The sequence below is a fragment of the Ramlibacter sp. 2FC genome (genome assembly GCF_005503345.1).
Lineage (GTDB): Bacteria > Pseudomonadota > Gammaproteobacteria > Burkholderiales > Burkholderiaceae_C > SCMQ01.
Map to the genome: position 1 here is coordinate 1 of NZ_SCMM01000027.1, position 55,018 is coordinate 55,018.

General features: G+C 69.5%; 49 protein-coding genes, 1 tRNA gene, 2 pseudogenes and 2 riboswitches (1 of these 54 cut by a window edge). Of the genes and pseudogenes, 21 read left to right on the forward strand and 31 right to left on the reverse strand.

Annotated features, from left to right (window positions below; genetic code table 11):
- From FFS10_RS23520 to FFS10_RS12960, 5 genes and pseudogenes are all read left to right on the forward strand, one after another.
- Nucleotides 1-121 (forward strand): annotated as a pseudogene (locus tag FFS10_RS23520) (ABC transporter ATP-binding protein); the annotation flags it as partial.
- Nucleotides 122-135: 14 nt separating this feature from the next.
- Nucleotides 136-1,023, forward strand: a complete 888-nt coding sequence (locus FFS10_RS12945; RefSeq protein ID WP_137894890.1) for a VOC family protein — start codon at nt 136-138, stop codon at nt 1,021-1,023.
- Between the two features lie 6 nt (nt 1,024-1,029).
- A complete protein-coding gene (locus tag FFS10_RS12950) occupies nt 1,030-1,938 on the forward strand; it encodes a sugar phosphate isomerase/epimerase family protein (protein ID WP_137894891.1) in 909 nt (302 codons plus the stop codon).
- Nucleotides 1,939-1,957: 19 nt separating this feature from the next.
- The gene (pcaB, locus tag FFS10_RS12955) at nt 1,958-3,154 is read left to right on the forward strand and encodes a 3-carboxy-cis,cis-muconate cycloisomerase (protein ID WP_137894941.1); all 1,197 of its coding nucleotides are present in this window, start codon (nt 1,958-1,960) and stop codon (nt 3,152-3,154) included.
- Nucleotides 3,155-3,239: 85 nt separating this feature from the next.
- Nucleotides 3,240-4,112 (forward strand): alpha/beta fold hydrolase, encoded by an 873-nt coding sequence (locus FFS10_RS12960; RefSeq protein WP_137894892.1) that lies wholly within the window; start codon nt 3,240-3,242, stop codon nt 4,110-4,112.
- Between the two features lie 124 nt (nt 4,113-4,236).
- Here FFS10_RS12960 and FFS10_RS23190 read toward each other — a convergent pair whose 3' ends face one another.
- The gene (locus FFS10_RS23190) at nt 4,237-4,563 is read right to left on the reverse strand and encodes a helix-turn-helix domain-containing protein (RefSeq protein ID WP_212744129.1); all 327 of its coding nucleotides are present in this window, start codon (nt 4,561-4,563) and stop codon (nt 4,237-4,239) included.
- 17 nt (nt 4,564-4,580) lie between these two features.
- Complete coding sequence (locus tag FFS10_RS23195; RefSeq protein ID WP_212744130.1) at nt 4,581-4,796, reverse strand: cupin domain-containing protein; 216 nt, start codon at nt 4,794-4,796, stop codon at nt 4,581-4,583.
- 214 nt (nt 4,797-5,010) lie between these two features.
- Between FFS10_RS23195 and FFS10_RS12970 the strand changes: the two are divergent.
- From FFS10_RS12970 to aroE (FFS10_RS12975), 3 genes and pseudogenes are all read left to right on the forward strand, one after another.
- A pseudogene (locus FFS10_RS12970) lies at nt 5,011-5,796 on the forward strand (FAD-dependent oxidoreductase); the annotation flags it as partial.
- A 136-nt stretch (nt 5,797-5,932) separates the two neighbouring features.
- Complete coding sequence (locus FFS10_RS23525) at nt 5,933-6,115, forward strand: GMC oxidoreductase (RefSeq protein WP_249931281.1); 183 nt, start codon at nt 5,933-5,935, stop codon at nt 6,113-6,115.
- A gap of 49 nt (nt 6,116-6,164) precedes the next feature.
- Nucleotides 6,165-7,013, forward strand: coding sequence for a shikimate dehydrogenase (gene aroE / locus FFS10_RS12975; protein ID WP_137894893.1), 849 nt, complete (start codon nt 6,165-6,167; stop codon nt 7,011-7,013).
- Nucleotides 7,014-7,138: 125 nt separating this feature from the next.
- On the opposite strand, the gene FFS10_RS12980 is transcribed toward aroE (FFS10_RS12975), so the two are convergent.
- The 13 genes from FFS10_RS12980 to FFS10_RS13040 all read right to left on the reverse strand — a co-directional run bounded on the left by FFS10_RS12980 (nt 7,139) and on the right by FFS10_RS13040 (nt 19,231).
- Complete coding sequence (locus FFS10_RS12980) at nt 7,139-7,972, reverse strand: shikimate dehydrogenase family protein (protein WP_137894894.1); 834 nt, start codon at nt 7,970-7,972, stop codon at nt 7,139-7,141.
- Nucleotides 7,973-8,004: 32 nt separating this feature from the next.
- Nucleotides 8,005-9,906 carry a bifunctional sugar phosphate isomerase/epimerase/4-hydroxyphenylpyruvate dioxygenase family protein gene (locus FFS10_RS12985; protein ID WP_137894895.1) on the reverse strand — a complete coding sequence of 634 codons (1,902 nt, stop codon included), beginning with the start codon at nt 9,904-9,906 and terminating at the stop codon, nt 8,005-8,007.
- A gap of 27 nt (nt 9,907-9,933) precedes the next feature.
- Nucleotides 9,934-10,380, reverse strand: coding sequence for a type II 3-dehydroquinate dehydratase (gene aroQ, locus FFS10_RS12990; RefSeq protein WP_137894896.1), 447 nt, complete (start codon nt 10,378-10,380; stop codon nt 9,934-9,936).
- 20 nt (nt 10,381-10,400) lie between these two features.
- Nucleotides 10,401-11,453, reverse strand: coding sequence for a Gfo/Idh/MocA family protein (locus tag FFS10_RS12995; RefSeq protein WP_137894897.1), 1,053 nt, complete (start codon nt 11,451-11,453; stop codon nt 10,401-10,403).
- A gap of 77 nt (nt 11,454-11,530) precedes the next feature.
- Complete coding sequence (locus tag FFS10_RS13000) at nt 11,531-12,529, reverse strand: TRAP transporter substrate-binding protein (protein WP_137894898.1); 999 nt, start codon at nt 12,527-12,529, stop codon at nt 11,531-11,533.
- A 91-nt stretch (nt 12,530-12,620) separates the two neighbouring features.
- On the reverse strand, nt 12,621-13,898 hold the full coding sequence (locus FFS10_RS13005) for a TRAP transporter large permease subunit (protein ID WP_137894899.1): 1,278 nt from the start codon (nt 13,896-13,898) through the stop codon (nt 12,621-12,623).
- Nucleotides 13,899-13,915: 17 nt separating this feature from the next.
- A complete protein-coding gene (locus FFS10_RS13010) occupies nt 13,916-14,455 on the reverse strand; it encodes a TRAP transporter small permease (protein WP_137894900.1) in 540 nt (179 codons plus the stop codon).
- Nucleotides 14,456-14,564: 109 nt separating this feature from the next.
- Nucleotides 14,565-15,251 (reverse strand): TetR/AcrR family transcriptional regulator, encoded by a 687-nt coding sequence (locus FFS10_RS13015; RefSeq protein ID WP_137894901.1) that lies wholly within the window; start codon nt 15,249-15,251, stop codon nt 14,565-14,567.
- Nucleotides 15,252-15,306: 55 nt separating this feature from the next.
- The gene (gene aroE, locus FFS10_RS13020) at nt 15,307-16,128 is read right to left on the reverse strand and encodes a shikimate dehydrogenase (RefSeq protein WP_137894902.1); all 822 of its coding nucleotides are present in this window, start codon (nt 16,126-16,128) and stop codon (nt 15,307-15,309) included.
- A 16-nt stretch (nt 16,129-16,144) separates the two neighbouring features.
- A complete protein-coding gene (locus FFS10_RS13025) occupies nt 16,145-17,362 on the reverse strand; it encodes a CaiB/BaiF CoA transferase family protein (protein WP_137894903.1) in 1,218 nt (405 codons plus the stop codon).
- Nucleotides 17,363-17,375: 13 nt separating this feature from the next.
- Complete coding sequence (locus FFS10_RS13030; protein WP_137894904.1) at nt 17,376-17,855, reverse strand: MaoC family dehydratase; 480 nt, start codon at nt 17,853-17,855, stop codon at nt 17,376-17,378.
- 24 nt (nt 17,856-17,879) lie between these two features.
- Nucleotides 17,880-18,266 (reverse strand): VOC family protein, encoded by a 387-nt coding sequence (locus FFS10_RS13035; RefSeq protein ID WP_137894905.1) that lies wholly within the window; start codon nt 18,264-18,266, stop codon nt 17,880-17,882.
- Nucleotides 18,267-18,292: 26 nt separating this feature from the next.
- Nucleotides 18,293-19,231, reverse strand: a complete 939-nt coding sequence (locus FFS10_RS13040) for a ketopantoate reductase family protein (protein WP_137894942.1) — start codon at nt 19,229-19,231, stop codon at nt 18,293-18,295.
- Nucleotides 19,232-19,372: 141 nt separating this feature from the next.
- Here FFS10_RS13040 and FFS10_RS13045 point away from each other — a divergent pair, with 141 nt between their 5' ends.
- The gene (locus tag FFS10_RS13045; protein ID WP_137894906.1) at nt 19,373-20,326 is read left to right on the forward strand and encodes a LysR family transcriptional regulator; all 954 of its coding nucleotides are present in this window, start codon (nt 19,373-19,375) and stop codon (nt 20,324-20,326) included.
- Between the two features lie 137 nt (nt 20,327-20,463).
- Nucleotides 20,464-20,907: a ferritin-like domain-containing protein gene (locus tag FFS10_RS13050; RefSeq protein ID WP_137894907.1), complete on the forward strand. Its 444-nt coding sequence runs from the start codon at nt 20,464-20,466 to the stop codon at nt 20,905-20,907.
- Between the two features lie 22 nt (nt 20,908-20,929).
- Here the strand turns inward: FFS10_RS13050 and FFS10_RS13055 are convergent, their stop codons facing one another.
- The gene (locus FFS10_RS13055; RefSeq protein WP_137894908.1) at nt 20,930-21,838 is read right to left on the reverse strand and encodes a LysR family transcriptional regulator; all 909 of its coding nucleotides are present in this window, start codon (nt 21,836-21,838) and stop codon (nt 20,930-20,932) included.
- A 140-nt stretch (nt 21,839-21,978) separates the two neighbouring features.
- On the opposite strand from FFS10_RS13055, the gene FFS10_RS13060 reads away from it, so the two are divergent.
- The 4 genes from FFS10_RS13060 (at nt 21,979) to FFS10_RS13075 (ending at nt 25,852) form a co-directional block, all read left to right on the forward strand.
- The gene (locus FFS10_RS13060) at nt 21,979-22,965 is read left to right on the forward strand and encodes an HlyD family secretion protein (RefSeq protein WP_137894909.1); all 987 of its coding nucleotides are present in this window, start codon (nt 21,979-21,981) and stop codon (nt 22,963-22,965) included.
- Complete coding sequence (locus FFS10_RS13065; RefSeq protein ID WP_137894910.1) at nt 22,962-23,906, forward strand: ABC transporter ATP-binding protein; 945 nt, start codon at nt 22,962-22,964, stop codon at nt 23,904-23,906. The genes FFS10_RS13060 and FFS10_RS13065 overlap by 4 nt, the downstream gene beginning before the upstream one ends.
- Nucleotides 23,903-25,036, forward strand: coding sequence for an ABC transporter permease (locus FFS10_RS13070; protein WP_137894911.1), 1,134 nt, complete (start codon nt 23,903-23,905; stop codon nt 25,034-25,036). The genes FFS10_RS13065 and FFS10_RS13070 overlap by 4 nt, the downstream gene beginning before the upstream one ends.
- A 159-nt stretch (nt 25,037-25,195) precedes the next feature.
- Nucleotides 25,196-25,852 (forward strand): DsbA family oxidoreductase, encoded by a 657-nt coding sequence (locus tag FFS10_RS13075; protein WP_137894912.1) that lies wholly within the window; start codon nt 25,196-25,198, stop codon nt 25,850-25,852.
- Nucleotides 25,853-25,868: 16 nt separating this feature from the next.
- Here FFS10_RS13075 and FFS10_RS13080 read toward each other — a convergent pair whose 3' ends face one another.
- Nucleotides 25,869-26,273 (reverse strand): DoxX family protein, encoded by a 405-nt coding sequence (locus FFS10_RS13080; RefSeq protein ID WP_137894913.1) that lies wholly within the window; start codon nt 26,271-26,273, stop codon nt 25,869-25,871.
- Between the two features lie 367 nt (nt 26,274-26,640).
- On the opposite strand from FFS10_RS13080, the gene FFS10_RS13085 reads away from it, so the two are divergent.
- The 3 genes from FFS10_RS13085 (at nt 26,641) to FFS10_RS13095 (ending at nt 28,494) form a co-directional block, all read left to right on the forward strand.
- A complete protein-coding gene (locus tag FFS10_RS13085) occupies nt 26,641-27,444 on the forward strand; it encodes a DODA-type extradiol aromatic ring-opening family dioxygenase (RefSeq protein WP_137894914.1) in 804 nt (267 codons plus the stop codon).
- A 20-nt stretch (nt 27,445-27,464) separates the two neighbouring features.
- The gene (locus FFS10_RS13090; RefSeq protein WP_137894915.1) at nt 27,465-28,133 is read left to right on the forward strand and encodes an alpha/beta hydrolase; all 669 of its coding nucleotides are present in this window, start codon (nt 27,465-27,467) and stop codon (nt 28,131-28,133) included.
- Between the two features lie 142 nt (nt 28,134-28,275).
- On the forward strand, nt 28,276-28,494 hold the full coding sequence (locus FFS10_RS13095) for a DUF1059 domain-containing protein (protein ID WP_137894916.1): 219 nt from the start codon (nt 28,276-28,278) through the stop codon (nt 28,492-28,494).
- 14 nt (nt 28,495-28,508) lie between these two features.
- Here the strand turns inward: FFS10_RS13095 and gcvP are convergent, their stop codons facing one another.
- From gcvP to FFS10_RS13130, 7 genes are all read right to left on the reverse strand, one after another.
- Nucleotides 28,509-31,391, reverse strand: coding sequence for an aminomethyl-transferring glycine dehydrogenase (gene gcvP / locus FFS10_RS13100; protein WP_137894917.1), 2,883 nt, complete (start codon nt 31,389-31,391; stop codon nt 28,509-28,511).
- 62 nt (nt 31,392-31,453) lie between these two features.
- Nucleotides 31,454-31,825, reverse strand: a complete 372-nt coding sequence (gcvH, locus tag FFS10_RS13105; RefSeq protein ID WP_137894918.1) for a glycine cleavage system protein GcvH — start codon at nt 31,823-31,825, stop codon at nt 31,454-31,456.
- A gap of 47 nt (nt 31,826-31,872) precedes the next feature.
- Nucleotides 31,873-33,087 (reverse strand): glycine cleavage system aminomethyltransferase GcvT, encoded by a 1,215-nt coding sequence (gene gcvT / locus FFS10_RS13110; protein WP_137894919.1) that lies wholly within the window; start codon nt 33,085-33,087, stop codon nt 31,873-31,875.
- A 45-nt stretch (nt 33,088-33,132) separates the two neighbouring features.
- Nucleotides 33,133-33,271: riboswitch (glycine riboswitch) on the reverse strand.
- Nucleotides 33,272-33,278: 7 nt separating this feature from the next.
- A riboswitch (glycine riboswitch) is annotated at nt 33,279-33,384 on the reverse strand.
- A gap of 59 nt (nt 33,385-33,443) precedes the next feature.
- Complete coding sequence (locus FFS10_RS13115) at nt 33,444-34,721, reverse strand: TRAP transporter large permease (protein WP_137894920.1); 1,278 nt, start codon at nt 34,719-34,721, stop codon at nt 33,444-33,446.
- Complete coding sequence (locus tag FFS10_RS13120; RefSeq protein ID WP_137894921.1) at nt 34,718-35,212, reverse strand: TRAP transporter small permease; 495 nt, start codon at nt 35,210-35,212, stop codon at nt 34,718-34,720. The genes FFS10_RS13115 and FFS10_RS13120 overlap by 4 nt, the downstream gene beginning before the upstream one ends.
- 90 nt (nt 35,213-35,302) lie before the next feature.
- Nucleotides 35,303-36,274 carry a TRAP transporter substrate-binding protein gene (locus tag FFS10_RS13125; protein ID WP_137894922.1) on the reverse strand — a complete coding sequence of 324 codons (972 nt, stop codon included), beginning with the start codon at nt 36,272-36,274 and terminating at the stop codon, nt 35,303-35,305.
- A gap of 260 nt (nt 36,275-36,534) precedes the next feature.
- Nucleotides 36,535-38,226, reverse strand: a complete 1,692-nt coding sequence (locus tag FFS10_RS13130; RefSeq protein ID WP_137894923.1) for an electron transfer flavoprotein-ubiquinone oxidoreductase — start codon at nt 38,224-38,226, stop codon at nt 36,535-36,537.
- 143 nt (nt 38,227-38,369) lie between these two features.
- Here FFS10_RS13130 and FFS10_RS13135 point away from each other — a divergent pair, with 143 nt between their 5' ends.
- Nucleotides 38,370-39,152 carry an SDR family oxidoreductase gene (locus FFS10_RS13135; protein WP_137894924.1) on the forward strand — a complete coding sequence of 261 codons (783 nt, stop codon included), beginning with the start codon at nt 38,370-38,372 and terminating at the stop codon, nt 39,150-39,152.
- Between the two features lie 178 nt (nt 39,153-39,330).
- On the opposite strand, the gene FFS10_RS13140 is transcribed toward FFS10_RS13135, so the two are convergent.
- Nucleotides 39,331-39,406, reverse strand: a tRNA-Lys gene (locus FFS10_RS13140).
- A gap of 240 nt (nt 39,407-39,646) precedes the next feature.
- Here FFS10_RS13140 and FFS10_RS13145 point away from each other — a divergent pair.
- Nucleotides 39,647-40,696 carry a diguanylate cyclase gene (locus tag FFS10_RS13145; protein WP_171016142.1) on the forward strand — a complete coding sequence of 350 codons (1,050 nt, stop codon included), beginning with the start codon at nt 39,647-39,649 and terminating at the stop codon, nt 40,694-40,696.
- A 9-nt stretch (nt 40,697-40,705) separates the two neighbouring features.
- Here FFS10_RS13145 and FFS10_RS13150 read toward each other — a convergent pair whose 3' ends face one another.
- Genes FFS10_RS13150 through recC form a run of 4 tightly spaced genes read right to left on the reverse strand, consistent with a single transcriptional unit; the run spans nt 40,706 to nt 50,677 of the window.
- A complete protein-coding gene (locus tag FFS10_RS13150; RefSeq protein ID WP_137894926.1) occupies nt 40,706-41,692 on the reverse strand; it encodes a 3'-5' exonuclease in 987 nt (328 codons plus the stop codon).
- Nucleotides 41,689-43,641, reverse strand: coding sequence for an exodeoxyribonuclease V subunit alpha (gene recD / locus FFS10_RS13155; protein ID WP_137894927.1), 1,953 nt, complete (start codon nt 43,639-43,641; stop codon nt 41,689-41,691). Before recD ends, FFS10_RS13150 begins: the two co-directional genes overlap by 4 nt.
- On the reverse strand, nt 43,638-47,246 hold the full coding sequence (gene recB, locus FFS10_RS13160) for an exodeoxyribonuclease V subunit beta (protein ID WP_171016141.1): 3,609 nt from the start codon (nt 47,244-47,246) through the stop codon (nt 43,638-43,640). The genes recD and recB overlap by 4 nt, the downstream gene beginning before the upstream one ends.
- Nucleotides 47,243-50,677 (reverse strand): exodeoxyribonuclease V subunit gamma, encoded by a 3,435-nt coding sequence (gene recC, locus FFS10_RS13165; protein WP_137894929.1) that lies wholly within the window; start codon nt 50,675-50,677, stop codon nt 47,243-47,245. The genes recB and recC overlap by 4 nt, the downstream gene beginning before the upstream one ends.
- 245 nt (nt 50,678-50,922) lie before the next feature.
- Here recC and FFS10_RS13170 point away from each other — a divergent pair, with 245 nt between their 5' ends.
- Entirely contained in the window at nt 50,923-51,981 is a 1,059-nt protein-coding gene (locus FFS10_RS13170; RefSeq protein ID WP_137894930.1) for an ABC transporter substrate-binding protein, read from the forward strand.
- 28 nt (nt 51,982-52,009) lie between these two features.
- On the opposite strand, the gene FFS10_RS13175 is transcribed toward FFS10_RS13170, so the two are convergent.
- Entirely contained in the window at nt 52,010-53,533 is a 1,524-nt protein-coding gene (locus FFS10_RS13175; protein WP_137894931.1) for a transglycosylase SLT domain-containing protein, read from the reverse strand.
- Nucleotides 53,530-54,303 carry a hydroxyacylglutathione hydrolase gene (gloB, locus tag FFS10_RS13180; protein WP_137894932.1) on the reverse strand — a complete coding sequence of 258 codons (774 nt, stop codon included), beginning with the start codon at nt 54,301-54,303 and terminating at the stop codon, nt 53,530-53,532. The genes FFS10_RS13175 and gloB overlap by 4 nt, the downstream gene beginning before the upstream one ends.
- Between gloB and FFS10_RS13185 the strand changes: the two genes are divergently transcribed.
- On the forward strand, nt 54,302-55,018 hold the 5' portion of the coding sequence (locus FFS10_RS13185) for a class I SAM-dependent methyltransferase (protein ID WP_171016140.1). Its footprint extends 108 nt past the window's final position; only the first 717 of its 825 coding nucleotides appear in the window; its start codon is at nt 54,302-54,304; its stop codon lies off the right edge, out of view. The genes gloB and FFS10_RS13185 overlap by 2 nt on opposite strands.

Consider the following 55,018-nt stretch of genomic DNA (forward strand, 5'->3'; position numbering starts at 1 on the left):
GGCGATCGCGCTGGAGTCCGGTCGCCTGGTGCTGCAAAAGCCCGCGGCCGAGCTGCTGGCCGACCCGCACATCGAGCGGCTGTTCCTGGGCGGGGCACAGGCGGCGCAGGCAACTGTTTGAGAGGGGAACACAGCATGGGCCAAGGCCAGGAAAACGACCGTGAATCGATTGCCGAGGGGGAGAACCCGCTCGGCATGGAAGGCATCGAGTTCATCGAGTACGCCACCTCGCGGCCCCAGGCCCTGGGCCAGGTCCTGGAAACCATGGGCTTTCGCCCGATCGCGCGGCACCGCTCGCGCGAGGTCCTGCTGTACCGCCAGGGCGACATCAACGTCATCGTCAACGCCCATGTCGAGGGCGGAGCGGTGGCGTTGGACGAGAAGCCCCAGATCGCTGCGATCGCGCTGCGCGTGCGCGACGCGGCGGCGGCCTACAAGCGGGCGCTGGACCGCGGCGCCTGGGCCGTGCCGGTGCATGTCGAGGTGATGGAGCTCAATATTCCGGCCGTGCACGGACCGGGGGCTAGCCGCATCTACTTCGTCGATCGCTACAGGGAGTTTTCGATCTACGACGTGGACTTCACGCCCATCCCGACCGTGGATCCCCATCCGCCGGCGCTGACCGGCCTGCATTTCTTCGGCATCGTGCAGTACATAGGCAACGACCGCACCGAGGACTGGACCGATTTCTACGGCGAGCTGTTCGGTTTCACGGCCCTGCCCGACGAGCAGCGCTTCGGCATCCTGCCCAAGGGCCGCATCCTGCGCAGCCCCGGCCCGGCTTCGTCGGCCTTCTACCTGCAGCTGATCGAACCCGAGCCCAGCGTGCTCGAGGTGGAGGACAACGAGCGCTTCCAGCGCGTGGGCCTGGGCACGCCCGACGTGCTGCGCAGCGTGGCCGAGTTGCGCACGCGCGGCGTGAGCTTCGTCGAGTCGGGCCGCGTGCATTCCGAGGACAAGGGCGCGCTCACGCTCAACAGCATGGGCAGCGTGTCGTTCGAGCTGGTCCACGACGTGCGCTGAGGCCCCATGAACCAACATCTGCAGGGCAACGTCGACGACTTCGGGATGGACACCATCTCGCTGGCCGGGCCTTTGGAGGCCAAGCTCAAGGCCGTGCGCGAGGCAGGCTTCACCCAGATCATGCTGTCGGCGCGCGACGTCGTGGGCCATCCCGAGGGACTGGAGGCCGCCGTGCGCGCGGTGCGCGCCAGCGGCCTGCGCGTGACGGGCTTCCAGGTGCTGCGCGACTTCGAGGGCCTGTCCGGGCACCTGCACGACTACAAGGTGGACATCGCCAAGTCCATGCTCGAGATGTGCGCCGCGCTCGGCTCCAGGATCCTGCTGGTCTGCTCGTCGACCTCGCAGCACGCCTCGCAGGACCTCGATGTGATTGCCAAGGACCTGCGCAAGCTGGCCATGCTGGCGATCCCGCTGGGCATCAAGGTGGCCTACGAGGGCCTGTCCTGGGGCCGCACGGTCAACGAGTTCAGCACGGCCTGGGACGTGGTGTTCCGCGCCGACGTGCCCAATCTCGGCCTGGGCCTGGACTCCTTCCACATGTTCGCCACCCAGTCCTCGCTCGACGACCTGGAGCTGCTCGATCCCGAAAAGATCTTCCTGGTGCAGCTGGCCGACTTCATGTGGCAGGAGATCCGCTCGGTCGAGGAGCGCATCAGCACGGCCCGCCATTTCCGCGTCTTCCCCGGCGAGGGCGTGCACAGCCAGGCCCTGGCCGAGCTGGTGCGCAAGCTGCACTGGCTGGGCTACCGCGGCGACTACAGCTACGAGGTGTTCAACGACGACTACCAGCAGATGCCGCTGCCTGTGGTCGCGCAGCGGGCGCGCCGCGCCTCGCTGTGGCTGGGCGAGGAGGTGCTGCGCCGCTCGGTGCCGCTGCCCAACCAGATCCGGCTGAGGAAACGCCAGGGCCAGTGAGCTGGGGCGAGTCGCCATGATGAGCATCTTCGAGGGCTTCCTGTCGACCTCCGAGGCGCAGGAGGCGTTTGGCGACCGCCGCTTCGTCGAGGCCATGCTGCGCTTCGAGGCGGCGCTGGCCCGGGCGCAGGCGAGCGTGGGGCTGATCCCCGAAGGCTCGGCGAGCTCCATCATCGGCACCTGCAAGGTCGAGCTGTTCGACGTGCCCAAGATCGTGCGCGAGAGCGCGCGTGCCGGCAGCGCGGCCATTCCCCTGATCCGTACGCTCAAGGACACGGTGGGCCTGTTCAACGCCGAAGCCGTGGCCCATGTGCATTTCGGCAGCACCAGCCAGGACGTGATCGACACGGCCATGGCGCTGATGACGCGCGAGGCGCTGCAGCTGATCGAGCGCGACCTGGGCCAGTCCATCCAGGCCCTGCTCGCGCTGGCCGAACGCCACGCGGCCACGCCCATGCTGGCGCGCACCCTGATGCAGCCGGCCTCGGTCACCAGCCTGGGCCTCAAATGCACAGGCTGGGCCGCGCCGCTTGTGCGCAGCCGCCAGCGCTTGCGCGAGCGGGCGCGCCAGGCGCTGCAGCTGCAGCTGGGCGGCAGCGTGGGCACGCTGGCCGAGATGCGGGGCCGCGGCCCAGAGGTGGCCGCGCTGATGGCGCGCGAGCTGGGCCTGGCCGTGCCCGATGCCGCTTGGCACACGCAGCGCGACGAATGGGTGGCCCTGGGCTGCGAGCTCGGCATCCTGACCGGCAGCCTGGGCAAGATCGCCAAGGACATCGCCCTCTTGGGCCAGCACGAGGTGGGCGAGGTGATGGAGCCGCAGGAGCCTGGGCGCGGCGGCTCCTCGTCCATGCCGCACAAGCGCAATCCCGTGGCGGCCATGGTGGCGCTGGCGGCCGCGCAGCGCGCGCCTCAGCGTGTCGCGGCCCTGCTCGCGGCGATGCCGCAGGAACACGAGCGCGCCCTGGGCCTGTGGCAGGCCGAGCTGGCCGAATGGCCGCAGCTGCTGATGTCGGCCCATGGCAGCGCGCGGGCGCTGGCCAGGGCCTTGCCAGGCCTCAGAGTCGATGCGGCGCGCATGCGCGCCAACCTCGACGGCGTGCGTGCCGGCGTGGGGCCAGAGACGGCGCAGACCTGGTTCGCCCCCGAGCTGGCCGAGCAGGCGGCCCAGCAGGCCAGGGCACGTGCGCAGTCGCTGCGCCAGGCGCTGGCCGGCTGAGCCTGCTCACGCCGGGGCTCGGACCCTAAAATCATCCACTGCCCGCAGGCGGCCGACCGCTTGCACGAACATTCTCAGGGATTCCATGTCGAACATTGCCTTGCCCGCTTTCTTGGCGCTGGAGCAGCGCCAACAGCTGGCCGACGCGCGCCGCCTGACCACGCCCTGCGGCGGCGGCGATCTGGTCTGGCATGCCTGGGGCGAGCCGGGCCGGGAGGCGCCCGTGGTGCTGTTCCACGGCGGCAGCGGCAGCTGGACGCATTGGGTGCACAACATCCTGCCGCTGGTGGCGGCCGGGCGCCAGGTGCTGGTGCCCGACCTGCCGGGCTTCGGCGACTCGGCCCTGCCGCCGGCCGGCGGCGATGCCGATGCGCTGCTCGAGCCCCTGGCCCAGGGCCTGCGCGCCCTGCTGCCGGGGCAGGCCGTGGATCTGATCGGCTTTTCCTTCGGCGGCTTGACGGCAGGCATGCTGCTGGCCGAGCAGCCGAAATTGGCGCGCCGGCTGGTGCTGGTGGGCGCGCCGGCCATGGGCGTGGTGCCGGGCCGGCCGTTCGAGCTCAAGGGCTGGCGCCATCTGCCCAGTGCCGCGGCGCAGGCCGAGATTCACCGCCACAACCTGGCCGTGCTGATGCTGCACGATGCCTCGCTGATCGATGGCCTGGTGCTGGAGATCCACATCACCAACGTGTTGCGCGACCGCATGCCGCGCCGCCGCCTCTCGCAGACCGATGTCCTGGCCCGGTCACTGGCCCGCGTGGCCTGTCCGGTGCACGCGATCTATGGCGTGCACGACGCGCTGTACCGGGGCCGGATCGAGCAGCTCGAGGCCGCGTACCAGCAAGCCGCGCCCGATTTCCGCGGCCTCACGCTGATTCCCGGTGCCGGGCACTGGGTGCAGTTCGAGGCGGCCCAGGCCTTCGATGCGGCGCTGGCGGCGGTCTTGGCGGGCGCGCCCTGAGAGCCACCCCTTTCAAGGTCTTGCTCTGCGTTCTGTTCGGTACGTGCAAGCCCGCTTCGCAGGCGTTGCGCCCTGCGCTGCGGCAGGCGGTGCCCGCGTCCCCAACCTGATGGCCATAGGTACATCAGCGCTTGGCCACCCTGAACATCCGCCGATAGTCGCTGGGCGTGCAGCCTTTCGCTGCGCTGAACTGACGCGTGAAGTAAGCAGGCTCGTGGTAGCCGACCCGCTCGCCGACCTGCGCCACCGTGAGAACACTCTGCGTTAGCAGCGCGCAGGCATGGCCGATGCGCCTTTGCGTCACATAGGCGCTGATCGACATTCGTGTGCTGCGCTTGAACAACCGCTGGAGCTGGCTGGTGCTGACATGAGCCAGCGCAGCCAAATGTTCGACGTGCACCGTCTCCGTGTAGTGCCCATTGAGCCAGTCCAGCACCTGCGAAAGGCGCATGCGTTCGCGTGGGTTTCCTACCGGGCTGATCGCGCTCTTGGCCAGGCATGTGGCAAATTCGGCCCAACCAAGACGAGGTCGCCATCGCCGTAGCTTTCAATGTGATCGCCGACGAAGCGCATGCCCTCGCTGTTGAGAGTCAGCGTCAGCTCAAACTCGGGGTGGTAATGCCAATTGAACGGGAAGTCCGGTAACTGGCGGTCGAAAAGCAGCCACGAGCGATCTGTGGGCATCACGACAGTCTCTAGCCAGGGACGCATCAACCATGCTTCTGTCCGCATTGGACTGTAATCAGAATGCGGCAATCCTACAAGAGCATGCGGTGACGGTGAAACCGATGGCAGGCAAGCCGGGCCAAGATAGCGCCGCTGGACATTGAGAGACAGCGCAAAGGAAGACCATGGCATCGAACACGACCCCGCCGCTCTGCAGCGGTGGTACATCGCAATGAAAAACCCCGACGTTGTCATCGTCGGCTCGGGTGTTGGCGGCAGCGCTGTCGCGCTTCAGTTGGCAAGAACAGGAGCGCAGGTTTTGATCCTAGAGCGTGGCCCGCGTCTGCCCATCGAGCCTCAGAACGCCGATGCCGAGGCCGTCTTTGTGCAGCGGAGGTACCGAGCTCGCGACGAGTGGCAGAAGGAGACCGGCAAGCGCTTCATGCCCGGTCAGTTCTACTTTGTCGGTGGACACACGAAGTTCTTCGGCACCGCGATGTTCCGGTTCCGCGAACGTGATTTTGAGGCCACCGAACTTGCGGATGGCGTTTCGCCGGCGTGGCCCTTCTCTTACTCGGAACTTGAGCCCTGGTACGGCCTCGCCGAGCGCCTCTTCGGGGTGCACGGCCGCGCCGGAGACGACCCTACGGAGCCCTGGCGATCGAGCGACTATCCGCATCCGCCTATCCCGCACGAGCCGGTGATCGGCAAATTGGCAGACAAACTTGCGGGCATGGGCCTGCACCCATTCCACATGCCTTCTGCGGTGGACCTGCACCCTGGTGGCCGGTGCGTGCGCTGCGGCACTTGTGATGCGTTCGCTTGCCGCTACGGTGCCAAAGGAGATAGCGAGACTCGTCTGCTTTCGCCCGCACTGGCTCATCCAAACGTAAACCTGTGGACTGAGACCCGAGCCTTGCGACTGATCACGGACGATCGGGGACACCAAATCGTCGGCGTCGAGGTATCTCGCCACGGCGAAACCTTCAGGATACGTGCGCCTCAGTTCGTGTTGAGCGCTGGCGCCATCCAGTCTGCGCTGCTGTTGCAGCGTTCCGCCGACGGCCACCACACGGAGGGTCTCGCTAACACCCACCGTACTGGCTCACCCGTTTGGCATCGAGACACCATCACACCAGTGTGGCACGGTCCGCATGGGACTCGATCCGGCGCATGCGGCGCTGGACCCCTGGTGCCGCTCCTACGACCACCAGAACCTGCATGTAGTCGATGCGAGTTTCTTCCCGTCATCTGCGGCGTTGAACCCCGCACTCACCGTTGCTGCGCAGGCCCTGCGAGTCGGCGACCGGCTCGCCACCGAATGGACCAGAGGCTGACGACGTGGTGGCGCCCTTTTTCCTACTGACTTCAAGAAAGTGATTGACCATGGCTCACGACTTCCTATACCCCATCACTGGCTCGTTCGCGATGCCCGCGGCCGAGAACCCCACGATCGTAATGATCGAGGCTGCGTACCGCCAGCTTGGACTCAACTGGCGCTATGTCAATTGTGAGGTCCATCCCGACAAGCTGGGGGATGCAGTGCGCGGCGCGCGGGCGATGGGCTGGCGCGGCTTCAACTGTTCAATCCCTCACAAGGTCGCTGTCATCGAACACCTCGACGGGCTGGGCGCCTCCGCCCGCATCATCGGTGCAGTCAACACCGTAGTACGGCGCGGCGATGAACTGATCGGAGAGAACACCGATGGCCAGGGCTTTGTCCGGGCCCTGCGCGAAGTCGACGATCCCACTGGCAAGACGGCGGTGATCTTTGGCGCCGGCGGTGCTGCACGGGCCGTGGCGGTTGAGCTGGCACTGGCAGGTGCTGCGCATATCTGCATCGTCAACAGAGGGCGGGAGCGAGGCGAAGAACTGGCCGACCTGCTGGTTCGACACACACCTGCAGTCGCGACCTACGTACCTTGGGTGGACGCCTTCCGCATCCCGGCGGACACAAGCCTGGTCGTCCATGCCACGTCAGTCGGCCTGTACCCTCACGTCAACGAGACACCCGACATCGACTTGGACACTCTGCTGTCACACATGGTTGTCGCTGACGGTATCCACAACCCGCCCTTGACCAACCTGCTGCGTGCAGCCAAGGACCGAGGGTGCCGGGTGGCCGATGGGCTCGGGATGTTGGTCAGTCAAGGAGTGATCGGTGTCAAGCACTGGACCGGGATGGACGCCGATGCGGGAGTCATGCGGCAAGCATTACTTGAGCTCCGCCTATGAACGAGGTCATCTGACACGACTGAAAGCGACGAGGAGGCAAGCGCCCATTTCGACCTGCGGCAACCTCAGACGCTCTTCCGTACCGATATGTCCCCTGTCGGGCACGGGGCAAGACCTTGAAAGCCTCAGTAGCTGATCTGGGCCAGCGAGCGCAGCACCTCGGGCGTGGTCGTCGGGTAGCCGAAGAACTCGAGGTAGGCCGGGATCTGCTCGAACAGCATGTCCGAGCCGATCTGCACCGTGCAGCCCCGTGCCTGGGCAGCGCTGAGGAAGGCCGTCATTTCCGACTTCATGACCACCTCGCCGACGAAGCTGGTCGGCGCGATGCGCGAGACGTCCATGGGCAGGGGATCGCCCTCGTTCATGCCCATGGGCGTGGCGTTGACCACCAGGTCGTGGCCGGCCGGGTCGTTCGAGCCGGTGCGGACCTCGAGCTGGGGGTAATGCTGGCGCAGGCGCTCGCCCAGGGCCTGGGCCGAGGCCGTGTTCACGTCGAACAGGCTGATGGCGGCGATGCCGGCTGCGGCCAGCGAGGCCGCGATGGCCGATCCCACGCCGCCGCTGCCCACCACCAGCACGCGCTTGCCCGCGAGGTCCAGGCCTTTGCGCCGGATGCCGCGCACGAAGCCCTCGCCATCGAACATGTCGCCCACCAGGCGGCCGTCCCCGGCGCGGCGTACGGCGTTGCACGAGCCGGCGATTTGCACGGTGGGCGAGGCCTCATCGAGCATGCCGACCGTGCTGACCTTGTGCGGCATGGTGATCAGCGCGCCGCGGATGTTGGTCAGCTTGAACACCGCGCGCAGGAAGCCGGGGTAGTCCTCGGCCTTGCAGCCCATGGGCATGACGCGCGCGTTGACGCCGATGTGGTCGAAGTAGGGGTTGTAGATCATCGGCGCCTTGAAGGCATGCGTCGGGTAGCCGATGTGGGCAATCAGTTCGGTGTTGCCGTTGATCATGTGTGTGGGTCCTGAAAAAAGGGCGAGGGCGCTCAGCGCGCCTGGCGCTCGCGCCACAGCGCCATCGCGGCCAGCCGCAGCGGCGCGTTGGGCGCGCCGTAGCCCGTGTAGCCGCCGCGGCGCTCGAGCAGCTCGAAGTGGAAGCGCTCGTCGAAGGGCGCGGTGTAGAGCTGCAGCAGCTCGGCGCCCGAGGGCTCGCGGTCGTAGAGGATGCCGAGCTCGCGCATCGCGGCCAGCAGCGCCGGTTCGATGTCGTACTTGGCGGCCAGGTCGTCGTAGTAGTTGGCCGGTACCGGCAGCAGGGGCGCACCGAGCGCCTTGAGGGTGCGCGCGGTGGCGACCAGGTCGGTCACGGCCAGGGCGATCTGCTGCACGCCGGCGCCGCGGAAGCTGGACACGGCGCGCGAGACCGAGGTGTTGTCGCGCTCGGACACGGTGACCGACACGCGCACGGCGCCGTCGGCCGACTCGATCTCGCGGCTCTTGATCACGCCGTAGGGATCGTGCAGTACCACGTTGCGCTGCGGCAGCAGGCCCAGCACGGCGCGGTGGAACAGCACCCAGGGCTCGACCTGGCCGGCCGGCACGGCCTGCACCAGATGGTCGATCCGGGCGGCGTCGCCCAGCGCGCTGCCGGGCAGGGCGGCTTCGTCGATCACGAAGTCGGCCTCGAAGGGGTGGCGGCCCGCCTGGGGCCTGCCGCAGAAATAGAGCTGGCTGCCGTCCGGGGCGTGCACCGCCGGGATGCTGAGCTCCTGGGGGGCTATGCGGCCGGCCACGCGCGGGCACAGCAGGGCTTCGGCGCGGGTGAGCGCGCCGGCCGGGTCGTCGGTGGCCAGCGCCAGCGCGCAGACCGAGGTGCCATGCAGTTCGAAGTGGCTGCGCGCGAACGAGTCTTCCTCGAGGTTGAGCACGATGCGCACCTCGCCCTGGCCGTACAGGTCGACGTTCTTCGAGCGGTGGCGGCCGATGCGCCGGAAGCCCAGGGTCTGGAGCCAGGCGGCCAGGCGCTGGGCGGCGGCCGGGTCGACCGCGAACTCGATGAAGGACCAGCCGCCGAGCGGCGGCACGGGGGGAGGGTCGAACAGCGGCACCTTGTAGGGCGGCGCGTCCTGGGGGCGCTGCTGACGCACCTGCTCCTCCAGCCACAGCAGCGAGCGCATGGCGTCGACGGCGTTGGCGCGCGCCGGGGCGGCACGAAACTCGTCGTTGAAAACTTCGAGCGAGAGCGGGCCGGTGTAGCCCGCGTCGAGCACGGCGCGGGTGAACTTCGCCATCTCGAATTCGCCCTGGCCGGGAAAGCAGCGGTAATGGCGGCTGTGGCTCAGCACGTCGGTGGCGACCCAGGGCGCGTCGGCCAGCTGCACAAAGAAGATCTTTTCGCCGGGCAGCCGGGCGATGGGCGCCGGGTCGTCGCGCAGCGACAGGGTGTGAAAGCTGTCCAGCGCCAGGCCCAGGTGCGGGTGGTCCACGCGGCGCACCACCTCCCAGGCCTGGGAGAACAGCTTGACCTGGCTGCCCCAGGCCAGCGCCTCGTAGGCGACGTACATGCCGCGCCGCCCGGCGGCCTCGGCCAGCTGGCTGAACTGCTCGGCGAGCTGGTCCGGGTCGGCCGGCGCGTCGGGTTGCACGTTGGAGCAGACCAGGATCAGCGAGGTGCCCAGCTCCTGCATCAGGTCGAACTTGCGCTCGGCACGCTCCAGGTTGCGCGCGAGCTGGGCCGGCGTGGCGGCGTCGAAGTCGCGGAAGGGCTGGAACATGTCGATCGCCAGGCCCAGGTCCTCGCAGAGGCTGCGCACCTCGCGCGGCGAGCCCGGGAACTGCAGCAGGTCGTTCTCGAAGATCTCCACGCCATCGAAGCGCGCCGCGGCCGCGGCCTGCAGCTTCTCGCGCAGCATTCCGGAAAGGGAGACGGTGGCGATGCCTCGACGCATGGACAACTCGCTGGATTCGTTGGGTGATCAGGCCTGGCGGGCCTGTGCGTGCTTGACCGCGGCGCGCAGCCCGAGCAGGTAGCTGTCGACGCCGAAGCCGGCGATCTGGCCCAGGGCGATCTCGGCGATCACCGAGAGATGGCGGAAGGGCTCGCGCGCGTGGATGTTGGACATGTGCACCTCGATGATGGGGCAGCCCAGGATGGCCAGTGCGTCACGGATGCCGTAGCTGTAGTGGGTCCAGGCGCCGGCGTTGATCAGCACCGCGTCCACCTGCTCGACATGGGCGCGGTGGATGCGCTCGCACATCTCGCCTTCGTGGTTGGTCTGGAAGCACTCGACCTCGACGCCCAGTTCCTTGCCCAGCGCCGCCAGCTGGTCGTTGATCTGGTCCAGCGTGATCGTGCCGTACTGCTTGGGATCGCGCTTGCCGAACATGTTGAGGTTGACGCCGTGCAGCGTGAGGACTTTCATGTCGATTCCTTGTTCAAGAGTCAAAGGGAGGCCAACTGTACGACCTGGCCGCTGCGTGCGGCCTCGGCGATCGCCTCGGTGACGCGCAGGTTCTGCAGGCCGTCGCGCGCGCTGACCAGTGGGGCGGCCTCGCCGCGCACCACGGCGCCGAAATGCTCGATCTGGTGCTTGAGCGGGTCGTCGCGCACCATGCCGACCACGCCGACCTCGAACTCCTTCCACCAGGAGCGGTCTTCGGCGCGCGGGTAGGTCTTGATGCGCATGGTCGGCACCGACAGGCTGCCGTTGGTGCCGGCAATGACGTAGCAGTCCTCGTCGGCGTAGCTCGGGTAGGCCTTGTTTTCCTGGCTGGTCTGCTCCCAGCTGCGCGGGCAGGCCGCGGTGTCGGACAGCATGAAGCTGCCGAGCACGCCGCTGGCGAAGCGCAGGTTGATCGCCACCGTGTCCTCCACCGGGAAGCCGCGCGTGGCATTCGAGGCGAAGGCCTGCACGGCGGCAATCTCGCCGCACAGCATGCGCAGGTTGTGCACCTCGTGGATCATGTTGAGCAGGACGGGGCCGCCGCCGATCTCGCGCCGCCAGGGCGCGTCGGCGTAGTAGTGGTCGGGTTTGAGGAAGGTGGCGCTGCCCATCACCGCGACCAGGCGGCCGAGCTGGCCCGAGTCGACCACCTGCCTGGCCTTGGCCATGATGGGGCTGTGGGCCCGGTGGTGGCCGATCAGCACCCTGGCGCCGGTCTCCTCGACCCGCTCGAGCAACTGCTCGCCTTCGGCCACGGTGGTGGCGATGGGCTTTTCCAGCAGGATGGGCAGGCCGGCCGCGATGCATTCCAGGGCCTGGGGCACATGCAGCTGGTTGGGCGTGGCCAGGACCAGGCCGTCGGGGCGGTCCTTGGCCAGCAGCTCGTCGATGGAGGCGTACAGCGGCACGCCGGCCTGGGCGGCCACGGCCGCCGCCGCGGGCGAGGGGTCGACGATGGCGGACAGGGTGCAGCCGGGGCTGTTCTGCGCCACAAGCATGTGGGCCTGGCCGATGTAGCCGGCGCCGGCGACGGCGATGCGGGTCTTGCTCATGGAGGGGGCGGAGGGCGTGTTCTGACGAGGAGGACGGAACCACCCGCGCGGGCCGGCCGCGGCGGGTGGTGGGTGACTTACTTGCGCACCTTGGCCAGTTCGGCCTGCAGTTCCTGCACCGTTTCCTGGCCCACCGAGACCGCGTACTTGGCGGTCACCGGACGCATCTTGTCGCGCAGCTTGGCGACATCGGCGGCCGAGAATTCGGTCACTTGCATGCCGTTCTTCTTGAGGTTGTCCAGGGCCGAGGCGACCTGGCCGCGCGCCTGCTCACGCTGGTACTTGGCCGATTCCTTGGCCGCGTCGCCGACGATCTTCTTCTGGTCGGCGCTCAGGCCGTCCCAGAACTTCTTGCTGATCAGCACCGACTGCGGGTTGTACTGGTGGTTGCTCAGCACGATGTGCTTCTGCACCTCGTAGAGCTTGTTGGCGTTGATCACGGTGACCGGGTTTTCCTGGCCGTCGATCGCCTTCTGCTCCAGCGCCGCGTAGACCTCGGGGAAGGGCAGGGGCGTGGGGTTGGCGCCCAGGGTCTTGACCCAGTCCACGTTGATCGGGTTGGGGATCACGCGCAGCTTCAGGCCCTCGACGTCTTCCACCTTGGTGATGGGGCGCTTGCTGTTGGTGATGTTGCGAAAGCCCAGCTCGTAGTAGGCCAGGCCGACCATGCCCTTGTCCTGCAGCTTGGCATGCAGCTTCTGGCCGAAGGGGCCGTCCACCGCGGCGTCGGCTTCCTTGGTGTTGGTGAACATGAAGGGGAAGTCGTAGATCGCGAACTCCTTGACCTGGCTGGCCAGGATGCCCGAGTTCAGGGACACCATCTCCAGCGTGCCGCCCTGCAGGGCCGAGACGTTGGCCTGGTCGCTGCCCAGCGTGCCGCCCGGGAACAGGTTGACCTTGATCTTGCCGCCCGACTTGGCCTCGACGATTTCCTTGAACTTCTCCATGCCCATCACGATCGGGTGGCCCTTGGGGTTCTGCGTGGCGAACTTGATGGTCTTGTCCTGCGCCTGGGCCACGCCGAAGGCGGCCAGGGCCACGGCGGCCACAAGGGTTTTGACGAACAGACGTTTCATGTGCGTGTCTCCAGAAGGTATCGAATCGGACGTACGCGAGGAAAGGGCTCCGCGGCCAGGCGTACCCGGACAGGCCGCGGAAGGGAAAACATCAATAGAACCAGCGCGCGGGCACCATGACCAGCTGCGGGAACGCGACCATGGCGAACATGATCACGAACTGGGCCACCATGAAGGGCAGCACGCCGCGGGTCACCTCGTCCATGCTGACCTTGCCGACGCCGGCCACGGCGTTGAGCACCGTGCCCACCGGCGGCGTGATCAGGCCGATGGCGTTGTTGATGATGAACAGCACGCCGAAGTAGACCGGGTCGATGCCGGCGGCCTTGACCACCGGCATCAGCACCGGGGTCAGCAGCAGGATGGTCGGCGTCATGTCCAGCGCCGTGCCGACCACCATGGTGATCACCATGATGGTGAGCATCAGCAGCCTGGGGCTGTCCAGCAGGGGTTGCAGCAGGGCGATCAGCTGCTCGGGCAGGTTGGCGACCGTGATCAACCAGGCCGAGACCATGGCGGCGGCGACCAGGAACATCACCACCGCGCTGGTCTTGGCCGAGGCCACGAACAGCGGCACCAGCGACTTGAAGTTGAGCTCGCGGTAGACCAGGGTGGAGATCAGGAGGGCGTAGACGGCGGCCACCACGGCGGCCTCGGTCGGGGTGAACAGTCCGAACTTGAGGCCGAACACCACGATCAGCGGCAGCACCAGGGCCCAGGTGGCCTGGCGCAGGGCCACCATGATCTCGGCCATGGACTTGCGCGGCGGCACTTCGACCACTTCGCGGCGCGCCAGCCACCACCAGGTGACCCACAGCGACACGCCCAGCAGCAGGCCGGGGAAGATGCCGGCCAGGAACAGCTTGGAGATCGAGACGTTGCCGGCCACGCCGAAGATCACGAAGCCGATGGAGGGCGGAATCACCGGCGCGATGATGCCGGCCGAGGCGATCAGGCCGGCCGAGCGCGCCTTGTCGTGGCCCGCGGCCACCATCATGGGCAGCAGCAGCGAGGCCAGGGCGGCGGCGTCGGCCACGGCCGAGCCCGACAGCGCGGCCATGATCACGGCGGCCATGATGGTCACATAGCCCAGGCCGCCCTTGATGTGGCCGACCAGGGCCATGGCGAAGTTCACGATGCGGCGGGACAGGCCGCCCGCGTTCATGATCTCGCCCGCCAGCATGAAGAAGGGCACGGCCAGCAGCGGGAAGCTGTTGGCGCCTTCCATCAGGTTCTGCGCCAGGATCTGGGCGTCGAACATGTTCATGTGCCACATCAGGGCCACGCCGCACAGCAGCAGCGAGAAGGCGATGGGCACGCCCAGCGCCATGGCGCCGATCAGGGAAGAGAGGAATACGGCAATCGTCATGTCAACCTCGAGTCGGTTCAGTGCGCTTCGCCGGTTCCGGCATGGGGGGATTCTTCGGATTCCTGGATCATGGTCAGCTCGTCGTCCTTCAGACGCCCGGTGACCAGGTCCAGCAGGTCGGCCAGCAGGATCAGGCCGCCCAGCACGGCGAACAGGATGCCGGGGAAGTAGACCCAGCTCATGGAGACTTCCATCACCGCGCTGGTGCTGGTCCAGTTGATGACGGCCTGGTCCCAGGAGCCCTTGAACAGCAGGGCGCAGCAGCCCAGCATCAGCAGGTAGGTCAGGAACAGGCAGAACTTCTTGCCGGCGGGACCCAGCTTGCCGATCAGCATGTCGGTGCCCAGGTGGTCGCGGTCCCGCAGGGCGACCACGGCGCCCATGAAGGTCATCCAGACGAACAGCCAGCGCGACAACTCCTCCGAGACGGTGATGCCGGAGTTGAAGCCGTAGCGCAGCACCACGTTGCCGAACACCAGCACCACCATGAGGGCCAGGCTGGCTGCGATCAGGCCGGACAGCAGCCGGCAAGAATGGTCGATCAGGTTTCTAACCATGAAGGTCTCCTTTGCCCGTGATTTTGTACGAACTAGTTAGTTTTTAAAGTAAGTGAAAACCCTAGGCCCCGCCCCGGGGCGGGCGCGACTCGCTGGTGCAAACGGGAGGTCAGGGGGCGCGCACGTAGCGCACCACCATGTCGATCACGCTTTCGCGCCGGGCGGCGAGCGCCGCGGGCGTCTGGGTGTCGCGCTTGAAGATCAGGCCGAAGGTATGCCGGTTCGAGACGTTGAAGAAGGTCAGCGCCGAGATCGAGGCGTGGATGTCGATCGGGTCCAGCCCGGCGCGGAACACGCCGCTGGCAATGCCGCGCTCGTAGAGGTCGCGTATGCCCTGGATGGCCGGCACGTTGAGGTCCTGGATGATCGTGCTTTGCGCCAGGTACTGGCCGCGCTGCATGTTCTCCGACATGACCAGACGGATGTAGTTCTCGTTGCGCTGATGGTGGTCGAAGGTGAAGCCGACCAGGGTGCGCAGCGCCTGTTCGGGCTCCAGGTCCTCCAGGCGCAGGGCGGACTCGATCGTGCGCATGCGCCGGTACGACTCCTCCAGCACGGCCAGGTACAGGCCCTCCTTGCTGCCGAAGTAGTAATAGATCATGCGCTTGCTGGTCTGGGTGGCGGCCGCGATCTCGTCGATGCGCGCCCCCGCCAGGCCCTTCTCCCCGAACTCGACCGTCGCCACCTCGAGGATGCCCGCCATGGTGCGGGCCGGGTCGTTGGTGCGCGTGGTCTCCTTGCCCGCCGGCTTGTTCCTGCGCGCGGCGGGACGCGCAGAATGTACTGGTTCGTTCATTCTCGCAGTATAGAGGCAGAGTACGCATCATCAAACCCCGAACGGGCAGTGCAGGTCAGGCAAGCGGCACCGTGAGCCGGTCGATCACGGCGCGCGTGTCGGGGCGCCGGCCGCGCCACCAGGCGAAGGCCTCGGCAGCCTGCTCGGCCAGCATGCCGACGCCATCGGCCAGCCGCTGCGCCCCGGCGTTGCGCGCCAGGCGCAGGAAGGGGGTCAGGCCCTTGCCGTAGGCCAGCTCATAGGCCCGGGCGCCCGGTGCGAACACGGTGGCCGGCACCGGAGGCAGCTCGGCGCGCAGGCTGGCCGAGGTGGCGTTGAACACCAGGTCGAAGGCCTGGCCGGTCAGCTCGGCGTAGCCGCCCGCGCTCACCGGGCCCTGGCCGGCCACTTCAGCCGCCAGCGCCTGGGCCCTGTCGGCCGTGCGGTTGGCAATCACGAGCTGCGCGGGCCTCTCGGCCAGGAAAGGCAGCAGCGTGCCGCGCGCCGCGCCGCCGGCGCCCAGGAGCAGCACGCGCTTGGCCTGGAGCGGGCAGCCCAGGTTGTGCACCACGTCGCGTACCAGGCCCACGCCGTCGAAGTTCTCGGCAAGCACGCGCTCGCCCTCGAACTTCATGGCGTTCACCGCGCCGGCCAGGCGGGCACGCTCGGACAGGTCGGTCGCGTAGGCAAATGCGTCGAGCTTGAACGGTGCCGTGACATTGAGGCCGCGGCCGCCGGCGGCGCGGAAGGCGTCCGCCGTGGCAGCAAACTGACCCAGCGGGCCCTCGATGGCTTGATAGGCCATGTCCTGCCCGGTAGCCAGGGCGAACATGCCGTGGATCAGCGGCGACTTGCTGTGCGAGATCGGGTTGCCGATGACGGCGTAGTTGTCGGTCACGTGCGTCTCCCCGGATTCAGTCGTTGTAGAGCACACCGTCGGCCTGCATGGCCGCGATCGCATCGTCGCTGAAACCGAGGCTGGCTGCAATCTCGGCGTTGTGCTGGCCCAGGTCCGGCGCCACCTGGGTGACGGTGGTGTCGCAGCCCGAAAAATGGAAGGGCAGGTTGGGCAGGCGGATCTTGCCCAGCGCCGGGTGGTTCTGCTCGATCACCATGCCGCGGGCCTGGATCTGCGGGTCGGCCAGCACCTCGTCGATGCGCTGCACGCGGGCAGCGGGCAGGTCGATGGCGTCCAGGGCTTCGAGCACCTCGGCCACCCGGCGCTGCGCCACCCAGGCCTTGACGACGGGCAGGATCTCGAGCCGGTGGGCATTGCGGCCGGCCGCGCTGTGAAAGCGCTGGTCGGCGCCGAAGCCGGCCGGGCCGCCGGTCTGCTCGACCAGCGCCGCAAAGCGCTTCCAGGCGTCGTCCACCTGTGCCGCGATGACGAGGTCGCCGTCCTGGGCGCGGAACACGCCGTAGAGCGTGGACTGGGGCATGTCGTGGCCGGTCTGCACCGGCAGCTCCTTGTCGCCGGAGAGCGTGTAGCACTGCACCGCGTACTCGTGCATGGACACCAGGGTGTCGTACAGCGCCAGGTCGATGTGCTGGCCCTTGCCGGACTTGACGCGGCCCAGCAGGGCCGCGTTGATGGCCGCCACGGCGTGGATGCCGGTGTACATGTCGCCCAGCGAGATGCGCAGCAGCGGCGGCGCCTCGCCCGGCGTGCCCACCATCTGCATGATGCCGCTCTTGGCCTCGGCGATCAGGCCGAAGCCGGCGCGGTGGGCATCGGGGCCGGTATGGCCATAGGCCGAGATCGAGCAGTAGACCAGGCCCGGGTTGCGCCCGGCCAGCGCCTCGTAGCCCAGGCCCAGCTTGTCCAGCGCGCCGGGGCGGTAGTTCTCGACGAACACGTCGGCGCTGTCCACCAGCTTTTGCAGCAACTCGCGGCCGCGCGGGTCCTTGATGTTGACGCACAGGCCCTTCTTGCCCATGTTCTGCTGCAGGAAGTAGCCGCTGTGGTTGCCTATGAACCAGGCGTGCTGGCGCCCGGCGTCGCCGGTGGTGGGGCGCTCCACCTTGATGACCTCGGCGCCCAGGGCCGCCAGGCAGCGGCCCACGTAGGGGCCGGCCAGGAAGTGGCTGTAGTCGATGACGCGGATGCCCGCGAGAGGGAGTGCTTGGCTCATGGCGGGTCCTTGCTTAGTACGTGCCGGGGCGGCGGGGGATCATCAGCCGGTGCTCGCCCTTCTGCACCACCTCGCCACGCTGGTTGATCAGTTCGGACGGCAGCACCACGATGCCCCAGCCCGGCTTGCTGTTGGAGGGGCGCATGCTGCCCACGCGGAACGCCACATGCAGCACGTCGCCGACCTTGATCGGCAGCAGGAAGTCCCAGGTCCAGCCCAGCGACATGCCGGGCAGGAAGCGGTATTCGCACTGGGTCTTGAGGCCGTCGGCGATGGACAGGCCGAACAGGCCATGCGCCACCAGTGCGCCGAAGTGGCTGGCGTTGGCATAGGCCTCGTCCACGTGCACGGGGGTGTGGTCGCCGGTCAGGTCGGCGTAGGCCAGGATGCGCTCCTTGGTGACGGCGTAGGTCAGACTGGTGCAGCTGTCGCCTTCGCGGGCGTCGTCCCAGTAGCGCTCGGGGGTCTGGAACTGGATGTTCGTACGGAGCATGTTGCTTTCTCTGTGAATGGTGGCTCAGGCCCGCGGGTTCACGGCCAGGGTCTCGGCCACGGCGTTGCCGCTGGCCTGCATGAGTTCCACGGCCAGGCCGTCGGGCAGGCGCAGCCAGTTGCGGCCCTGGGGCATCTCGGTCACGCCGAAGGCCTGGGCCTCGCTCAAGGCCTGCTCCAGGTCCTCGACCATGATGCCCAGGTGGGCCAGGCGGCCTTCCGGGCCTTCGAAGCCGGGGTCGGCGATCAGCTGCATGCCGCCCACGCTCCAGTACTGGGCGGGGTTGTCGGCGGGGCCGTCGGTCTGGCGCACGGTCATGCCCAGCACCTCGCGGAAGAATCGGATATGCCAGTGGATGTCCTTGACGCGGACCGCGACATGCTCGACGTAGGATCGCTTGGTGTAGGCCATGGATGTTTCTCAGGTTGTCGGGTTGATCAACGGGGCAGGGCGCGTTCCACGCCCTTGACGCAGGCCACCAGGGTCTGGTTGATGGGCGTGGCCACGCCATGGCGCTCGCCCCAGCGCACCACCGAGCCGTTGACGTAGTCGATCTCGGTCGCCGAGCCCTTTTCCAGGCTTTGCAGCATGGAGGCCTTGAACTCTTGGGGCAGGCCCTCCGCGGCCTTGACCCAGGGCTGGCGCGGGTCGGTCACCGACAGCGCGATGCCGCCGGCCTTCGCCACCGCCATGGCCTCGGCCACGGCCGCGATCGCGCAGGCCTCGACCTCGGGCACCTGGTACAGCTCGCCGTAGGGCAGGCGGGTGACCGCGCTCAGGGCGCCGGTGGCCACGTTGACCAGCAGCTTGTCCCACATGGTGCCCATGATGTTGCGGCTCACCTCGGTGATCAGACCGGCGCCATTGAAGGCCTCGGCGATGCGGACCACGCGTTCGCTCAGGCTGCCGTCGAGTTCGCCGATGTGGGTCTCCTTGCCCTGGGTGCCAGCGATGATGTGGCCCGGGCCCAGCATCACGCCGCCGGTGTAGGTCTTGCCGGCCAGCACCTTGTCCCGGCCTACCGCCTCGGCCAGGATGTCTTCGTGGCCCAGGCCGTTCTGCAGCGACAGCACCGTCGTGTGCGCGCCGACGATGGGGCGCGCGGCCGCGATCGCCTCGCGGGTATGGAAGGACTTGACCAGTACGATGACCAGGTCCATGGCGCCGCTGGCGGCGGCGATCTCGCCGCAGTCGGTGCTGGCATGCACCTTGACCACACGGTCCACGCCGGCCTCGCGCAGGGTCAGGCCTTGCGCGCGCATCGCGTCCACATGGGCGCGGCCGCGGTTGACCAGCCAGACCTCGTGGCCGGCCTCGGTCAGCACGCCGCCGATGGCGCAGCCCAGGGCGCCTGCGCCCAGAACACAGATCTTCAACATATTCTCCTTGCCTCGTCGGCGGTTTCAGCCCTGCGGGGCGGCAGCAACTGCATCAGGGCGCGATCGTAGGCAGCGTGGTACATGTTGTAAATTCAGTGCTTAAAATAGCTTTCATTGCATTTTTAAATGTTGAGACCCATGACCGAAGCCGACAGCGGCGATGCCGCCTACCTGGACGTCAAGCTGCTGCGCCTGCTGGACCTGCTCTACGGCACGCGCAGCGTGACGCGCGCGGCAGAGCGCCTGGGGCAGAGCCAGCCCACGGTCAGCATCTGGCTGGCACGGCTGCGCCGGCAACTCGGCGACCCGCTGTTCGTGCGCACGCCGGAGGGCATGCAGCCGACGCCGCGCGCCGATGCGCTGATCGCGACCGTGCGCGAGGTGCTGCAGGGCCTGCGCCGCCTGTCAGAGACCGAGGCGCGCTTCGATCCGGCCACGGCGCGGCGCGAATTCCGCATCTTCATGACCGACGCCAGCCATATCACGCTGCTGCCGCGCCTGTTCGCCCATGTGCGCGCGCTGGCGCCACTGGTGCGGCTGGAGGCGGCGGCCATCGATGCGCGCATGGTGCCGGCGCTGCAGTCGGGCGAGGGTGACCTGGCACTGGGCCTGGTGCCGGGACTGGAGGCGGGCTTCTACCAGCAGACTCTCTATGGCCAGGACTGGATCTGCCTGGCCAATGCGCGCCATCCGCGCATAGCCCAACGCTTCACGCTCAAGGACTACTCGGCCGAGGCCCATGTGGGCATCGTCTCGGGCACCGGCTACCAGTTGCTGGACGGCGCCCTCAAGGCCCAGGGCGTGGAGCGCCGGGTGCTGCTCGAACTGCCGGGCTTCCTCGGCCTGTCGGCCATCCTGTCCACCAGCGACCTGGTGGCCACGCTGCCGCGCCACATCGGCGAGACCCTGGCACAGTCGGCCGGCCTGCGCGTGCTGCCCTGTCCGCTCAAGATCCCGTCGTTCACGGTCAAGCAGTATTGGCACGCGCGCTACCACCACGACGCAGGCAATCGCTGGTTGCGCGGCCTCTGCGCCGAGCTGTTCCTTCAGTCGCCCAAAGTCTTGAGAGCGCCGCGCAAGTCCCCTTCCTGAAACCTGGCCGGTCGACCATGTACTGCTCGTCCCGGTTTCTGGTAATGGCGGGGCCCATCTGCTATACATCCAGAGGAACCGGCGCCGCCCGGCGGCACGTTGCGTCCAGACCTCAGACCCGCACGAGGAGACCCACCATGGACGAAAGCACGAAGAAAACCGCGATCGATACGCTCAACCGCATCCTCGAACTGGAACTGGCCGGCGTGGTGCGCTACACGCACTACTCGCTGATGGTGTTCGGCTATACCCGGATCCCGATCGTGTCCTGGTTCAAGGCCAATGCCGAGGAGGGCCTGGTCCACGCCCACCAAGCCGGTGAGCTGGTGACCTCGCTGGGCGGCCATCCCTCGCTGAAGATAGGTGAACTGATCGAGACCGCCAAGCACGACATCGGCGACATCCTGCGCGAGAGCCTGGAGCACGAGCAGAAGGCGCTCGACGCCTACTACGCGCTGCTGAAGATCGCGCAGGGCCATTCGGTGCTGCTCGAGGAGTACGCGCGCCAGATGATCGTCAAGGAAGAGATGCACCTCGACGAGGTCAACAAGATGCTCAAGCGGCCCGGCTCAGCCAAGTGAGCCGGGCGGCCGGCATTCCGATTCAGCGCCAGCCCGGTTGCTGGAAGGCCTGCACCAGGAAGTCCACCATGGCCCGCACCTTGGCCGAGAGGTGGCTGCGGCTGGGGTAGAGCGCCTGGATGTCCAGCCGAGGGCCTTGCCACTGCGGCAGGATTTCCACCAGGCGCCCGGCGCGCAGGTCGGCGCCCACCAGGAAGGCCGGTTGGTAGATCACGCCCTGATCGGCCAGTGCGGCCGCGCGGCAAGTGTCGCCGCTGTTGGTGCGCAGACGCGGCTGCGTGGTCACGCTGGCGCTGCGGCCTTCGGCGTCGCTGAAGGTCCAGACATCGCCGCCCGACCACCAGGAATAGGCCATCACGCGGTGCTGGGTCAGGTCCTGCGGCTGCCCGATCGGCGGCGCGTCGCGCAGGTAGGCTGGTGAGGCGCACAGCACGATGCGGTCGCTGGCCAGCGGGCGCGCCACCAACGTGCTGCTGGGCAGACGGCCGGCACGCGAGATGCGTACTGCGAGGTCGAAGCCTTCCTCCACCAGGTCGACCACGCGGTCGCTCAGCGTGATGTCGAGCTCCACCTGAGGGTGCAGCTTCAGGAACTCGCCCCACAGCGGCGCCAGATGCAGGTTGCCGAAGCTCAGCGGGGCGTTGAGCTTGAGCCTGCCGCGCGCGCTGGCCGTGGTCGCGCTGGCAGCGGCGTTGGCCTCGGCCAGGTCGTCCAGCAGCTGGCGGCAGCGCTCGAAATACGCCGCGCCCGTGTCGGTCAGCGAAAGCCTGCGCGTCGTGCGGTTGAGCAGCCGGGTGGCCAGCCGGGCCTCGAGTTCCAGCACCAGGCGCGACACCACGGCCTTGGACAGCGCCAGCCGCTCGGCGGCTTTCACGTAGCTGCCGGCCTGCACCACGGCGACGAAGGCTTCGATCTGGCGGAGTTGGTCCATGGCTCTGTCCCGGGGCGCACTTGAGGCTGGCTGGTCGGGGATGGATGCAATATCATGAAACCCGCCCCTTGAGCGCTTATTGAATCACACGGCCCTGGCGCCGGGCGCCTGGCCCAGACATCCCAACCAGCCGGGAGTCCATGATCGATCGACTGCGCATGCGCCATCGTGTTCTGCTGGCCAGCCTGCTCGTGGCCCTGCTGCCGGCCTGCGGCGACAAGCCGCCGGCCGGCTGGTCCGGCTATGCGGAGGGCGACTACATCCATGTGGCCGCGCCGCTGGGCGGCACATTGGCGACGCTCAGGGTGCAGGCGGGACAGGAAGTCAGGCGCGGCGAGCTGCTGTTCGCACTGGAAGCCGAGGCCGAGCGCGCCGCCAGCGAGGAGGCGGATGCGCGCCTGGCCCAGGCCCGCGCGCAGGCCGCCAACGCCGGCAAGGGGCGTCGCGAGGACGAGGTCGCCGTGACCTCCGCCCAGCTGGCCCAGGCCCGGGCCCAGGCCGAGCTGGCGCGCAGCGAGCTGGCGCGCCAGCAGCAATTGCTGGCACAGGGCTTCGTCTCGCCTGCCCGCATCGACGACGCGCGCGCGGCGGTGGCGCAAAGCCAGGCGCGCGTGGACGAACTCATGGCCGCCTTGCGCGTGGCGCGGCTGCCCGCGCGCGCCGACGAGCGCGCCGCCGCGCAGGCGCAGGTGGAGGCGGCCTGGCAGGCGCTGCGCCAAAGCGAGTGGAAAGAGCTGCAGAAGCGGCAGACGGCGCCCGCCGACGCGCGGGTGGAAGACGTCTTCTTTCGCCAAGGGGAATATGTGCCGCCCGGCCAGCCGGTGCTGGCCCTGCTGCCGCCCGGCCATGTCAAGGCGCGCTTCTTCGTGCCCGAGGCCGAGCTGGGCGCGCTGGCCCTCGGGCAGGCCGTTTGGCTGCACTGCGACGGCTGCGGCGCGCCGATCGCCGCGCGCGTCAGCCACATCGCGACGCAGGCCGAATACACGCCGCCCGTGATCTATTCGAATGCGCAACGCGCCAAGCTGGTCTTCCTGGTCGAGGCGCGTCCGCTGCCGCAGGAGGCCCTGCGCCTGCACCCGGGGCAGCCGCTGGATGTGCGGTCCCAGCGCGGAGGGCGCGCACCATGAGCGAGCTGGCCATCGACGTCACCGGACTGACCAAGCGCTATGGCGGGCGCAGCGTGGTGGACGACCTGCGCCTGCAGGTCGGGGCCGGCCGCATCTGCGGCTTCCTGGGCCCGAACGGCAGCGGCAAGACCACCACCATCCGCATGCTGTGCGGCCTGCTGACGCCCGATGCGGGGCAGGGCCGTTGCCTGGGGCTGGACATCCTGCGCGATGCGGCGGCGATCAAGCGGCAGGTCGGCTACATGACGCAGAGGTTCGGCCTCTATGAAGACCTGTCGATCCGCGAAAACCTGGACTTCGTGGCCCGCCTGTTCCAGCTGCCGGACCGCCGCGCGGCGGTGGCGCAGGCGCTGGAGCGCCTGGGGCTGGTCGAGCGCCAGCGGCAGCTGGCCGGCACGCTGTCGGGCGGCTGGAAGCAGCGGCTGGCGCTGGCCGCCTGTCTGATCCACGAGCCGCGCCTGCTGCTGCTCGACGAGCCCACCGCGGGGGTGGACCCCAAGGCCAGGCGCGAGTTCTGGGACGAGATCCACCGCCTGGCGGCGCGCGGCATCACGGTGCTGGTCTCCACCCACTACATGGACGAGGCCGAGCGCTGCCATGAGCTGGTCTACATCGCCTACGGCAGGGTGCTGGCGCGCGGCACCGAGCGCGAGATCATCGAGCAGTCGGGCCTGCATGTCTGGTCGGTGCAGGGGGAGGGGATGGAGGCCCTGGTGGAGCCGCTCAAGGCGGCACCCGGCGTGCTCAGCGTGGCGGCGTTCGGCAACGCGGTGCACGTGGCAGGGCAGGACCCGGCCCTGCTGGACGCGGCGCTGGAGGACCTGCGCGCGCGGCCGCAATTGCAGGTGCAGCCGGCGCGGGCGAACCTGGAGGACGTGTTCATCAGCCTGATCGCGCGCACGCCAGACCCCTTTGCCGGCACCGGCGCGGGGCGCGCATGATGGACTTTTCGCTGCGCCGCGTGCTGGCGGTCTTCATCAAGGAGTTCCAGCAGATGCTGCGCGAGCGCCTGACCTTCGGCATGGCCGTGGGCGTGCCGGTCCTGCAACTGGTGCTGTTCGGCTATGCCATCAACACCGACCCCAAGGGCCTGCCCACGGCCGTGGTCGCCGCCGACAGCGGGCCGCTGTCGCGCAGCATCGTGGCCGCGCTGCAGAACACCGGCTATTTCCGCGTCACGCACCAGGGGCAGAGCCAGGCCCGGGCCGAAGCGCTGATCGAGACCGGCCAGGTTCAGTTCATGGTGGTGATCCCGAGCGACTTCAGCCGCCGCGTGGTGCGCGGCGAGAAGCCGGCCCTGCTGGTGTCGGCGGACGCCACCGACCCTTCGGCCTCGGGCAACGCGATCGCGGCGCTCGATGCGGTGGCCGCGCAGGCCCTGCGGCACGACCTGAGGGGCCCGCTGCGCCCGCTCGATCCCGGGCAGGCGCCCTACGAGGTGATCGTGCACCGGCGCTACAACCCCGAGGGGCTGTCCCGCTACAACATCGTGCCGGGCCTGATCGGCACCATCCTCACCATGACCATGGTGATGCTGACCTCCCTGGCCATGACGCGCGAGCGCGAGCGCGGCACCATGGAAAACCTGCTCGCGACGCCGGTCCGCCCGTCGGAGGTGATGCTGGGCAAGATCCTGCCCTATGTGCTGGTCGGCTACATCCAGCTGGGCGTGATCGTGGGGGCGGCCTGGCTGCTGTTCGACGTGCCCATGGTGGGCAGCCTCACGCTGCTCATGGCCATGATCGGCGTTTTCATCCTGGCCAACCTGGGCGTGGGCTTCACCTTCTCCACGCTGGCGCGCAACCAGCTGCAGGCGATGCAGATGACTTTCTTCTTCTTCCTGCCCAGCATCCTGCTCTCGGGCTTCATGTTCCCCTTCCGCGGCATGCCGCGCTGGGCGCAGGGGCTGGGCGAACTGCTGCCGCTGACGCATTTCCTGCGCATCGTGCGCGGCATCATGCTCAAGGGCAGTCAGGCGACGCAGCTGTGGTCCGAGCTCTGGCCGATGCTGGCCTTCCTGGCGGTGGCCGGCCTGGTGGCGCTCAAGCGCTACCGCAAGACCCTGGACTGAGATGAAACGCCCCCACGCGCAACACTTTGTGTATTCGCTGCCCCCCGAGGGGGCTCGGGCTTACCTTGGGGCGGCCCGGTGGAAGGCCTGATATGGCCCGCGCGCCGGATGCTAGGATCAAGTCAGGCCCCGCCCAGTCCTTGATTCCAACCTGTTCCCATGACCGCCACGCTCAAGATCGATTTCGTTTCCGACGTTTCCTGCCCCTGGTGCGCGATCGGCCTGGGTGCCCTGGAGGAGGCGCTGCGGCGGCTGCAGGCCGAAGTGCAGGCCGAGCTGCATTTCCAGCCCTTCGAGCTCAATCCGCAGATGGGTCCCGAGGGCCAGGACATCACCGAGCACCTGACGCAGAAATACGGCTCCACGCCCGAGCAGCAGGCGCAGATCCGCGAGCGCATCCGCCAGCGCGGGGCCGAGGTCGGCTTCACCTTCCGGCCCGAGGGGCGCGGCCGCATCTGGAACACCTTCGATGCGCACCGCCTGCTGCTGTGGGCCGGAAGCGAAGGGCAGCCCGGCCGGCAGCAGGCGCTCAAGAAGGCCTTGCTCGAGGCCTACCACGGCCGCGCCGAAAGCCCCGCGTCGCACGAGGTGCTGCTGCGCCTGGTGGACGAAGCGGGGCTGGACAAGGCGCGCGCCCGCGCCATCCTGCAGGGCGACGAATACGCGCAGCAGGTGCGCGAGCGCGAGCAGTTCTACGCGCAGGCCGGCATCCACTCGGTGCCGGCCGTCATCGTGAACGAGCGCCACCTGATCTCGGGCGGCCAGCCGCCCGAGGTGTTCGAGCAGGCGCTGCGGCAGATCGCCGCAGGCGCATGAGCCGGGCCCGGCCCGCTCAGTTCAGCCGGCTGGCGTTGCCGCCCAGGCTGAGCTTGCCGGCGCCCAGCAGCATGACGCTCAGGGCCGTGACGAAGTAGAAGGCCTGCAGTTCCAGGGCCCAGCCGCCGCCGCGCGTGAGCTCGCCCCACTGGCCCATGTGCGCCAGCAGCACCGCGACCACCATGTTGAGGGCCATCACCAGCGCGGCCGGCCGGGTCCACAGGCCCACGATCACCAGCAGCGGTGCCAGCACCTCGCCCACGTAGACCAGGTATCCGAGGGCCGGGGGCAGGCCGGTCTTGGCCACCATGGCCAGGATGCCGGCCGGCCCGGCGATCAGCTTGGCGATGCCGTGCAGCAGCATGAGGATGCCGAGGTTGAGTCGGAGAACGAGCTTGGCGAGGTCTAGGGTGTTGGGCATGTACTGCTTCTGAAAGGATGAAGGGATGTGCCGACACAGTCGGCGAGAGATGGGAGCCTTGGGGGCGGGAATTGGTTCCACGCTCAGTGCGTGCCGCCCGCCGGCATGTTCTTGCCCAGGCTTCAGGGCACGATGGTGGTGAACAGGTAGACCGCGCAGATCACCAGGTGCACCATGCCCTGCAGCACCGTGGTGCGGCCGGTGCCGAACGATTCTCACACAGCCTCCCGGCGTGGCCGGCCGGCGGCGAACAAGCCCCGGAATGTCTCGGGAATAAAGACAATCTGTCCTGTCGGACCGTGTTTATCTTTGTGGTCAAAGTTCCTACAGTGAGGCCTTCGATACGCATTCCTGAAAGGACGCTTCCATGCCGGCCCCGCTGATTCCCAGTCTCTTCGTCTCGCACGGCGCGCCGCTGTTTGCGCTCGACGCCGGCAGCACCGGGCCCGCGCTGCAGGCCTGGGCCCAGGCCCAGGCGCCGGCCCAGGCCTTGCGTGGCATCGTGCTGGTGTCGCCGCACTGGATGGCGCGCCAGCCGGCCGTGATGAGCAACCCCCAGCCGGCCACCTGGCACGATTTCGGCGGTTTTCCCGCGGCGCTCTACCAGCTGCAGTACCCGGCGCCGGGCAGCCCCGCACTGGCCGGCGAGGTGCTGGGCCTGCTGGCTGAGGCCGGCATTGCGGCGCGGCCCGACGAGCAGCGGCCGTTCGACCATGGCGCCTGGGTGCCGCTGATGCACCTGTACCCGCAGGCCCAGGTGCCGGTGGTGCAGGTCGCGCTGCCGGTCGGTGACGGCCCCCGCGAGTTGTTCGCCATGGGCCAGGCCCTGGCGCCGCTGCGCGCACAAGGCGTGCTGCTGGTCGGCTCGGGCAGCATGACGCACAACCTGGCCGAGTTCTTCGGCGGCGCGCGCGAGCCTGCGCCCTACGTGATCGAATTCAGCCGCTGGGTCGAGTCGGCCATCGAGCGCGGCGACCGCGAGGCCTTGCTGGGCTACCGCGAGCTCGCGCCGCATGCCAAGCGCGCCCATCCGAGCGAGGACCATTTCCTGCCGCTGTTCTTCGCGCTGGGCGCGGCCGGCTGGGGTGGCGCGGCGCCGGTGCGGGCCGAGTACCTGAGTCGCGAGGTCATGTATGGCATGCTGGCCATGGACGCCGTGGCCCTGCATTGATTCCAAGGAGTGAACACGAGATGACCAACCCCAACCCCCCGGCGCTCGCCTTCCTGGAACGGCCGGCCGCCGCCACCACCGCCGAGCCCTGGCTGCTGGTGCTGATGCATGGCGTGGGCAGCAACGAGCAGGACCTGTTCGGCCTAGCCCCCCATGTCCCGCCGCAGTTCCATGTGATCAGCCTGCGCGGCCCCTTCGCGCTCGGGCAGGGCAGCTACGCCTGGTTCCAGTTCAGCGTCGCGCCCGACGGCTCGCGCCGCATCCACCAGGCGCAGGAGGCCACCAGCCGCGCTGCCATCGCACAGGCCGTGCAGGACGCCACCGAGCGCCTGGGCGTGCCGCCGTCGCGCGTCGTGCTGGGCGGCTTCAGCCAGGGCGGGATCATGTCGCTGAGCCTGCTGCTGACCCAGCCGGCGCTGCTGCAGGCCGCCATGGTGCTGCACAGCCGACTGCTGCCCGAGATCGCCCCGTTCGTCGCGCCGGCTGCTGCATTGCAGGGCAAGCAGCTCTGGGTCAGCCACGGCCAGCAGGACCAGGTGATACCGCTGGCTGAAGCCCACGGGATCCAAGCCCATGCGGCCAAGCTGCCGCTGACCCTGCGCTACAGCGAATATCCGGGCGGCCACGAGATCCGGCCCGGGGAATTGCAGCGGGCCATGCAATGGCTGGGGGGCCTGGCGGCAGCCTGAGCCTGCGCCAGGCTTGTGCGGCCCGTTTTTTGGCCTATAAATCAAGCAGAAGAATGAGAGTTTGCAGAGGGCCCGACCGAGCGAGGGAGAGGTCGGATGCCAGTGCCGGGCCTCGCATCATGAACTGACGCTGGAGGTTGTCATGACACGCAAATACATCGATTGCCGCGAGTTCCCCAGCGAGTCCAACTGCACGGTGGCACTGTGCGCGGACGGGGACGAGGAACTGCTCGAGGCGGCCGTGCAGCATGCGGTCGCGGTGCACAAGCACGAGGATTCGCCGGAGCTGCGTGCGCAGATACGGCAGTTGTTCAAGGAGGGCACGCCTCCGGTCGAGGCGCCCGCGAAACAGGCGGCCTGAGCCGCCCGTTCTGATCAGGCGTAATCGTTGACCGGCACGCAGCTGCAGAACAGGTTGCGGTCGCCGTAGACGTTGTCGACCCGGCCGACCGGCGGCCAGTATTTGGCATGCTGGCGGCGCGATTGGCTGGCCGCGCCGACCTCGCGTGCATAGGCGCGTTGCCATTCGGCCGTCATCAGACTGTCCGCGGTGTGCGGGGCGTTCTTGAGCGGGTTGTCGTCCTGCGGCCAGACGCCTTGTTCGACCTGCCGGATTTCCCCGCGGATCGCGATCATCGCGTCGATGAAGCGGTCGAGTTCTTCCAGCGTCTCGCTCTCGGTCGGCTCGACCATCAGCGTGCCGGCGACGGGGAAGGACAGCGTGGGGGCATGGAAGCCATAGTCCATCAGGCGCTTGGCCACGTCTTCGGCGCTCACGCCGCTGCTGTCCTTGAGCGGGCGCAGGTCCAGGATGCACTCATGGGCCACATGGCCGTTTTGGCTCGCGTACAGCGTGGGGTAGTGGCTGGCCAGGCGCTTGCTGATGTAGTTGGCGGCCAGGATGGCGGCCTCGGTCGCGTGGCGCAGGCCCTCGGCACCCATCATGCGCACGTACATCCAGGAAATCGGCAGCACGGCGGCATTGCCCAGCGGCGCGGCCGAGACGGCGCCCACGCCGTGGCTCTTGACGCCGCCCGTGGCATGGCCGGGCAGGTAGGGCACCAGGTCCTCCACCACGCAGACCGGGCCCACGCCGGGGCCGCCGCCGCCGTGCGGGATGCAGAAGGTCTTGTGCAGGTTCAGGTGGCTGACGTCGCCGCCGAACTCGCCCGGCGCGGCCACGCCGACCAGGGCGTTCATGTTGGCGCCGTCCACGTAGACCCGGCCGCCGTGGCGGTGCACCAGGGCGCAGAGCTCCTTGACCTGGGTCTCGAACACGCCGTGCGTGCTGGGGTAGGTGATCATCACGCAGGACAGCTTGGCCGCGTGCTGCTCGCACTTGGCGGCCAGGTCGGCCAGGTCCACGTTGCCCATGGCGTCGCAGGCCGTCACGACGACTTGCATGCCGACCATCTGCGCGCTGGCCGGGTTGGTGCCGTGGGCCGAGGAGGGGATCAGGCAGATGTTGCGGTGGCCCTGGCCCTGCGCCGCGTGCCAGGCCTGGATGGCCAGCAGGCCCGCGTACTCGCCCTGCGAGCCGGCGTTGGGCTGCAGGCTGATGCCGGCATAGCCGGTGGCCTGGCACAGCCAGGCGCGCAGCTGTTCGTCGAGCTCACGGTAACCCTCGAGCTGCTCGGCCGGGGCGAAGGGGTGGACCTGGGCGAACTCGGGCCAGGTGACGGGGATCATCTCGCTGGTGGCGTTGAGCTTCATGGTGCAGCTGCCCAGCGGGATCATGCTGCGGTCCAGCGCCAGGTCCTTGTCGGCCAGGGCGCGGATGTAGCGCAGCATGCCGGTCTCGGAGTGGTAGCGGTTGAACACCGGGTGGGTCAGAAAGTCGCTGGCGCGGCGCAGCTCGGCCGGGATCAGCGGCTCCACGCCTTTCTCGAAGGCCTCGAAGCCCGGCAGGGCCTGGCCGGGCTTGGCGAACAGCTTCCACAGCAGGGCCAGGTCGTCGCGCGTGGTGGTCTCGTCCAGCGAGATGCTCAGCGAGCTTTCGGAGTCGAGGCGCAGGTTGGCGTGCGCCGCGCGGGCCGAGGCCGCGATCGAATGCGTGGCGTCGCCGGTCAGCACGGTGAGCGTGTCGAAGGCCGTGTCCTGCGCCAGCGCATGGCCGAGCTGCTTCAGGCCCTGGGCCAGGATGGCCGTGTAGCTGGCCACGCGCTGTGCGATGCGCCTGAGGCCCTGCGGACCGTGGTAGACCGCGTACATGCTGGCGACCACGGCCGGCAGCACCTGGGCCGTGCAGATGTTGGAGGTGGCCTTCTCGCGCCGGATATGCTGCTCGCGCGTCTGCAGAGCCAGGCGGTAGGCCGGGTTGCCGTGCACGTCCACGCTGACGCCGACCAGGCGGCCCGGCATGGAGCGCTTGTAGGCGTCGCGGCAGGCCAGGTAGGCGGCGTGCGGGCCGCCCGCGCCCATGGGCATGCCCAGGCGCTGGGTGGTGCCGAGCACGATGTCGGCGTCCCATTCGCCGGGCGGCACCAGCAGGGTCAGGGCCAGCAGGTCGGCCGCGACGCAGAGCGCGGCCTCCTTGGCGTGCACCCGCGCGGCCAGGGCGCGCAGGTCGCGCACCGCGCCGCCGGTGGCGGGGTACTGCACCAGCACGGCGAAGGCCTCGCCCTGGGCCAGCAGTTCGTCCACCTCGCCGACCGCGACCTCGAAGCCCAGCGGCTTGGCTCGGGTCTGGATCACCTCCAGGGTCTGGGCATGGCAGTCGGCCGCGACGATGAAGCGGTTGGATTTGGACTTGACCGAGCGCCTGGCCAGGGTCATGGCCTCGGCCGCCGCGGTGGCCTCGTCGAGCATGGAGGCGTTGGCGATGGGCATGCCCGTGAGGTCGCAGACCATGGTCTGGAAGTTGACCAGGGCTTCCATGCGGCCCTGCGAGATCTCGGCCTGGTAGGGCGTGTAGGCGGTGTACCAGGCGGGGTTCTCCAGGATGTTGCGCAGGATCACGCCCGGGGTGTGCGTGCCGTAGTAGCCCTGGCCGATGAAGCTGCGGAAGACCTGGTTCTTCTGCGCCATGGCCTTGAGCTCGGCCAGCGCGGCCGCCTCGGTCACCGGCGGCGGCAGCTGCATGTCGCTGGCGCGCGCGATGCTGCGCGGCACGATGCTCTCGATCAGCGCGCGGCGCGAGGCCTCGCCGATCACCGACAGCATCATGCGCTCGTCGGCCTCGCTGATGCCGATGTGGCGCGCGATGAATTCAGAGGGGTTTTCGAGTTCGCCTAGGGGCTTGGCGGTGGGCATCAGCATGGGGGGCTCCGGTCAAAACGCTGTGCAAGGGGCGCTGTGGCCAGCGGCCCTCACGCAGCGCTTTAGGCGTTCTTGCTGAACTCGGTGTAGGCGGTCTCGTCCAGCAGCGCGTCCAGCTGCGAGGCGTCGGCCAGCTTGACCTTGAAGAACCAGCCGGCACCCAGCGGGTCGCTGTTGGCCAGGGAAGGGTCGGTGCGCAGGGCCTCGTTGACCTCGGTGACCTCGCCGGAGATCGGCATGTAGACGTCGGCCGCGGCCTTGACGGACTCGACCACGCCGGCCACGTCCTTTTGCGCGTAGCTCTTGCCGACCTCGGGCAGGTCCACGAAGACCACGTCGCCCAGCGCGTCCTGGGCGTGCTCGGTGATGCCGACGACGGCAGTGCCGCCCTCGACCTTGATCCACTCGTGGTCCTCGGTGTATTTGATGCTCATGGGTTTCTCCTGGGAAAAGTTGGGGGCGGGCGATCCGCCGCGCGGGCTCAGCCGCGGTAATAGCGGGTCGGGACGAAGGGCATGGCGCTGACCTCCATGGGCACGGGCTTGCCGCGCACCATGGCGTTCAGGCGCGTGCCCGCCGCCGCGTATTCTGCGCCCACATAGGCCATGGCCACGGGCTGGTCTATGGTCGGGCCGAGCAGGCCGCTGGTGACCTCGCCGACGCGCTGGCCATCCGGGTTCTGCAGCTCCACATGCTCGCGCACCGGCACGCGCTCCAGCGCGATCAGGCCCACGCGCTTGCGCGCGGGCGGGGCCTGGCCGTCGAGCTGGGCCAGTACACGCTCTGCGCCCGGGAAGCCGCCGGCGCGCGCACCGCCGCTGCGGCGCACCTTCTGGATGGCCCAGGTCAGGGCCGCCTCGACCGGCGTGGTCTGGGTGTCGATGTCGTTGCCGTAGAGGCACAGGCCGGCTTCCAGGCGCAGCGAGTTGCGCGCGCCCAGGCCTATGGGCTTGACCTCGGGCTGGGCCAGCAGGGCGCGCGCCAGGGCCTCGGCCTGGTCCTGGTGCACCGAGATCTCGAAGCCGTCCTCGCCGGTATAGCCGCTGCGCGTGACGAAGAGCTCGGTGCCGTTCCAGGCGAAGCTGGCGCCGCTCATGAACACCAGGGCCTCGACGCCGGGCAGCAGGCGCGCCAGCGCCGTGACGGCCTGCGGGCCCTGCAGCGCGAGCAGGGCGCGCTCTGGCAGGGGGCGGACCTGGCAGCGCTTGCCTATCTTGGCCTGGATATGGGCGATATCACCGGCCTTGCAGGCACCGTTGACGACCACGAAGATATTGCCCCCACGCTCGCTCGTTGCACGTGGCTCGCTGCCCCCCGAGGGGGCCCTCGCTTCTTGGGGCGGCCCGGCGAAGCTCGCGTCGTCCCCGCAGTTGAAGAACATCAGGTCGTCGATGATGCCGCCCTCGTCATTGAGCAGCAGGCCGTAGCGCTGCTTGCCCACCGGCAGGTCGACCACGTCGACCGGCATCAGGGTCTCGAAGGCCGCGGCGGCCTCGGGGCCGACCAGGCGCAGCTGGCCCATGTGCGAGACGTCGAACAGGCCGGCCGCATTGCGCGTGTGGTGGTGCTCGGCCATCAGGCCCGCGGGGTACTGCACCGGCATGTGGTAGCCGGCGAAGGGCACCATGCGCGCTCCCAGTTCGAGGTGCAGGGCGTGCAGCGGGGTGGTCAGCAAATTGGCGTCAGCGGCGGACATGGCGTATTCCTTCAAGGGCATGCGTCGACCATGGCGGTGCCATGGGCTGCCCTCGCTGTCCGCTTTACCTGAGAGATTCGCCGGGCCTGCATGCCCGGCGGCGCCAGGGCAGACTGCGGTTTGCTCCTTCGGTGGGCCCTGCCGGCGGCTGCGCCGGGCCGGGCCTCTCTCCAGTGAGGAAACGTCCTTGCGGACGCTCGTCAGTCCTTTTGCCTGAGCGTTCAGGGCCCTTGCGGGCCTCCTGCGCCTTCGGCGGCCCTCCCCTTGCGGGGGAGGGCTCTCTCCTGACAGGGCGAGATTCTACTACCGCGCCGCCGGGCCGCGACCCACACGAAGTGGGGGAGCGTGGGGGCGCGCTACTTTGCGTAGACCAGATCGCGCAGGCCCAGCGACAGGCCCGGCACGTAGGTGATGACCATCAGGCAGGCCAGCACCACCAGCACGAAGGGAATCAGGTCCCGGATCATGCGGTCCAGCGAGATGCGCGCCACGGTGCAGGCGGCGAACAGGTTGACGCCGAACGGCGGGGTGATCATGCCCAGCGCCAGGTTCACGACCATGACCAGGCCGAAGTGCACCGGGTCGATGCCGAAATGCTGGGCCACGGGCGCGAGGATGGGGGCGAGCACGATGATGGCGGCGCTGGTCTCGATGAACATGCCGATCACGAACAGCGCGGCGTTGACACCGAGCAGGAAGTAGGCCGGCGACTTCAGCACTTCCTGCAGCCACAGGCCGATGGCCTCGGGCACGCCGGCCCGCGTGATCAGGAAGGCGAACAGGCCGGCGTTGGCGATGATGAACATGATCACCGCGCTGGACAGCACCGACTTGCGCAGGATGTGATACAGGTCCGCGATCTTGATTTCGCGGTAGATCAGCATGCCGACGATCAGCGCGTAGAAAACGGCCACGGCCGAGGCCTCGGTGGGGGTGAATACGCCTCCGTAGATGCCGCCCAGGATGATGACCGGCATCATCAGCGCCCAACCGGCCTGCCAGGTCGCCTTGCCGAAACCGAGACGCCCGTCGCCGTCGTTCTTGCCCCAGCCCTTGTACTTGCAATAGACCCAGACGAACAGCATCAGCGCGCCGCCAATCAGGAGGCCCGGGCCGAAGCCGGCGATGAACAGCTCGCCGATCGACACTTCCGCGCTGACCCCGTACAGGATCATGGGGATGGACGGCGGGATGATCACGCCGAGCTCGGCGCTGGTGGCCTGCAAGGAGGCTGCGTAGGTGGTCGGATAGCCGTGCTTGATCAGCGCGGGGATCAGGATGGCGCCGATGGCGAAGGTGGTCGCCACCGAGGAGCCCGAGACCGCGGCGAAGATCATGCAGGTAAGCACGCAGGTCATGGGCAGGCCGCCCTGCACGCCGCCGACGATGCTCTTGGCGAACTCGACCAGGCGGCGCGAGATGCCGCCGGTCTCCATGATGTTGCCGGCCAGGATGAAGAAGGGAATGGCGGCCAGCGGAAACTTGTTGATCGAGTTGAACATCTCCTTGACGGAGATCAGCATGTGGGCATTGCTCACCTGGATGCCCAGGATGGCAGCCAGGCCGATCGAGACGGCCACGGAAACGGTGAGTGCGAAGCACACCACCATGGTGGTCAGCATGGCGGCGGTCATTGCGCGGTCTCCAGTTCGAGGCGCTGGGGATCCAGCAGGTTGCCGAGGATGCCGATCACGGCGAACAGTCCGCCGACCGGCATGGCAAGGTAGGCCCAGAACATGGACACGTCCTCCAGGCCGATCATGGTCTGCACCTTGCCGCGGTTGGCATAGTCCCAGCCCCACCAGATGATGACGGCAACCAGGGCCAGGGCAGCCAGGCAGACCACGGTGTCGAGCAGGCGGCGGATGCGCGGCGGGCTCCAGCGGTACAGCACGTCCACGCTGACCATGGCGCCCTGGCGGAAGGCCATGGGAATGCCGAGGAACACCATCCAGATCAGGCTGAAGCGGATGATGACCTCGGTCCATTCGGCCGGAGTCTCGAGAACGAAGCGCGTGACGATCTGGAACACGCCCAGGCTGGCGGCCAGGGCCATCATGGCGCAGGCCGCCGCCATGGAGAAGCCGGTCGTCCAGCGCTCCAGTGCGAGGAATTTGTTTTTCATGGAGGCAATCGGAAAAAAACGGACATCGGAATCAAAACGCCCGCCAGTTCGGGCTGGGCGGGCGCTTGAAACCACCGATGCGAAGGGCGATTATTTGAAGTTGCGGATGCGGTCGATGTTGGCCTTGCCGAACTGCTTCTCGAACTCGGCGTTGACCGGGGCCAGGGTCGCGACGAACTTGGACTTGTCGACGTTATCGATCACGGTCATGCCCTTGGCGCGCAGCTCGGTCACGCCCTTGGCGTCGTCCTCGTCCACGCGGGCACGGTTGGCCTTCACGCCTTCCTTGGCGGCGTCCAGGAAGGCCTGCTTGTCGGCGGCGCTGAGCTTGTCGAAGCTGGCCTTGTTCATCAGGAAGATGCCGGGCGAGTAGACATGGCCGGTCAGGGTCAGGTGCTTTTGCACCTGGTCGAACTTGGAGGCCATGATCACCGACAGCGGGTTCTCCTGGCCGTCCACCGTGCCCTGCTGCAGGGCGGTGAAGACCTCGGGGAAGGCCATGGGCGTGGTCACGATGCCCAGGCCCTTGTAGGCGGCCACGTGCACCGGGTTCTCCATGGTGCGCATCTTCAGGCCCTTGAGGTCCTCGGGCGCCTTCACGTCGCGCTTGCTGTTGGTCATGTGGCGGATTCCGTTCTCGCCCCAGGCCAGGGCCTTGAAGCCCTTGGACTCGAACTTGGCCAGCAGCTCCTGGCCGATGGCGCCGTCGAGCACGGCGCGCGCATGCGCCTTGTCGCGGAACAGGAAGGGGATGTCCAGGATGCGCGCCTCGGGCACGAAGTTGGGCACCGGGCCGGTGGAGCTGAAGGCCAGCTCCTGGGTGCCCAGCTGCACGGCCTCGATCGACTCGCGCTCCCCGCCGAGCGAGCCGGAGTAGAAGGTCTGGACCTTGTAGCGGCCGCCGGTGCGCTTCTCGACCTCCTTGGCGAAGGTGTCGATGGCCACGCCCTGGTGCGAGTTCTGGGCGATGGAAATGCTGATCTTCATCGTGGTCTGCGCGGCGGCGCCGGCCACGAAGCCGAGGGCCAGGCCGAGGCCGATCACCAGTTTGCTCAATTTCATACAGGTCTCCTGGGTTGCTGGGATGGACAAGCGCCCGGCTCGCTGCTCCGGGCTGAAAGTTGTCATACAAATTTGTATTATGAGTGTGCCCAAGGGCGCCAGACCTAGGGGTTTTCGCGGATGAAGCTGCGGGGCTCCCACAAGCACGGGCACAGCCTAGCGCCAGCGGCGCGGCCATTGCCTACGGCTGGCTGACGGCATGGCCGGCTGGGCGCGCCAAAAGGAAACGGGGCCTTGCGGCCCCGTCGATGCGCCCGGGCTTACATGCCCGAGTAGTTCGGCCCGCCGCCGCCCTCGGGCGTGACCCAGACGATGTTCTGCGTAGGGTCCTTGATGTCGCAGGTCTTGCAGTGCACGCAGTTCTGCGCGTTGATCTGCAGGCGGTCGCTGTTGTCCTCGTTCTTGACGAACTCGTAGACCCCGGCCGGGCAGTAGCGCGCCTCGGGGCCGGCGAACTTGGCCAGGTTGATGCCCACCGGCACCGAAGCGTCTTTCAGCGTCAGGTGCGCCGGCTGGTTCTCCTCGTGGTTGGTGTTGCTGATGAACACGCTGGAGAGGCGGTCGAAGGTCAGCTTGCCGTCGGGCTTGGGGTAGTCGATCGGCTGGCACTCGGCCGCGGGCCTGAGCGACACATGGTCGGGCTTGTCGCGGTGGAGGGTCCAGGGGATGTTGCCCTTGAGCAGGAACTGCTCGATGCCGGTCATCAGCGTGCCCACGCTGCGGCCCTTCTTGAACCACTGCTTGAAGTTGCGCGCCTTGTTCAGCTCGGTGTAGAGCCAGCTGGCCTCGAAGGCCTCGGGGTAGGCGCTCAGCTCGTCGTGCTGGCGGCCGGCGACAAGCGCGTCGTAGGCGGCCTCGGCAGCCAGCATGCCGGTCTTGATGGCGGCGTGGCTGCCCTTGATGCGGCTGGCGTTCAGATAGCCGGCGTCGCAGCCGACCAGGGCGCCGCCCGGGAACACGGTCTTGGGCAAGCTCAGCAGTCCGCCGGCGGTGATGGCGCGCGCGCCGTAGGCCAGGCGCTTGGCGTTGACCTGGCCCTCGCTGTCCTCGAAGTACCAGCGGATGTTGGGATGGGTCTTGAAGCGCTGGAATTCCTCGAAGGGGCTGAGCCAGGGGTTCTGGTAATCGAGGCCGACCACGAAGCCGACCACCACCTTGTTGTCCTCCATGTGGTAGAGGAAGGAGCCGCCATAGGTGGCCTCGTCCAGCGGCCAGCCGGCGCTGTGCAGGGCCAGGCCGGGCTTGTGGCGCGAGGGGTCGATCTCCCAGAGTTCCTTGATGCCTATGCCGTAGCTCTGCGGGTCCTTGCCGGCGTCGAGCTCGAAGCGCGCGATCAGCTGCTTGCCCAGGTGGCCGCGCGCGCCCTCGGCGAACACGGTGTACTTGGCGTGCAGCTCCATGCCGAGCTGGAAGTTCTCGGTCGGCTCGCCGTCCTTGCCGATGCCGAGGTTGCCGGTGGCCACGCCCTTGACCGAGCCGTTGTCGTTGTAGAGCACCTCGGCGGCGGCGAAGCCGGGGAAGATTTCCACGCCCAGGCCCTCGGCCTGCTCGGCCAGCCAGCGCGTGACATTGCCCAGGCTGACGATGTAGTTGCCGTGGTTGTCGAAGCAATCGGGCAGCAGGAAGTTGGGCATGCGGGTGGCGCTGCCCTCCTTGGTCATGAGGAACACGTCCTCGGTGACCGGCTGGTTCAGCGGCGCGCCGAGCTCCTTCCAGTGCGGGAACAGCTCGGTCAGGGCGCGCGGGTCCATGATGGCGCCCGAGAGGATATGGGCGCCGGGCTCCGAGCCCTTCTCCAGCACCACCACCGAGACGTCCTGGCCGCGCTCGGCCGCCAGCTGCTTGAGGCGGATCGCGGTGGCCAGGCCGCCTGGGCCGCCGCCCACGACGACGATGTCGTATTCCATGGCTTCTCGCGGGCCGTAGGTACTGAGAATTTCTTCGTTGGTCATGGGGCGTCTCGTTTGATAATGGATTCGTGTCGGGGCTGAATTCTCGACAGTCGGCCGGGGGGGCGCCTGTCGGGTCCGCGACGCATTTTATGCGGTGGTTATCGACAATCGGACGGCCCCTTCCTGACTTGGAGACGCTCACCATGGCTTACAGCATCGATCTCTCGGGCCGCGTGGCCTTCGTGACAGGCGCGTCGAGCGGCCTGGGCTCCCAGTTCGCGCGCACGCTGGCGCGCGCTGGCGCGGGCGTGGTGCTGGCCAGCCGCCGCGTGGACAAGCTCAAGGATCTGCGCGCGCGCATCGAGGGCGAGGGCGGCAGCGCCCATGTGGTGGAGCTCGACGTGACCGACGTCGACTCGATCAAGGCGGCTGTGGCCCATGCCGAGACCGAGACCGGCTCGATCGACATCCTGGTCAACAACTCGGGCGTCAGCACCACCCAGCGCCTGCAGGACGTGGCGGCCGAGGACTACGACTTCGTGTTCGACACCAACGTGCGCGGTGCCTTCTTCGTGGCGCAGGAGGTGGGCAAGCGCATGCTGGCGCGCGCGCGTGGCGCCGCGCCGGGCAGCTTCACGGGCGGGCGCATCATCAACATCGCCTCCATGGCCGGGCTCAAGGTGCTGCCGCAGATCGGCGTGTACTGCATGAGCAAGGCCGCCGTGGTGCAGATGACCAAGGCCATGGCGCTCGAATGGGGGCGCTTCGGCATCAACGTCAACGCCATCTGTCCCGGCTACATCGACACCGAGATCAACCACCACCACTGGCAGACCGATTCGGGCCAGAAGCTGATGCAGATGCTGCCGCGCAAGCGCGTGGGCCAGCCGCAGGATCTCGACGCGGTGCTGATGCTGCTGGCCAGCGACCAGAGCCATTTCGTCAACGGCGCCGTGATCGCGGCCGACGACGGCTTCGCCCTGTAGGGCACGCTCACACCTTCCTGTGGCGGTGCTTGATGTCCTCCAGGGCCAGCAGCACTCAAGGCCCCGACGTAGCGCAGATCAACGCCGAGGCACGGATCGACGCTCCCCGCGAATGCCTGCATGGTGCCCAGAAAGCAAAAGGCCAACTCCGAAGAGTTGGCCTAAGTGCTTGATTTGATGGTGGGTCCTGTAGGATTCGAACCTACGACCTACGGATTAAGAGTCCGCTGCTCTACCAACTGAGCTAAGAACCCATTGGCAACCGTCTCCGGCTGCGATGGCGCGTAGTGTAGCAGAGTCCATGGCCGCTTTTCGCGGCTTGTATTCATCCAGTGCGCTTCTCAAGGGAACGCGCCATCGGCGTCATGCCGCTGCCGTGCAGGTCGCAGTGCAAGTCTTGACCACGGTCAAGTGCTCGGCTGCAGTCGGAGGTATGCTGACGCGTGATGAATTTCCGTGAGAGCGCCTCGTCAGGCCTTGCCACTGCCCGGGGCGTGAGACTGGTTCGCCGCATCTATGTGCCGCGCATGCTGGGCCTGGCCCTGGGGGCGGTGTGCGTCGACGCGGCACTTTACCAGGTCGGTGCGCCGCCCTGGTTGTGGGGCCTGCTCGCATTCAACGGCCTGCTGTGGCCGCACCTGGCCTACCAATGGGCGATGCGCAGTGCATCGCCCTACCAGCGCGAGCGCCGCAACCTGCTGCTCGACGCGGCCTACGGCGGCTTCTGGGTGCCGGCCATGGGCTTCAACGTTCTGCCCAGCGTGCTGATCCTGGCCATGCTCAGTATGGACAACATCGCCGTGGGCGGGCTGGCGCTGTGGCTGCGCGGCCTGCTGGCGCATCTGGCGGGCGCAGCGGTCGCGCTGTTGGTGCTGCCGCTGCGATTCGAGCCGGCGTCCAACTTCACGACCCTGCTGGCCAGCCTTCCGTTCCTCGTGGCCTATCCGCTGACCATAGGCATCGTGACCTACCGGCTGTCGCTGCAGCTGAGCCGGCAGAAGCACGAACTGCGCAGGCTGAGCGAGCAGGACCCGATGTCCGGCCTGTACAGCCGCAGCCACTGGGAGAAGCGCCAAACCGAGGAATTCCAGGCCTTCCAGCGCCACGGGCGCTCAGTGAGCTTGATGCTGGTCGATGTGGACCGCTTCAAGGAAATCAACGACGGCCATGGCCATGCGGCCGGCGACGAGGTGATTCGCCGCGTGGGGCAGGTGCTGCGCGAGCAGGTCCGGCAGGGCGACATCGTCGGCCGCTACGGCGGCGACGAGTTCGGCGTGATCTTTCCCGGCATGGGGGCCGGCGAAGCCCACAAGGTGGCGCAGCGCATACGTGCCAGCCTGGCGGGCTCGGGCCTGCTGGCCTACGACGGGGCTGCGCCGACCCTGAGCATAGGCATTGCGCCGCTGCTGCCCGGCACGCCCAGTTGCGCGGCGTGGATCGCCCAGGCCGACAAGGCCCTCTACAAGGTCAAGCGCGCCGGGCGTGACGGTGTCGAGGTCTATCCCGACGAAGCCTCCGCCAGCCTGTTCGCACCGCAGTCCTGAGCATCGGCCTCAAAGGGGTCGCTCGGACAGCTGCCCCGCACGTGCCGAGTAGCGCACCCGGCTGTCCGTGGCCTCGACTTGCACCGTGGCCTGGCGCGTCCCGTAGACCTGGGCCCTGAGCCATTCGAGCTCGCTGGCCAGTTCCTCGGGCGAGGGCTGGGCGCGCCACCAGACCTTGGCCTCGCCGTCCCAGCGGTAGCCGCGCGCCTTGAGCTTGTCCTTGGCCTCGAAGGGCGAGCCGGTGGCGCGCAGCTTGAAGCTCGGTGTGGACGCGGCCTGCAGCAGCCGGGCCAGGCCGGTCTGGCCGGCCTTCAGCGGATGGGCCAGCACCTGCAGCAGGGCGTGGCAGTCGACCTGGGCGCGGTGGGCGTCGTAGAACCAGCCGCGCTCGCCGGCCAGGAACTCCAGCTTGGCCGAGCCGGCGCCTTCGGCCTGCCAGTCCATGTCCTGGATCGAGCAGGCCCAGGCCTTGTCGGCGAACAGCGGAAGCCGGGTCTCGACGAAGGGGCGGTCGAAGCCGGCGTTGTGCGCGATCACCAGGTCGGCCCGCGCCGCCATCTCGGCGATGCGCGCCTCGTCCAGCCTATGCCCCTGGACCATGGCGTCGGTGATGCCCGTGATCTCGCGCGCCTTGGGCGGAATGGGCATGCCGGGGTCCTCGAAGCCTTCGTAGACTTCGACCGGGCCCACGGGCAGGCCGCTGGCAAGCTCAACGTCGACGGCCAGCATGGCGAGCTCGATGATCCTGTCCGAGCGCTGCTCCAGGCCCGTGGTCTCGGTGTCCAGGATCAGCACGCGCTGCCGCTCGCCTGGGCCTGCGGGGCCGTAGTCGGCGCGCGGCACCAGGCGGCGCAGCACGCGGTAGTCGGGGTGCTGGGCGAGCGCCTGGGCCATCGCTTCGAGCGGGTCCGCCGCGGGCGCAGGGACGGTGGGAAGGGTGGCGGCGGGGGTGTCGTCCTTGGCCGGTGCGTCGAAGCCGAGAGCCATCTGGGTCATGGGGTGTTCCTAGTCTTGTGAGGGGCCGCAGCCTGGTCGTGCACGGCCAGGCCGCCGCTGCGCAGCACGCGCTTTTGCACTGCCTGCCAGAGCACCTCGGGCGCGGGCGCGACCAGGGTCAGGCGCTGCATGGCGCGCGTGATGCCGGTGTAGAGCAGCTCGCGCGTGAGCACCGGCGAGGGGCGGTCCGGCAGCACCAGCATCACATGCGCGAATTCCGAACCCTGGGACTTGTGTACCGTCATCGCGAACACGGTGTCCACCGCGTCCAGGCGCGAGGGCAGCACCCAGCGCACGCCGCCCCCGGCGGTGGCGAAGGCGACGCGCAGGCCGCCGGCGCGCGGCAGGCACAGGCCCACGTCGCCGTTCATGAGCTGCAGGTTGTAGTCGTTGCGCGTGACCATGACCGGGCGGCCCGGGTACCAGTCCTGCTCGGGCAGGCCCAGGCTCTGCGCGATGCGGGCGTTGAGCGCGTCCACGCCCCAGGCCCCGCTGCGCAGCGCGCTGAGCACCTGGAAGGCGCCGAAAGCCCGCAGCAGGGCCAGCGCCTCGCTGTCGCCGCAGCTGACCGCGGGGTCTGAGCGCAGCGGCGCCAGGCCGCTCAGCCACTGGTCCCAGCCCTGGCGCAGGCATTGGGCGAAGCGCGCGTCGGGCAGGCGCGCGGGCGCAAGCCGCGTCAGTTCCTGCGCCGCCGCGCCGGCTGCAGGAACCTGCCAGTCCGGCAGCCCGGCCCACAGGCGGCGCGCGGCGGCAAGGTCGCCGGCGTTGACCGCCTGGGCCCAGAGGGCTATGCCGCTGCCTTCCGCGAAGCGGCGGCTGTGGCGCAGCATCACGGTCTGCTGGGCCAGGGCGCTGCCCCTTTCCTCCCTGGGTTCCTGCCAGGCCGTCAGGTCCTCGCCGGCCTGCTCGCGCAGCCAGTCCAGCGTCTCGGCGCGGTAGCGGCCTTGGGCCGCGCCCTCGCAAAGCTGGGCCATGACGGCGCCGGCCTCGACCGAGGCCAGCTGGTCCTTGTCGCCCAGCAGCACCAGGCGCGCCGACAGCGGCACGGCGGCCAGCAGGCGCGCCATCATCTCCAGGTCGATCATCGAAGCCTCGTCGACCACCACCAGGTCGCTGGCCAGCACGGGCACCGGCCGCTGCCCGGCGTCGGGCGTGATCTGCAGCAGCCGGTGCAGGGTGACGGCCTCGCTGGCGATGCCGGGCCGCATGTCCTCGGGCAGGCGCGTGAGGGCCGAGGCGATGGACTGGCCCAGGCGGCTGGCGGCCTTGCCGGTGGGCGCGGCCAGGTGGATGCGCAGCGTCTCGCCGTGCGCGCGGGCCTGGCTTTGCAGCAGGGCCAGCAGGCGCATCACGGTGGTGGTCTTGCCGGTGCCCGGGCCGCCGGTCACCAGCGTGAGGCGCCCGCGCGCGGCCAGGGCGCAGGCGACCTTCTGCCAGTCCACCCCGGTGCCGGACGCGGCGCGCGGAAACAGGCGGGCCAGCAGCGCCGGCAGCTCGGCCGGCACGGGGCAGGGCTGGGCCAGGCGTTCGCGCAAGGCGGCCAGGATGGCCTGCTCGGCCTCATGGGCGCGGCGCAGGTAGAGCCGCTGGTCCGCCAGCACCAGCGGGCTGGCCTCGCCGCGGGCCCAGGGCAGGCTGGCCGCGGCCTCGGCCAGGCGCGCGGGCAGGGCCGCCAGGTCCGGGGCCTCCCAGCCCAGCAGCGGCCCGGGCTCGCCGGCCAGGCCCTGCAGGTCCAGGCAGGCATGGCCGCGCCCCATCTGGTGGCTGGTCAGCGCCGCGAGCCAGGCGTGGCGCGCGTCGGCGCTGGGCTGGCGCTGCTGCAGGAAGGCGGCGAAGGCCCGGTCCAGCGCGCTCAAAGGCAGGGCGGGGCCGGCCGGCCAGGGCCATGGCGCGCCGGGCGTGGGCGTCTGGTCCAGCCAGGGCAGGGGGAGCTGGTCCGGCGGCGTCATGCGGGCTCCTCCTGGCGGGCGAGGGGCGTGGCGAAGGCCTGGTCCAGCGCCTCGATCAGGGCCAGCGGCGGGCGCTCGAGATGCACGCCCGCGCCGGGCTGGTCTATGCCGCGCGCGAACAGGTAGATGGCGCCGCCGACATGGCGCTCGTAGTCGTAGCCGGGCAGGCGGGCCTTGAGCAGGCGGTGCAGGGCCAGCAGGTAGAGCGTGGCCTGCACGTCGTAGCGGTGCGCCAGCATGGCCTGGCGCAGCGCCTCGGGCCGGTAGGCGGGCAGCTTGTTGGACTTGTAGTCGAGCACGTGGTAGCGGCCCGCATGCTCGAACACCAGGTCCATGAAGCCGGTCAGCAGGCCTTGCAGCCTGCGCGGGCGCAGCGGCTCGCGCGGCTGGCCGGGCTGCACATGCTGGCGGATCAGCCGGTCGATGGCCTCGGCGCCCAGGCCATGGGCCAGCAGGGTGAAGCCCATCTCGGGCCAGGCCTGGGCCAGGCCGAGCTGGCCCAGGCGCAGGGCCGGCGTGCCGGCCAGGCCGGCGTCAGTGTCCGTCAGTGGCAATGCGGTGGTGGCGATCTGCGCGATCCAGCGCTCGAGCAGCGCGCGTGCCTCGGGGGCCAGCTTCAGGCTCTCGGCCTGGCTGTCCAGCTGGCGCTGCCAGCGCCGCTGCGCCTCCTCGCCGGCGGCGGCGCCCTGCAGCAGGGGCCAGGCCTCGCGCAGCTGCCACTCCAGCAGGTCGTGCAGCAGCGTGCCGTAGGCGCTGCCGGCGGGGAAGGCGTTGTAGGGCGCTGCCTCGGCCGCGTCCGCCGGGTCTGCCTCGGGCAGGGCGCGCTCCAGGCTGTCGGTCTGGGCGTCCATGAAGCGCTCCTCGTCCTCGCTGGGCGCCTCGCTCAGGCCCGCCGGCGCCCCATGCGAGAGCTCGCGCGTGAGGGCGCTGAAGCTGGCCTGCCACCAGCCGCTGTCCAGGCGGCGCGTGGGCCGGCGGGCGGGCTGGAGGGCGAGCGGGGCCTGGTCGGGCTGGTAGGCCTGTGCCGTGGGCTCGGGCGCCGGCGCGACCACGATGTCGGGGCAGGCGGCCCAGTGCTGCAGACGCGGCTGCAGGTCGTCGGCCGAGGCGCGGCCGAGCAGGCGGCTGAGCGCGCTGCGCGGCTGGGCCTGGCCGCTGGCGAAGTCGTCCTTGCGCCGGGCCACGCCCAGCCACAGCGCCTGCTCGGCACGGGTCAGGGCCACGTAGAGCAGGCGCATGTCCTCGGCCAGGCGCTCGGCGTCGTCGCGGCCGCTGGCGGCCTTCTCGGCCTGGAAGTTGGCAACGAAGGGCAGGAAGACCAGCGGGTACTGCAGGCCCTTGGACTTGTGCATGGTCACGACCTGAACCAGGTTGGCGTCGGTCTCCAGCCGCATCTGCGCCGCCTCGCCGCTGACCGCGGGGTCGTGCAGCTGGTCGGCCAGGTAGCGCACCAGGGCGCCTTCGCCCTGCAGCTCCAGGCTGGCCTTTTGCAGCAGGTCGCCCAGGTGCAGCAGGTTGGTCAGGCGGCGCTCGGGGTCGGGGGCGCTGGCGCGCAGGCGGCGCGGGATCTCCTGCTCGTGCAGCAGCTGGTAGAGCATGGCCAGGAAGCCCTGGCGCTGCCAGGTCTGGTGCCAGCGGTTGAAGTTCTCGACCTGGGTATCCCAGGCGGCCTCGTCGCGGATCAGGCGGTCGAGTTCATCGAGACGCCGGCAGAAGCTGCGCGTGCTCAGGGCCGCGCGCAGGAAGCCGACCGAGCGCGGCTGGGCCACCGCGCGCAGCATGTGCCAGAGGTCGGCGGCCTCGCGCGTGGCGTAGACGCTGTCGCGGTCCGACAGGTAGACGCTGCGCACGCCGCGCCGCGCCAGGGCCTCGCGCATGGCGCGCGCCTCGTGGCCGCTGCGCACCAGCACGGCCATCTGGCCCGGGCTCGCGGCGCGGCCATTCAGCAGCGCCACCATCTGGCTGGCGAAGCACTCGGCCATGGCCTGCTGGTAGGCCTTGGCCGTCATGGGCGCATCGCTGGCCAGCTGCCAGACCGTCATGGCGGGCTGGGCCGCGCCGCCATGGGGCAGGCGCAGCGCCTGCACCGCGGGGTTGCGCGCCTCGACCGGCTCGAAGGCGATGGCGCCGAAGGGCTGGTCGGCGCCGGCGAACACATGGTTGACGGCGTTGACCAGCTGCGCCGTGGAGCGGAAGTTGCCCGACAGTGTGTGGATGGCCTGGGCCTGGTGGCGCGCCTGCAGGTAGGTCGCGAGGTCGGCGCCGCGGAAGCTGTAGATGGCCTGCTTGGGGTCGCCGATCATGACCAGGGCGCGGGCCGGGCCTTCGGCGTCCTGCGCTCCGGTCGGCGGGTAGATGCGCGCCAGCGCGCCCCATTGCCAGGGGTCGGTGTCCTGGAACTCGTCGACCAGGGCCACCGGGTACTGCGCGCGTATGGCCTGGGCCAGGTGGCCGTCCTCGGCCTGCAGGGCCTGGTACAGGCGCTGCAGCAGGTCGGAGAAGTCGAACTGCGCGAGCTGCTGCTTGCGCAGTTCGTAGGCCAGTCCCACGGCCTGCGCCGCGTGCGCCAGCAGCGCCTCGGCGATCTGCGGCTTGCGCGCCAGGCCCTCGGTCAGCTGCTCCAGCGCGGCGAACACGCCCTGTGGGTCGGCCGGTGGCGTGCAGTTCTTCTTGGTGTTCCTGAGCAGCCTGGCGAGGGAGAAGCGCTCGAGGTTCCTGGCATCGCGCGCGGCGCCCTGGCTCCAGGCGTCGAGCTGGGCCAGGTAGTCGCCGTGCTTTTCCTTGCGGTAGACGGTGCCGCTCAGGTCCTTGGCCATGGCCGGCATGAGCTGCGCGTGCAGCGCCTCGCGGTGCCCGGCCCAGAGCGCGCGCGCTGCGGTCTCCAGCGCCTCGATCTCGCGCTGCCAGTCGCTGCAGGCGCGCAGCAGGCTGGCGGGGTCGGCGCCCGGCTCGGGGCCGGCGCCAGGCTGGCGCTCGGCGGCCTGCCACAGGGGCTTGAGCCCGGCCAGCAGCTCGTCCGGCGTGCGCGCGACCTCGTCCAGGGCCTGCAGCGCGGCCTCGGGCAGGGGGTAGAACCACTGGCGCCAGTAGTCGCGCACCGCGGCCAGTTTCAGGCCTTCGCTGTCCTCGACCTTGGACTGCTGGAACAGGCCGGCGCTGGCTAAGGCATGCTGGCGCAGCATGCGGCTGCTCCAGCCGTGGATGGTGTGGATGGCGGCGTCGTCCATCCACTGCGCGGCCAGGTCGAGCCGCCAGGCGCAGCGGGGCCAGTGTTCGGGCGGGTAGGCCTCGCGTAGCTGGGTCAGGAAGGCGTCGCCGGCATGGCGGTCCGGCTCGCGGAAGTGGCGCGCGGCCTCGGCCAGCCGGGCCCGGATGCGGCCGCGCAGCTCGGCCGTGGCGGCCTCGGTGAAGGTCATGACCAGGATCTGCGGCGGCAGCAGGCCGGCGTCCTCGCGGCCATGGCCGAGCACCAGGCGCAGGTACAGGGCGGCCAGGGTCCAGGTCTTGCCGGTGCCGGCGCTGGCTTCGATGACCTGGGTGCCGGCAAGCGGCAGGGCCAGCGGTTCCAGCGGCTGCACCGGCGGGGCGTTGGCGCGGTCGCTCATGCCGCCTCCTCGGGCTGCGCCGCCTGGCCCGGCCTGGCCTCCTGGACCAGCGGGCCGTAGATCCGCTGCGCCCAATGCGGCAGCTCGTGCTCGATCTCGTCGAAGCCTTCGAAGCTGCGCTGCAGATAGGCCGAGCGCTCCCATTCGCCGGGTTGACGGTAGCCGCCCTCGAAGGCCTGGCGTGCCGCGGCCAGCGCCGGGTCTTCTCCCTCTTCGCCCTCGCCGGCGGCCGCGCGCGCCTGCAGGTAGGCCAGGGCTGCGTCGCGCGTCACGGGCAGGGGGCGCGACCAGGCCGCGCGGTAGGCCGCCAGCCAATCCTGCAGCAGGGCCAGGGCTTGGTCCGCGGGGAGGGGGGCGAGCCGCACCTGGCCGTCGACGCCCAGCATCACGCTGGTGAGGCTGGCCCCCGTGGCCGAGGCCGCGACATGGCGCAGCCACAGGGCCGTGAGCACGCCATGGCGCGGGGTCTTGCGGCCTTCCTTGCCCTCGAGCACGGCGCCGGGGCGCTGCGCCAGCTGCAGCCAGCCCTCGGGGCCGGCGCGCAGCTCGCGCAGGGTGCCGGTGAGGCGCGCCTCGCCCAGGTCCAGGGCCAGGCTCTGCGGTGCCAGCAGTTCGGGGTAGGCGGCCTGCCAGGCCGGCGCGCGCGCCCGCACTTCCTGCGCCTTGGCCTGCAGCTGGTGCGCCAGACGCTGGCCGAAGGCCGCCATGGGCAGCTGGCCGGACAGCTGCAGCTGCGCCAGCGCCAGATCGCTGTCGGGCGCCTGCAGCAGCGCCTGGCCGATCTGGTACTGCGCCAGGCCGTCGAGCGCGAAGGGTTCGTCCTCGGGCGCCGCCTCCTGCGGCTGCTCCAGCCGCACGCCCAGGCGCGAACGCCAGTAGACCTCGACCGGCTGGCGCAGCAGGCGCTCCAGCGCCTCGAGCGTGAGCTCGGCGGGGCAGGGCGTGTTCGCCGCTTCCGCTTCCGCTTCCGCTGCCGCGGCGGCGGGCGCTGCCTCGGGGCGCTCGGCCAGCGCCTGCTGCCAGTCGTCGGCATAGCTGAAGAAGGACGAGCCGGCCTCGAAGTAGCGCGCCGAGAAGGCCTGCAGCGGCTGCAGGCGCGGCGTCGGCGGCTGCGCGAAGCGCGCCTTCAGCGCGTCCTGCAGCTGCGCCACCAGCACCGAGGGCGGCAGCTCGGCGTTGTCGGTGGCGCGGTGGCCCTGCCAGCTGATGTAGAGCTTCTCGCGTGCCGACAGCAGGGCTTCGAGGAACAGGTAGCGGTCGTCCTCGCGCCGCGAGCGGTCGCCGGGGCGCCAGCTCTGGGCCATGAGGTCGAAGTCGCGCGGCGCGGCCTGGCGCGGGTAGTCGGCGTCGTTCATGCCCAGCAGGCAGAGCACGCGGAAGGGGATGGTGCGCATGGGCATCAGCGTGGCGAACTGCACGCCGCCGCCGAAGAAGCGCTGCTGCAGGCCCGGCGCCTCGATCTGGGCCAGCCAGTGCTCGCGCACCACGACCAGCGGCAGGGGCTGGGTGAGGCGGGCCTCGTCGCAGAGCCGGCGCCATTGCGCGAGTTGCTCGGCGAGCTGGCGCAGGAGCCGCTCCTCGGCCTCGCTGCTGGGCGCGAAGAAGCGCTCCAGCAGGGCCTGCAGCTGGGCCAGCCATTGCGCGGGGGGGCGGTCCTCGCGCAATTCCTGCAGGCTCAGCGACATGGCATCGACCCAGTCGGCCAGCCGGCCCACCAGCTGGGCGCCTAGGCCCCCCACCTCGGCCAGCGGCAGCACGCCCTGCCAGGCCTCACCGCCGCCCGTGGCATAGCCCAGCAGCATGCGGCGCAGGCCGAAGGCCCAGGTGTTCTGCTCGGCGCCCTGGGCGTCGGCAGGCAGGCCCCAGGCCCGGCGGTGGGCGGCATCCAGGCCCCAGCGCACGCCGGCCAGCGCCAGCCAGTCCTGCAGCTGCGCGACATCGGCCTCGCCGAGGTCGAAACGCTTGCGCACGGCGGCGACCTCGAACAGGCCGAGCCAGTCGGCCAGCGTGATGCGCGAGGTCGGCAGGCCGAGCAGGCGCTCCAGCGCCTGGACCAGCGGCGACTGGCGCGGCGAGCGGTCGGCCACGGAAAACGGGATGTGGCGCGGGTGGCCGGGCGCGAAGCGGCCGAATACGGCCTGGATATGCGGCAGAAAGCCCGCCATGTCCGGCACCATCACCATGACCTCGCGCGGCGACAGGCTGGGGTCGGCGTCGAACCAGGCCAGCAGCTGGTCGTGCAGCACCTCGACCTCGCGCTGCGCCGAATGCGCCAAGACCAGGCTGATGGCGCCGTCGTCGGGCAGCGCGCCCGGGGCCGCGGGCAGCGGCTCGAGCTCGAGGATGTCGGACTGCAGCTGGGTCAGCTGGCTGGCCGCGCCGGGGCTGTCCAGCGGGTCGACGAAGACATCGATGCGCTGCAGCGGCGCACCGGCCTGCTCGGGCGGCTCGAACTCGTCCAGCAGGTGCAGGTAGTCGCGCCCCTGCTTGCCCCAGGAGGCGAGCAGCGGAGGGGCCTGGGCGTGCAGCTCGGCCGCGTCCGGCGCGGCATAGGGCAGGCCGGGCTTGGGGGTCTGGCGCTGGCGCGCCAGCGGACGCAGCAGCTCGCGCCCCTCGACCACATGGCCCCAGTGGTGCCGGCAGGGGTTTTGCACCAGCATCAGCACCTGGCAGACCCGGCCCAGCGCGGCCAGCGCCTCCACCGTCTGCTGCGGCAGACTGGAGATGCCGAACACCACGATGCGCGGCGGAACGCCCGCGGGCCGCGGGCCCGTGGTGTCGTGCGCCTGCAGCGCGCGCATGAAGCGCGCGTGCACGGATGCGCGCGAGGCCTGGGCCAGGTCTTCGCCCACATCGGCCCGCAGCGCGCGCCACAGCCGCGCCTGCCAGGCATGGGCCGGCGGCAGCGGCCGGCTGCCGGTGGGCCCGCGCAGCAGGTCCTGGCCCTGCGCCCAGTCGTCCAGCCAGTCGCTGCGGTAGCTCTGGTAGCCGTCGAACACGTCGGCCAGCTGCAGGGCCAGCTGGTAGCGCCGCCGCCCATCGGCGTCGCCGGCCAGGTAGCGGCGCAGCGGCGCGTAGGCCTCGTCCTGCGCCGCGAGCTCGGGCAGCAGGCGCACCAGGCGCCAGGCCAAGGCCGTCTTGTCGAAGGGCATTTGCTCGGGCACGGCCTCTTGGCCGAGCACGCTGCGGTAGACCTCCCAGAGCAGGCGGCCCGGCAGCTCCATGCGCGTGGCCGCGCAGATGCCCAGCGCCTCCTCGCGCGCCAGCGCGAGCTCCAGCCAGTGCTTCATGCCGTTGCTCTGCACCAGGAAGACTTCGGGCAGCAGCGGCGGCAGCGGATGGGCCTTGACGAAGTCCACGGCCAGGTCGCGCAGGTCTTCCAGGCGGTTGCCGTGCACCACCATGAAGCCGGGCGGGAGGGAGAAATGCATGGGACGGGGAAATCGAAGCCAGGGTCGCTAAACGTTCAACTGTAGCGGTTGCGCAGCCCCATAGAGATCGTGGACGTGAACAGGCGCTGGCCTTCTGCGCCAACCTCGGCATCCTGTTCCTGGGCTATCGCTGACCCGTTCGGGATGTCACCGATGGGGAAGTCCCCGATGGGGATGTTCCCGATGCGCCGCGGCAGGCCTGCCACTAGCCTTGGTCCAAACCACGAAAAAAAGGAGAGGACCCCATGGCCGCGACAGGGCTGCGACGACGCGCGTTTCACCAGGCTGCGCTGTGGCTGGCCTCGGCCGTGGCGGCGCCCGTGCTGCATGCCCAGCCCCGGCCCGAGAAGGCCCGGCTCACCCTGGCCGTGGGTGGCAAGGCCTCGCTGAACCACCTGCCCCTGACCCTGGCCGAGCAGCTGGGTTTCTTCAAGGCCGAGGGGCTGGAGGTCGACATCGTCGACCAGGGCGATGGCGCGCTGGCGGTTCAGGCCGCGCTGGCCGGCGCGGCCGAGGTGGTCGTCGGCGCCTACGCGGAAACCCTGGAGCTGCAAAGCCGCGGGCACAGCTACCGAGCCTTCGTCCTGCTGGGCCGGGCGCCGCAGATCGCCCTTGGCGTGTCCACGCGCAACGTGCCCGGGTTTCGCGCGCTCGAACAGCTGCGTGGCCGCAGGATAGGCGTGGTGCGGCCGGGCTCTTCCAGTCACATGATCGCCAGCCTGGCGCTGGCCCGGGCCGGCCTGGGCTCGGCCGACGTGCGCTACATCGCCACGGGCGCGGGCAGCGGGGCGGGGGCGGGTGTGCTGGCGGCCCTGCGCGACGGCGAGCTCGACGCGATCAGCCACACCGACCCGGTGATGACCATGCTCGAGCAGCGTGGCGAGGTACGCATCGTCTCCGACACCCGAACGCTGCGCGGCACGCAGGAACTGCTGGGCGGGCCCATGCCGACCTGCTGCCTGTACGCGAGCGCCGATTTCGTGCAAAGGCATCCCCAGACCGTGCAGGCGCTGACCCATGCCATCGTCCGCGCGCTCAAGTGGCTGCAGACGGCCGGGCCGGGCGACCTGATCAAGACCGTGCCCGAGAGCTACATGCTGGGCGATCGCGCGCTGTACCTGGCCTCGTTCAACAAGCTGCGCGAGGCGATCTCGCACGACGGACTGATCTCCGACGAGGGCGCGCGCACCACCTTGCGCGCCCTGGCCGATTTCGAAGCCCTGGTGCGCAGCGAGCGCATCGACCTCGGGCGCAGCTACACCAACGAATTCGCCCGCCGGGCCAAGCAGCGCTTCCAGGCCTGACGACGGGGCTTGACGTAACGGCGATCGCTCAGCGCCGGGTCTTGCGCGTCGGCACGCCGGCGCTGCGGCGCGCCGGCTTGGCCGCGCTGGGCGCCGCGGCGGCCGGCTTGCCGGCCACGCGGCTGCGGGCGGCGGCGCGCCCTGCCGGCGCCGGCAGGTACATCACCAGGGTCTGGCCCTTCTTGAGCGCCGCCGAGGCGCCGAGCTTGTTCCAGCCGGCCACGCTGGCCGCGCTCACGCCGTAGCGGCCGGCCAGCGCCGCCAGCGACTCGCCGCGCCGGGCCCGCACCACGGTGCGCCTGAGCACGACTTCCGGCGTGAACGCCAGCTGGCCGTTGTCGGCGACATGTTCCGCCACGTCGGCATCGGCGCGGTCCGAGCGCGGCACCAGCAGCGTCGAGCCGGCCTTGATCATCATGCGCGGCGGGATGTTGTTGATGCTGCGCAGCTCGTCCTCGTCCATGCCCACGCGCCGGGCGGCCTCGGCGGCCTTCATGGTCGTGGGCGCCACCCACGCGGTCCAGCTGGCCAGGCGGTGGCTGCTGTGGGCCTCGAGGTTGCGCTGGAAGATCGCGGCGTTGTCCCAGGGCAGCAGGATCTGCGGCGTGCCCGCGGCCAGGATCACCGGACGGTGCAGCGAGGGGTTGAGCGCCTTGAAGTCCTCGAGCTTGATCTCGGCCAGGCGGGCCGCGAGCGCGACGTCGATGTCGCGCGTGATGTCCACGGTCTGGAAGTAGGGGTGGTTCTCGATCAGCGGCAGCTTTGCGTTGAAGGCCTCGGGCTGGGCGATGATGTTCTTGACCGCCTGCAGCTTGGGCACGTAAAAGCGCGTCTCCATTGGCATGTTGAGCTCGGGGTAGCTCAGGCCCAGGCCGGCGCGCTGGTTCTTGGACAGGGCGCGGCCGACGCTGCCCTCGCCCCAGTTGTAGGCGGCCAGGGCCAGGTGCCAGTCGCCGAACATGCCGTAGAGCTTCTGCAGGTAATCGAGCGCGGCGCGCGTGGACTCGAGCACGTCGCGCCGGTCGTCGCGGAACACGTTCTGCTTGAGCTCGAAGTACTTGCCGGTGGCCGGCATGAACTGCCACATGCCGGCCGCCTTGGCGCTGGAGACGGCCTGCGGGTTGAAGGCCGACTCGATGAAGGGCAGCAGGGCCAGCTCGGTCGGCATGTTGCGCCGCTCCAGTTCCTCGACGATGTGGAACAGGTATTTGCGCGAGCGCTCGGTCATGCGCAGCATGTAGTCGGGCCGGGTCGCATACCACTGCTCGCGGTCGCGCACTAGGTCACTCTCGAGGTTGGGCATGGCGAAGCCCCGGCGTATGCGCTCCCAGAGGTCGGCCGGCGGCTCCAGGTGCGCCACGGCCTGCGAGCCGGCGCGCGCCGCCGCCAGCGGCTGCATGGCCCCGGTGGGCTGGACCGCCTTGTGTTCGCCCGCTGCGGTGCGCGTGGCGGTGGCAGGGGTTTGCTCGGGGCTGGTGCTGTCGGGGGCGGTGCTGGCGCAGCCCGCCAGCCACAGGGTGGCGGCGAGGCACAGGATGGGGATGGTTCTCATTGAAACTGGTTCTTCCATTCACGAAGCGCCCCGAACACGGCCGCTTCTTCGGTCGCGGCGCCAGGGGCATGGGCCCGCACGGCGCGCAGCACGCCCGGCTCCCGGCTGCGCAGAAAGGGGTTGATCTCCCGTTCGGTGGACAGGGTGGCGGGCAAGGTGGGCAGGCCGCGCGCGCGCAGGCGCTCGCACTGGCCCAGGTAGTCGATCAGGCGGAGGTTGTCGGGTTCCACCGCGCGCGCAAAGCGCAGATTGCTCAGGGTGTACTCGTGCGCGCAGCACACGCGCGTCGCGCCCGGCAGCGCGGCCAGGGTGTCGAGCGAGGCCAGCATCTGCGCCGGCGTGCCCTCGAACAGGCGGCCGCACCCCCCCGAGAACAGGGTGTCGCCGCAAAACAGCAGGGGGCCGCCGGGTGCATTGGGCGCATGGAAGGCGATGTGTCCCGCCGTGTGACCGGGCACGTCGATCACCTGGAAGGCGCAGCCCAGCAGCTCGACCCGGTCGCCCCCTGCCAAGGGCTGGAAGGGCTCGGGAATGCTTTCCCGGGCCGGGCCATAGACCAAGGCGCCGGTGGCTTCGCGCAGCGCCGCCACGCCGCCCGTGTGATCCGGGTGGTGGTGCGTGACTAGAATCGCATGCAGGCGCAGGCGCTCCTGTTGCAAGGCCTCGAGCACGGGGCCCGCGTCGCCCGGGTCGACCACCACCGCGTCGCGTCCATCGTGCAAGAGCCAGATGTAATTGTCGGAAAAAGCGGGCAGCGGAGTTAACTTCATGAGCCAGCAAATTATAAGAAGCGCGGCCGGTCTGCACGACTGGCTCCAGACCCCGCCCGGCCGCTACCTGCTGGCCTGGGAGCAGGCGCGTTTCGATCTGGCGGTGGCCGACATCTTCGGCTACCACGCGCTGCAGCTGGGCCTGCCCGAGGTCGACGCGCTGCAGGCCAACCGCATGCCGCACCGCTGGCTGGCGCTGGACGACCTGGGGCTGGCCGCCCCCGAGCAGGCGCCCGCGTTCGCGCGCATGGCGCTGGCGACCGATTTCGCGGCGTTGCCCTTTCCCGAGCACAGCCTGGACCTGATCGTGCTGCCGCACACGCTGGAGCACAACGCCGACCCGCATGCCACGCTGCGCGAGGTGGAACGCGTGCTGGTGCCCGACGGCCGTGTCGTGGTCTGCGGCCTCAACCCCGTCAGCCTCTGGGGGCTGCGCCAGCGGCGCGCCCGGCTGTACCGCCGGTTCGGCTTCGGCGAGCCCTTCCTGCCCGAATTGGGCGAGCACATCGGCTACTGGCGCCTGCGCGACTGGCTGCGCCTGCTCGGATTCGAGGTCGAGTCCGGCGATTTCGGCTGCTACCGCGCCGCCGTGCGCACCGAGCGCTGGCTCGAGCGCCTGGCCTGGATGGATGCGGCCGGCGCGCGCTGGTGGCCGATCTTAGGCGCGGCCTACTTCGTGGTCGCGGTCAAGCGCGTGCGTGGCATGATGCTGCAG

Bases quoted from the DNA above. Each gene is read 5' to 3' on its own strand.
- aroQ (WP_137894896.1), bottom strand. From the start codon at position 10,380: ATGAAAGTCCTCACGCTGCACGGCGTCAACCTCAACATGTTCGGCAAG.
- FFS10_RS13015 (WP_137894901.1), bottom strand. From the start codon at position 15,251: ATGAACGAACCAGTACATTCTGCGCGTCCCGCCGCGCGCAGGAACAAG.
- FFS10_RS12995 (WP_137894897.1), bottom strand. From the start codon at position 11,453: ATGAGCAAGACCCGCATCGCCGTCGCCGGCGCCGGCTACATCGGCCAG.
- FFS10_RS13170 (WP_137894930.1), top strand. From the start codon at position 50,923: ATGGCCGCGACAGGGCTGCGACGACGCGCGTTTCACCAGGCTGCGCTG.
- FFS10_RS13115 (WP_137894920.1), bottom strand. From the start codon at position 34,721: ATGACCGCCGCCATGCTGACCACCATGGTGGTGTGCTTCGCACTCACC.
- gloB (WP_137894932.1), bottom strand. From the start codon at position 54,303: ATGAAGTTAACTCCGCTGCCCGCTTTTTCCGACAATTACATCTGGCTC.
- recC (WP_137894929.1), bottom strand. From the start codon at position 50,677: ATGCATTTCTCCCTCCCGCCCGGCTTCATGGTGGTGCACGGCAACCGC.
- FFS10_RS12960 (WP_137894892.1), top strand. From the start codon at position 3,240: ATGTCGAACATTGCCTTGCCCGCTTTCTTGGCGCTGGAGCAGCGCCAA.
- FFS10_RS13005 (WP_137894899.1), bottom strand. From the start codon at position 13,898: ATGACGATTGCCGTATTCCTCTCTTCCCTGATCGGCGCCATGGCGCTG.
- FFS10_RS13090 (WP_137894915.1), top strand. From the start codon at position 27,465: ATGACCAACCCCAACCCCCCGGCGCTCGCCTTCCTGGAACGGCCGGCC.
- FFS10_RS23190 (WP_212744129.1), bottom strand. From the start codon at position 4,563: ATGCGCCTTTCGCAGGTGCTGGACTGGCTCAATGGGCACTACACGGAG.
- recD (WP_137894927.1), bottom strand. From the start codon at position 43,641: ATGACGCCGCCGGACCAGCTCCCCCTGCCCTGGCTGGACCAGACGCCC.
- FFS10_RS13030 (WP_137894904.1), bottom strand. From the start codon at position 17,855: ATGCTCCGTACGAACATCCAGTTCCAGACCCCCGAGCGCTACTGGGAC.
- FFS10_RS13055 (WP_137894908.1), bottom strand. From the start codon at position 21,838: ATGGACCAACTCCGCCAGATCGAAGCCTTCGTCGCCGTGGTGCAGGCC.
- FFS10_RS13000 (WP_137894898.1), bottom strand. From the start codon at position 12,529: ATGAAACGTCTGTTCGTCAAAACCCTTGTGGCCGCCGTGGCCCTGGCC.
- FFS10_RS13035 (WP_137894905.1), bottom strand. From the start codon at position 18,266: ATGGCCTACACCAAGCGATCCTACGTCGAGCATGTCGCGGTCCGCGTC.
- FFS10_RS12980 (WP_137894894.1), bottom strand. From the start codon at position 7,972: ATGATCAACGGCAACACCGAACTGATTGCCCACATCGGCTACCCGACG.
- FFS10_RS13060 (WP_137894909.1), top strand. From the start codon at position 21,979: ATGATCGATCGACTGCGCATGCGCCATCGTGTTCTGCTGGCCAGCCTG.
- pcaB (WP_137894941.1), top strand. From the start codon at position 1,958: ATGAGCATCTTCGAGGGCTTCCTGTCGACCTCCGAGGCGCAGGAGGCG.
- FFS10_RS23525 (WP_249931281.1), top strand. From the start codon at position 5,933: ATGGGACTCGATCCGGCGCATGCGGCGCTGGACCCCTGGTGCCGCTCC.
- FFS10_RS13130 (WP_137894923.1), bottom strand. From the start codon at position 38,226: ATGACCAACGAAGAAATTCTCAGTACCTACGGCCCGCGAGAAGCCATG.
- FFS10_RS12950 (WP_137894891.1), top strand. From the start codon at position 1,030: ATGAACCAACATCTGCAGGGCAACGTCGACGACTTCGGGATGGACACC.
- FFS10_RS13065 (WP_137894910.1), top strand. From the start codon at position 22,962: ATGAGCGAGCTGGCCATCGACGTCACCGGACTGACCAAGCGCTATGGC.
- FFS10_RS13045 (WP_137894906.1), top strand. From the start codon at position 19,373: ATGACCGAAGCCGACAGCGGCGATGCCGCCTACCTGGACGTCAAGCTG.
- FFS10_RS13070 (WP_137894911.1), top strand. From the start codon at position 23,903: ATGATGGACTTTTCGCTGCGCCGCGTGCTGGCGGTCTTCATCAAGGAG.
- FFS10_RS13025 (WP_137894903.1), bottom strand. From the start codon at position 17,362: ATGAGCCAAGCACTCCCTCTCGCGGGCATCCGCGTCATCGACTACAGC.
- FFS10_RS13050 (WP_137894907.1), top strand. From the start codon at position 20,464: ATGGACGAAAGCACGAAGAAAACCGCGATCGATACGCTCAACCGCATC.
- gcvH (WP_137894918.1), bottom strand. From the start codon at position 31,825: ATGAGCATCAAATACACCGAGGACCACGAGTGGATCAAGGTCGAGGGC.
- FFS10_RS12985 (WP_137894895.1), bottom strand. From the start codon at position 9,906: ATGCGTCGAGGCATCGCCACCGTCTCCCTTTCCGGAATGCTGCGCGAG.
- gcvT (WP_137894919.1), bottom strand. From the start codon at position 33,087: ATGTCCGCCGCTGACGCCAATTTGCTGACCACCCCGCTGCACGCCCTG.
- FFS10_RS13095 (WP_137894916.1), top strand. From the start codon at position 28,276: ATGACACGCAAATACATCGATTGCCGCGAGTTCCCCAGCGAGTCCAAC.
- FFS10_RS13075 (WP_137894912.1), top strand. From the start codon at position 25,196: ATGACCGCCACGCTCAAGATCGATTTCGTTTCCGACGTTTCCTGCCCC.
- FFS10_RS13085 (WP_137894914.1), top strand. From the start codon at position 26,641: ATGCCGGCCCCGCTGATTCCCAGTCTCTTCGTCTCGCACGGCGCGCCG.
- FFS10_RS13175 (WP_137894931.1), bottom strand. From the start codon at position 53,533: ATGAGAACCATCCCCATCCTGTGCCTCGCCGCCACCCTGTGGCTGGCG.
- FFS10_RS23195 (WP_212744130.1), bottom strand. From the start codon at position 4,796: ATGCCCACAGATCGCTCGTGGCTGCTTTTCGACCGCCAGTTACCGGAC.
- FFS10_RS13120 (WP_137894921.1), bottom strand. From the start codon at position 35,212: ATGAAAAACAAATTCCTCGCACTGGAGCGCTGGACGACCGGCTTCTCC.
- gcvP (WP_137894917.1), bottom strand. From the start codon at position 31,391: ATGCTGATGCCCACCGCCAAGCCCCTAGGCGAACTCGAAAACCCCTCT.
- FFS10_RS13150 (WP_137894926.1), bottom strand. From the start codon at position 41,692: ATGACCCAGATGGCTCTCGGCTTCGACGCACCGGCCAAGGACGACACC.
- FFS10_RS13135 (WP_137894924.1), top strand. From the start codon at position 38,370: ATGGCTTACAGCATCGATCTCTCGGGCCGCGTGGCCTTCGTGACAGGC.
- FFS10_RS12945 (WP_137894890.1), top strand. From the start codon at position 136: ATGGGCCAAGGCCAGGAAAACGACCGTGAATCGATTGCCGAGGGGGAG.
- FFS10_RS13080 (WP_137894913.1), bottom strand. From the start codon at position 26,273: ATGCCCAACACCCTAGACCTCGCCAAGCTCGTTCTCCGACTCAACCTC.
- FFS10_RS13010 (WP_137894900.1), bottom strand. From the start codon at position 14,455: ATGGTTAGAAACCTGATCGACCATTCTTGCCGGCTGCTGTCCGGCCTG.
- FFS10_RS13125 (WP_137894922.1), bottom strand. From the start codon at position 36,274: ATGAAATTGAGCAAACTGGTGATCGGCCTCGGCCTGGCCCTCGGCTTC.
- aroE (WP_137894893.1), top strand. From the start codon at position 6,165: ATGGCTCACGACTTCCTATACCCCATCACTGGCTCGTTCGCGATGCCC.
- recB (WP_171016141.1), bottom strand. From the start codon at position 47,246: ATGAGCGACCGCGCCAACGCCCCGCCGGTGCAGCCGCTGGAACCGCTG.